A 57,671-nucleotide genomic window follows, 5' to 3' on the forward strand; every position below is an offset into this window, starting at 1 on the left:
AATCATACTAGCTTGTATTTTTCCTAACCATCTTTACTGTTATTGGTTTGTTGGATCTTTGATATCATCTCTGATCCGACGTTCTTGAAATTCTTGTTTGGAATTTCAGGGTTGTCATGTTGTTAATTTTTCAAGGTTCTTATATAGCTCTGATACTAAGTATGTCTAACGGAGAAGGAGGGATTTGAACCCTCGCGCCGCTATTAACGGCCTACTCCCTTTCCAGGGGAGCCCCTTCAACCGCTTGGGTACTTCTCCAGTATCAAGCGCTTGAACTTTCATTATGTATGAAAGCCAGCGGAGAGAGAGGGATTCGAACCCTCGCGCCCTTTCGGACAAACGGTTTTCAAGACCGCCTCGTTATGACCGCTTCGATATCTCTCCAAGTTGTTTTTGTTCGTCGCCATCAACCGGCGACTTGTACATATTATCACTTTACCATCTTTGTGTCAACATCTTTTTTCAAAAAATTCGAAGCAATTTTTAAATCCTCAGGAGTGGTGATTTTCAGGTTCTCATACGCCCCCATTATCACCTTCGTTCTGACGCTGCTATAACGCTCCACTATCATTGTGTCATCCGTTATAACCTGACATTTGTCATGCGCCAGTCCATCATAACAGGTAAGCAGAAGTTCCCTGTTAAAACTCTGTGGAGTCTGAACCTGCCACAGCCTGGATCTATCAGGAGTATCCACTCCCATCTGATCCTCATCTACTATCTTGATGGTATCCTTCACGGGTACACCTACTGTACACGCAGAATATATCTTTACTGCATCTATGGAATCTGTGATGATTTTCTGGGTTATGCATGGTCTCGCACCATCATGGATGAGTACATACTTCGCACCATCCGCCGCAATAAGTCCATTATGTACGGAGTCATAGCGCTCTGCCCCACCGGTCACGATCTTCCTGACTTTGGTGATGTTGTACCTGTCTACTATGTCATTTCTGCAATATTCTACATAATCCTCACCTGTGACAAGGATTATGTCATCAATCGGACTGTCCTGAAAGGCCTTGAGCGAATAATACAGTACGGGATAATCCCCCAGCGTCATAAACTGCTTAGGTATATCGCTGTGCATCCTGCTGCCCTTTCCGGCTGCAAGGACTATTGCCGTGACCTTTACTTCATCCACTGTATCAAAGATTTCTATATTTGATTCCTTGTAATCAGCATTATCCGCATCGCCCATGTTCATCTTCTCCCTAGTAGTAGTCTGACACCATCACACACTTGACCAGGCTGGTTATCTCTCACCCAGCTTGAGGTTTGGTATGGCATTCAGATCCCATCCATGTCTTGTTCCATTTATGTATTCGTAGTATCCCGCCGCACCTATCATGGCCGCATTGTCCGTGCACAGTATCGGCGATGGATGATACAATGTAAGCCCAGCCTTCTCACAGGCCGCCTTCATGCTGGCTCTGAGAGCAGAATTGGACGCAACTCCGCCAGCTATGGCTATCTTATCCATATGGTATTCCTTTGCCGCAGCAACCGCATGCTCTGTGAGCACTTCCGTTACTGCTTTCTGGAACGATGCTGCCACATCGGCCTCATTGATCTGCTCGTCTCTCATATGAGCCTGATTGATATAGTTGAGCACTGCGGACTTCAGGCCACTGAAGCTGAAGTCATAGGCTGATTCTGCCACCTTTGCCCTTGGAAATTCTATAGCGTCAGGATTGCCCTCCTTCGCCTTACGATCTATCTTCGGTCCTCCCGGGTAACCCAGTCCTATAGCCCTTGCTACCTTGTCAAATGCCTCTCCTGCCGCATCATCCCTGGTTATTCCCAGTATCTCAAACTTGCCGTAATCGACTACCTTTACAAGATGTGTGTGACCTCCTGACACAACAAGGCACATGAACGGAGGCTCAAGCTCCTTGTTCTCTATATAATTCGCTGCTATATGACCTTCTATATGATGCACACCAACAAGTGGTATATCTTTTGCAAATGCTATGGCCTTGGCTGCTCCCACACCAACGAGAAGAGCACCAACAAGCCCCGGTCCATATGTGACTGCAACCGCATCTATGTCATCCAGTGTGCACTCTGCCTCTTTGAGCGCCTGTCTTATGACCTGTGTAATCTTCTCTATGTGCTTTCGCGAAGCTATCTCCGGCACAACGCCTCCATAAAGTGTATGGATATCTATCTGTGAATATATTATATTTGACAGTACGTTTCTTCCATTCACAACAACCGCTGCGGATGTCTCATCACATGAGGATTCTATAGCCAGTATCTTTACATCTTTCTCCATAATTCATCTCACCTTTGTCGATCTATTCTACTCCTCCGAAAACTTGAGCGTTGTTGTCGTCCTGTCCTTTGCTGCAATAGTTCTCGGGAATATCTCTCTTATCTCATCCATAAACACCGCCGGTTTTGCCATCGACGGACTGTAATGTGTAAGCCACATCTCCCCCACATCTGCCTTTGCCGCTATGACCGCAGCCTCCTGCATCATCATATGCTTATGCTCTATGGCTTTTATCTCTTTCTCCTTTTCGCCGTACATACCCTCGCATATGAACAAATCTGATCCGGCTGCATACTTCTCTATAAGGGGGGTCGGTCTGGTATCTGTGCAGTATGTGAGCTTCAGGCCCTTGCGGTCAGGACCAAGCACCATATCAGGAGTATATATGTGTCCATCCTCCTCGTATGTGTTGCCCTTCTGCAAGCCATTCCAGTATTTCATTGGAATCTCATTCTCTCTAGCTCTGTCCACGCTGAATTTTCCAGTTCTTGGAAGCGAAAGGGAATATCCATAACATGTCACATTGTGATTCACCCTGAATGCATCCACCCTGAGATCCTCCCACATAAAGCTCTCCTCAGCCTCCGAGAGCTCCTGGAACCTGATCTCAAACGGAAGCTCAGGCGCTATAACCCTTAGGGAATTGACTACCTTCTCAAGTCTCTTTGGGCCAACCATAAGAAGTGGCTCCGTTCTCTCGGCATTGCCTATCGTGAGCAGCAGCCCCGGCAATCCGCTTATATGATCTGCATGAAAATGTGTGAAGCAGATCACATCTATCTGCTTAAAGCCTATCATGCCCTGCTGACGCATTGAGGTCTGGGTTCCCTCTCCGCAGTCTATCAGCATCTCGTGTCCGTTATATCTGACCACGAGAGATGTAAGTGCCCTGTATGGCAGCGGCATCATCCCTCCGGTCCCCAAAAGACATACGTCTATCATCTTCTATCTCCATTTCTAAGGCAGAGTCTATATGCATACTCTATGCATACTCTGTCACATCATCTATCCTTGGAGGTATGACACATTCATTTACAAGTCTGTCGTAACAGTCCTCACACATCCTGAGTGTGTATTTTCTGCCATCCTTGCGCGAGAAATATCCCCACTCCTTCTGAATAAGGACGTAATCCTCCTTGTTATGCATATCTCCAAATACAATTATCCTTCCACACCTATTACATCTGATCTCACTCATATTTATCTCCTGTCCGACTGTATGCAGCCCTGTTATGAGTCTGATTATAAGCTAGATCCTTCACAGAATATACCGACAATGTTTTCCAGCCGTGCAAATGTGGTCTCCACGCACTGTATATTCTGCATATATCTATTACTACAACTGTTTTTGCATAACCAGACCATCCTCCACCGGTGAGTCGTAGTATTTTTTTCTTGTAGAAATTTTTATAAATCCAAACTGCTCATACATAGCTATCGCAGCAGCGTTGGATTCCCTGACTTCCAGAAATATGCTCTGCACATTCCTGTCCTTGCAGTCATCGATCATGGCTTCCATCAGCTTACAGCCGATGCCACGACGTCTTGATCCGGCATTCACTGCTACCCTGAGCAGATCTGCACTGTCACACACCGCCGAATATATGATATAGCCGGCGATTTCTCCTTCAGAAGTCTCAAGGATCTTGACATGATCGTATGTCCCCTGTATAGATGAGGACACCATCTCCTCATTCCACGGATGCGAAAACACCGCCATCTCAAGTGCAGCTATCCCGGCCAGGTCTTTCATATCTGCCAGTCTCGGGCGTACATGAAAAAAGCAACTATTCATGTCCATCATTCTCCAGTTTTGCCTTTTCAGCTCTCTCCCGCTCTGCCTGTGACTGTCTGAGATATTCAGGAGCAAATGTATCCCCCTCCTCATACTGTCCGGCTGCATATCTCACCTGGGCTGCGGCTGCCACCGAGCCAGCTCTCTGCTTATTCATGTGTGCCGGAGCAAACGCATAGTCTGCCGTCATCTTCTCTTTCAAAACATCAGCATACACATCTATTCCATCTCCCACAAATATAACCTTTTCCCCTCTCTCATTGAGCTGGTCTATAAGGTCGGCAATATCCATAGGAGTCTGATCCATTATCGTCTCAAGCCTGTCATCACTGTTAAAACTGTAAAGTCCCGTATACACCTGTTTTCTTCTCGCGTCCATGATAGGGCAGATAAGTCTGTCAGTTCCCCACACATTGTATGCAAGCCCCTCAAGTGTCGGCACCGCAATAACCGGTATATTCCATGCAAGTGCAAGTCCCTTGACCGTCGCTGAGCCTATCCTGAGTCCTGTAAATGATCCCGGTCCTGCAGCAACAGCCAACGCATCAAAGCTCTCTTTGTCCGTCTCTGTCATCTTCACGATCTCTTCCAGCATAGGAAGCAGTGTCTGGGAATGTGTCTTCTTGTAGTTGGTTGTATATTCAGCTATCAAATTATTGTTCTCGACTATGGCAACGCTCGCCACAAGTCCTGAGCTGTCAAATGCTAAGATCTTCATATCTGATCATGCCTCTCTTCTATCGTAATACGCCTATAATCAAGGCCCTTTGAAAGGTCCTTCTCTATATCGATTCTGGTGTATGTGCCAGGTAATATCTCCTCAATGAGGTTAGCCCACTCTATAAGACATACTCCATCTCCATACACCATCTCATTGTAGCCTATCTCATCCATCTCGTCCACATCGCCGATCCTGTACACGTCAAAATGATACAGAGGCAATCTGCCCTCGTCATACTCCTTCACAATAGTGAAAGTAGGGCTGTTCACCACTTCAGTGATTCCAAGTCCAGCTGCCACCCCCTGGGATATTATCGTCTTGCCAACTCCCAGATCTCCATATATACAGTACACCTGGCCAGGAGCTGCATTCTGTCCAAGCTGCACTCCTGCATTGTAGGTTTCTTCCTTGCTATTACTCTCTATGACCATATTCTCTCCTGTCTGTCATACATATGTGTTCTCTCCGGTATTCCGGAACTATTCTGTTAACTCTAAAGATTGAGCGTGATCTTCCTGCCTTTTGCTTCAAATGGTCTGTATGCAACACCAGCCATGTCAAACATTTTCTTGGAGGCTATGGTGCTCTCTGTCATCGCATACTTGTCTGACATATACACTACTTCCTTTATACCGCACTGAATAATAGCTTTGGCACATTCATTGCACGGGAACAGAGTAGAATATATGATCGCATCCTTGAGATTGCCGCCTCTGTAATTAAGAATAGAGTTCAGCTCCGCGTGGCATACATAGAAATATTTGTTGTCAAGCGGGGCTCCAGACTTTCCCCACGGCATTGTGTCATCGTCGCATCCTGCCGGCATACCATTATATCCCATGGACAGAATTCTGTTGTTCTTGTCCACTATACACGCGCCAACCTGCGTTGACGGGTCTTTGCTTCTCTCTGCCGACATCATCGCAATGCCCATAAAATACTGATCCCACGATATGTAATCTGTTCTCTTCATACCCTGACTCCTTTCAACTTCTTTTATATCCCCCTTATCTACGGGTGCAGACGCATGAAAGGCGCTCCGCGCGGCGTCTGCTTCATCATAAGGAATCCCCCGCCTTAACGGCGGTTCCCCCTTATGATAATATAAGCCGGAGTTTCCCCCGGCGTATATTGTAAGGTCCTGCAGAACAGAACTTCATATGATTCTGTTAGAATTAACGATCGCCGAGTGCGAACTTGTCATGGATCGCATTCATTGCACGCTCTGTATACTGCTCGTCGATGAGAACTGTAACTCTGATCTCTGATGTTGAGATCATTCTGATGTTGATATTCTCATCATAGAGAGCCTCGAACATCTTGGCTGCAACACCTGCATTTGACTGCATTCCTGCACCAACGATAGAAACCTTTGCAACATTCTTGTTGACATCTATGCTCTCAAACTTGCCTATGTTGTTCTTGATGATCTCCTCTGCTTTGTCTGCATTCTCATCACTACATGTGAATGTAATATCCTTTGTTCCATGTCTTCCTACTGACTGCAGTATCATATCTATATTGATGTCATTCTTTGCAAGCAGGTTGAAAAGCTTGAATGCAACACCCGGTGTGTCCTCTAATCCTACAACTGCCACTCTCGCTGAATCTGCATCCGCTGCAACTCCACTAACTAACATCTTCTCCATTCCAGTATCCTCCTTAACTATTGTACCCTCTGAAAAATTGAGACTTGAACGAACAACCAGCTGAACGCCGAACTTCTTTGCAAGCTCAACTGAACGGTTGTGCAGAACGCCTGCTCCAAGTGTAGCAAGCTCAAGCATCTCATCGTATGTTATCGTATCCAGCTTACGTGCGGTCTTTACCTTACGTGGATCTGCTGTATATACTCCATCCACATCTGTGTATATCTCACACGCATCAGCGTTAAGTGCCGCTGCAAGTGCAACAGCCGTTGTATCTGAACCACCACGACCAAGAGTTGTGTAATCGTCATACTTGTTAATTCCCTGGAATCCTGTGACAATAACTATCTTTCTCTGCTCCAGCTCATGTCTTATTCTCTCAACATCGATTCTCTTCAGACGCGCATTGCCATACACTGAAGTTGTATGCATTGCCACCTGGAATGCATTCAGAGAGATTGCAGGAACTTTAAGAGAATTCATAGCCATAGCCATAAGCGATACGGACATCTGTTCACCTATTGTAAAAAGCATATCCATCTCTCTCTTAGGTGGATTCTCATTTACCTGCTTAGCCATATCTATCAGCTCATCTGTGTATTTACCCATCGCAGACAGAACTACGACTACGTCGTTCCCCCTCTGCCAGTCCTCAATACATCTTTTGGCCACGTTAAAGATTCTTTCGGTATTTCCAACAGAAGTACCACCAAACTTCTTTACTATTAACATATTGTCCTCCTGATCGCTCATTTGAAAATTTGTATATTTAACTCTTCACCGGAGCGGTCCGGTAAAAAGAAATAAGCCTTTTGTAAAATACCGCAATTCCACTAGGATTGCAAGGTCATTGAATAATATTGTACTAATCCAGCACTCTAAGAGCACTCTTGACACCAATCTTATTGCAACGTGCCTCAAATTCACCCTCTGTGATCACTGCTGTAACAAATGCCTTTTCATCGAGATCAGAATCGACATACTCAACATCACCAAATACCGCCTTGATGGCAGCCTCATCCTTCTCATCTGTTCTGACAAAGAATCTGCTCTCTGAGTCCGCAAATGTACCCATCTCAAGTTCTTCGTCCTCCCATATGATAGGAACATGTCTTCCCGCATTCTTCACTGCATCAATAACGTCTGATACAACCGCAGACGCTGTTGGAAGCTTTCCGGCGCCCTTGCCGTAGAACATTACGTCGTCAAGTGCATTACCATGTACAAGTATGCCATTGTATACATCATCTATCTTTGCCAGCGGATTGTCATGTGGAAGCATGACCGGGGCAACATATGAATATAGCTTGCCGTCTGTTTTTCTGGTTGTTCCGACAAGTTTTACAGAATAGCCCATCTTATCCGCATACTTGAAATCATCTGTTGTTATCCTGGTTATTCCCTCCATATGTATCCTGTTGTAATCCAGGTTCTTGCCATATACGAGAGATGTAAGTATAGCTATCTTTCTACACGCATCGCCACCCTCTACATCAGCCTCAGGATTGCGCTCCGCATATCCGAGCTCCTGTGCCTGCTTCAGCACTGTCGCATAGTCAGCCCCCTCTTTATCCATCTTGGTTAGGATGTAATTCGTTGTACCATTGAGTATTCCTGTGATCTCCGTAACATCATCCGCAGTTATGGATGTGTTAAGTGGTCTTATAACAGGAATTCCACCGCCTGCTGATGCTTCAAAGAAGAAATTGATATCGCCCTCTCTGGCAATCTTTATAAGCTCAGGTCCATGAACGGCCACAAGCTCCTTGTTGGAGGTTGCCACACTCTTGCCGGCAAGCAGACACTTCTTGACAAATGTATATGCAGGCTCAACACCTCCCATAACCTCCACAACGACGCTTATATCATCGTCGTTAAGTATATCTTCAAAATCATGGGTGAGAATGTTCTCGACAGGATCCCCAGGAAACTCCCTGAGATCAAGCACTCTCTTAACGTTTATCTCCTGTCCAGCTCTCTTGTTAACAATATCATGGTTGGTGTTAATCACTTCCACAACTCCTGAACCCACTGTACCATAACCTAATACTGCTATATTCACCATGTTTTTATCTCCTTCTTATCTCCTTTTTCTGCATAATAATGCAAGTTTAGTACGTCATTACTTTATCAGTATAAAGCGTCATTGTCAAAGACTAATTTCTTATCATCAAATGACTCTCATGTGCTGCTACACCTCAACCTTATTCACCCATTTGAGATAGGCTGTCATAAATCCATCAAGATCTCCATCGAGAACCGCCGATACATTTGAATTCTCATAGGATGTACGTTTATCCTTGACCATGGTATACGGTTGGAGCACATACGATCTTATCTGACTTCCAAAACCATTGTCAGTTACCTCTCCGCGGATGTCCGAAATCTTCTCCAGATTCTCCTGTTTCTTCAAAAGATAAAGTTTGGACTTCAGCATCTGCATAGCCTTATTCTTGTTCATGAGCTGTGATCTCTCATTCTGGCACTGAACAACTATACCGGTAGGATAATGTGTGATTCTTATGGCCGATGATGTCTTATTGATATGCTGACCACCTGCACCACTCGATCTGTAGGTATCTATTCTTATATCCTCATCCCTGATATCGACCTCAAGATCCTGCTCTATATCCGGTATGACATCACAGGATGCAAACGAAGTCATTCTCTTGCCCGCTGAATTAAACGGCGATATCCTGACAAGTCTGTGAACTCCCTTCTCTGACTTGAGGTATCCATATGCATGCTGTCCATTTATCTGAATGGTGACAGACTTTATACCAGCCTCATCTCCCTCAAGGAAATCGAGCACCTCAACACTCATGCCGTGCTTTTCTGCCCATCTGGTATACATTCTGTACAGCATACTCGCCCAGTCACAGGACTCTGTTCCGCCCTCTCCCGAATGAAGAGTGAGTACCGCATTACAGTCATCGAACTCGTCAGTGAAGAGAAGATTTATCCTGTACTCTTCAAATTCCTTCGTAAATATATCTATCTGCTCCCCTATCTCAGGCACAAGACTCGGATCATTCTCCTCCTCCGCCATCAGGATCAGTGTATCTATGTCCACATAGTCATTCTCAAGCTTCTTATAGTTGTCAACCAGATCCTGAAGTCCCTTCAGTTCCTTTGATACCTCACGGGATCTGTCGATATCATCCCAGAAATCTGGCTGTTCCATCTCATAATTAAGCTTTGCTATTCTGTCTGTTTTATTCTCAATATCCAGAGATGACTTGACCTCCTCCAAAGGCTCCCTGTAGGAGGCCATCGCCGCCCTGAACTCATCCAACTCTATCACTAAGCTTCTCCTGTATAACTTATTTATGCATTCTTGCCACAGCAGTTCTTATACTTCAGACCGCTTCCGCATGGACAGAGATCATTTCTTCCAATCTTCTTGGCTTTCTTTACAGGTCCCTTTGAAACGGTATCGTCCTTGTTGGTTCCTGTAACCTTGTTCACCTCTTCACGCTCGATCTTCTGCTCAACCTTTATTCTGAGAAGAAGCTTAACGGTATCCTCACGGATTGCTGCTGTCATGTCGTTGAACATATCATATCCTGCAAATTTGTATTCTACAACAGGATCTCTCTGTCCAAGGGATCTGAGTCCGATTCCCTGTCTCAGGTTATCCATGTCGTCGATATGGTCTGTCCACTTTCTATCTATAGTCTTGAGAAGGATAACTCGCTCGATCTCTCTCATCTGATCAGGATCACCGATCTCTTCCTCCTTGGCAGCATAGAGTTCCAGAGCTTCATTGTACAGTCTGTCTTTAAGCTCGCTGATATCTGCCTTTCTGATTTCCTCTTCGGTAAGTGTAACCGGCTCAGCAAATGGAACTATGCCCCTTATCATGTCATCCAGCTCTACCTGATTCCAATCCTCAGGTGCTGTCTCCGATGAGCATACCTGATCTACTGCTGCATTTATATCATCCTTTATCATCTTGAGGATAACCTCGTGCATGTTCTCGCCGTCAAGAACTCGTCTACGCTCCTTGTAGATGATCTCTCTCTGCTCGTTGTTAACACGGTCATACTCAAGAAGATTCTTTCTTATTGCAAAGTTGTTACCCTCGATCTTCTTCTGTGCCTTCTCTACGAAGTTGGAAATAGTCTTATGCTCTATCTCCTCGCCCTCAGGTATCTTAAGGGTATCGTACACTGACATAACTCTCTCTGATCCGAAAAGTCTCATCAAATCATCTTCCAGTGACAGATAGAACTTTGACTCTCCCGGATCTCCCTGTCGTCCTGAACGTCCACGGAGCTGATTATCGATACGTCTGCTCTCGTGTCTCTCTGTACCGATGATCCTGAGTCCTCCGAGCTCTGCAACACCCTCGCCGAGCTTGATATCAGTACCACGTCCTGCCATGTTAGTCGCGATGGTTACCGCATTCTTCTGTCCAGCGTCTGCAACTATCTCAGCCTCAAGCTCGTGGAACTTGGCATTGAGCACCTTGTGAGGTATCTTTCTCTTGGACAGCATATGACTGAGTTCCTCTGATGCGTCGATATTGATCGTACCGACAAGCACCGGCTGGCCCTTTCTGTAACTTATATTAATCTGCTCAACGATCGCATTGAGCTTTTCTTTCTTAGTCTTAAATATAGAATCCGGCTGATCTATTCTCTGTATAGGTCTGTTCGTAGGAATGACAACAACGTCCATTCCATAGATCTCTCTGAACTCCTCTTCCTCTGTCTGGGCTGTACCTGTCATACCTGCCTTCTTGTCAAACATGTTGAAGAAGTTCTGGAATGTGATCGTTGCAAGAGTCTTGCTCTCTCTCTTGACCTTTACATTCTCCTTTGCCTCTATAGCCTGATGCAGACCATCTGAGAATCTACGTCCGGGCATGATACGTCCGGTAAACTCATCAACGATGAGTACCTCATCATCCTTCACCACATAATCTCTGTCTCTGAACATGAGGTTATGTGCACGGAGTGCCAGGATGATATTGTGCTGGATCTCCATGTTCTCAGGGTCTGAGAGGTTGTCAATATGGAAGAACTGCTCTACCATCTTCACACCATTTGCAGTGAGCATGACGTACTTGTCCTTCTCATTTACAAGGAAATCTCCATCCTCCTCTATCTCTGTCTTCATGAGCATATCCATCTTGGATATCTCTCCATCACCCTCACCTCGCTTCATCTGTCTCGCAAGGTAATCACACATCTTGTAGAGCTCTGTGGACTTGCCGCTCTGACCGGATATGATAAGAGGAGTACGTGCCTCATCGATAAGGACTGAATCCACCTCATCGATTACACAGTAGTGAAGATCTCTCAGAACAAGCTTCTCCTTGTAGATTACCATGTTATCTCTCAGGTAATCGAAACCGAGCTCGTTGTTGGTAACATATGTAATATCGCAGTTATACGCCTCACGTCTCTCGTCTGTTGTGGAACTGTTGAGTATGATTCCGACCTTAAGTCCGAGGAATTCATGCACCTGCCCCATCCATTCAGCATCTCGCTTTGCCAGGTAGTCGTTGACAGTTACAACATGGACACCCTTTCCTTCAAGGGCATTCAGATAAGCAGGAAGTGTTGATACAAGTGTCTTTCCTTCTCCCGTTCTCATCTCTGCGATTCTTCCCTGATGGAGAACTATTCCTCCTATGAGCTGTACCCTGTAATGCTTCATTCCAAGTACACGGTATGCAGCCTCTCTCACAACCGCAAATGCTTCTACCAATATATCGTCTAACGTCTCGCCGGCAGCAAGTCTGTCCTTAAACTCTTGTGTCTTGCCCCTCAGCTCTTCATCTGAAAGTGCCTGCATCTTCTCGTCGAGTGCCTCTATCGCATCAACTATAGGATTGATCTTTTTCAATTCCTTCTCGCTGTGCGTTCCAAATATTTTCTCAAACAAACCCATGTTGTTTTTGACCTCCTAGCTATCGTTATTCAGGGTACATTCTAACATCATATGACATTTATATCAAGCAAAAAGGAGACCTTCTATAACCGAAAGTCTCCTTTAAAATACTATATTCAATTATCATCGGCACTTATATTAACTGTGCCTTTGCCAATATCTGATCTTAATATTCAGGCTCGATGATTCCGTATGTGCCGCCCTTTCTCTTGTATACGACATTGACCTCATCTGACTCTGCATTCCTGAATACATAGAAATTATGTCCAAGCAGATCCATCTGGATACATGCATCCTCTGGATACATAGGTTTTACTTCGAACTTCTTAGTTCTCACGATCTTGATATCGTCATCATCCTCAACGTCCTCGTCGACAAATGCATCGTTCAGGTATGCTACATTCTGCTCCTTGTCAATGAGCTTCTTACGATGCTTGGTAACCTGTCTCTCAATAACCTCTACAACGAGATCGATCGAAACATACATGTCATCGCTCACCTGCTCGGCTCTGATGATATGTCCCTTCATAGGAATCGTTACCTCTATCTTCTGTCTATCTTTCTCAACGCTGAATGTGACCTGTGCGCCAGTATCAGCCGCAAAGTACTTCTCAAGCTTTGAGAGCTTGTCCTGTACTGCATTTCTAAGTCCTTCTGTAACTTCAATGTTCTTACCGCTGATTATGTAATTCATGATGCCCAACTCCTTCTTTTTTGGATATGATCCAAATTGATATGACCATTATACCACAACGAGTCTTTTTTTCAATATATTTGACGTATTTTTATGTGCATATTGACAACTTTATTTATTTTCGCTGTCATGTTTTCGCCATTTTACACAAAAAAGCGCACATGTATACCATGTGCGCTTCAATGTATTCATTATACCCTATTATATACAGCTTGTCTACTGTCCTATGATTCTGACTGCACAGAGCGGATCTCTGTAGAATGCAGAGGATATCTTGATACCGGTCTCCTCTGTGCTGGCATGTACTATCATTCCGTCTCCGATATATATAGCGCAGTGCTCTATAGAGCTGTCTCCATAGAAAAGTATGTCTCCAGGCTCAAGACTTGAAGTGTCTACTCTTGTTCCATACTGTGACTGTGCTCCCGCTGAGTGTGGAAGTGAATATCCAAACTGAGCGTATACAGCCATGACAAAGCCTGAACAGTCAGCTCCATCCGTAAGGCTCGATCCGCCATATACATATGGATTACCCACAAACTGTGTTGCAAAGTTCGCAAGGTCTATTCCTGTCTGGCCGCTCGGTGCCACTACATTGTTCTGTGAATCGTCTGAATCGCTGCTGTCAGATGATGTGTCGTCTGATGTATCCGATGACTGATCTGCAGAATCTGTATCCGGCTGATCTGGCGTGTAGGAATCATCCTCTGTGCTCTGGCTGTCATCTGATGCGTCCTCAGCTTCTGCCTCGTCTGCGCTCTCCTGTTCCTGTCTTGCCTGCTCCTCTGCCGCCTTTTCTTCCGCAGCCTTCGCATCAAGCTCTGCCTGGATCTGCTCCATGGACTTGGCAGTTGCAAATGCATATGTATCATCTACAAATTCAGTGCTGACATAACCATTCGTCTCGTCGTCAAGTGCTATCTGCACCCATTTGTCATCCTGTGATATGACATCAAAGCTCTGGCCTGATCCAACCTGTGTTATACAGTCGGAGTTCACATCAGCCTCTGTTCTTACGTTGAGTGTCTCTGTATTGACAGTTACCTGCTTCGGACAGTTCGCCTCGGCATAGGCTCCCGCATCATCTCCAAAAAGAAGCAGGTCATTCCTTATGTATCCTGTACAGTCACCTGATGTGACCTTGGTCCACTCCTTGCCCTTCTTCTCTATGGTTGCTATTCCATTGTTCCCTATGATACCAACTACATCTGAATCAGTTCCGGCTCCCGATCTTATATTCACATAATCCTCGGTGGCAACAAGACACTTATCCTTGAAATCAGGATATTTCACCTTGTTCTCTTCGCTTGTCTTGTCCTTCTTGGTCTCCGCAGCATTCTTTCCTGCGGATGCTGTAGTCTTCTGTGCATCTGTGGACGTTGCCGCCTTTGCAGCATCGCCTGCGTTTTTATCATTGCCCGCAAGGGTGTTAGCATATCTGTCAAATGCAGATGAAATACCTACAGTTGAATCGCTGTATATCTGTCCCGCGCTCACCGTTCCTATGGAAGTGGTGATCATCATTCCTGCCGCTGCAGCAACAACTATAGTCTTCTTAAATGACTTTGCTTTAGACATTATAAAAAACCTCCTGTGCTGATCTTAACGCAACAATTATTACATCTTTGTTACAAATCTATTGTAGTATAGCAATAATGATTACATTTGTCAACACAGGAGGCGTTGTTTTATACGTTTATATTTATTTTTTGTTACATATTTGTTACATGTACTAGTTTGAAATTACAACTCCATCCTCGCCATTTACAGTAACTATAGAGCCCGACTTAAGGATCTTAGTCGCGTTCTGTGCACCCAGGATAACAGGTATGTCACGGCTGAGTCCGACTATGGCAGCATGTGAATTGCCCCCGTTCTTCTCACACACGATCGCAGATGCAGTCTTGAGCTGATCCATGATCCTGTTGCTGGTCTCATTTATGACGATTATGTCTCCATCCTTATAGTTCTTGATGAGCTCATCCTCTGACTCGCATACACAGAGCGGTGCGGTTGCAGATCTCTCATTTATAGAGAAGCCCTTTACAAGGATATGTCCTACAACGTGTACCTTTATCAGGTTTGTCGTGCCGGTCACGCCAAGTGGGACTCCGGCGGTGATTACAGTCACCTCACCGTCCTTAACATAGCCGTGCTTCTTTGCCGCATCAACAGCATGCTCGAAGAGATCGTCAGTGTTGTTCTCCTCACCTATAAGAAGAGGCTGAACTCCCCATGAAAGATTGATCTGTCTGGCAACCTTCTTAACAGGGGTACATCCGATGATCGGACATTTTGGTCTGTACTTTGAGAGCATTCTCGCTGTCTTTCCTGACTTGGTAACAGTGATGATGGCTGCCGCTGCAAGGTCTATGGCCGTTGTACATGTCGCATGTGATATAGCACTCGTTATATCAGGATTCTGCACCGCATCCCTGTTGAAGAATCTCTTGTTGTAATCTATGTCTCGCTCTGCTCTCTCTGCGATGGTCTTCATGGTGTGAAGAGCCTCAACCGGATACTTGCCCGCTGCGGTCTCTCCTGAGAGCATGATTGCACTTGTTCCGTCATATATGGCATTTGCAACATCTGTCGCCTCTGCTCTGGTAGGTCTTGGATGTATCATCATGGAGTCAAGCATCTGTGTAGCTGTTATGACCTGCTTGTCCGCATTGTATACCTTCTTGATGATCATCTTCTGGATGATAGGCACATCCTCAAGAGGTATCTCAACACCCATATCTCCTCTTGCGACCATGATTCCATCGGACACTCTGATTATGTCGTCTATATTGTCAACGCCCTGCATATTCTCAATCTTGGCGATGATATTGATATTGTCACACTCATACTCGTCAAGGATCTTCCTGATCTCAAGTATATCGTCGGCTGATCTTACAAATGATGCAGCGATGAAATCGAAATCATTCTCAATACCAAAGATTATATCCGCCCTGTCTACATCGCTTATGTATGGCATGGTGAGGTTAACTCTTGGAACATTTACACCCTTGTGGTTTGATACAGGTCCGCCATTCTCCACGCGGCACACGATATCTTTATCAGTAACCTTCTCTATCTTCATATTTATAAGTCCGTCATCGATGAGTATGGTATCTCCCGGCTTGACATCGTTCACAAGATTCTTGTATGTAATGGATACCTTTGCCTGGTCGCCCACCACATCCTCTGTCGTCAGTGTAAATGTCTGTCCTTCTACGAGTTCAACCTTGCCCTCCTTGAAGTCCCCAACCCTTATCTCCGGGCCCTTAGTATCAAGCAGTGTTGCAACCGGAAGTCCAAGCTCCTCACGAAGCTTCTCCACTCTGTCCTTGTTCTTCCTGTGCTGGGCATGATCACCATGAGAAAAATTGAATCTGGCAACATCCATACCCTCGATCATGAGCTTTCTGAGCACCTCATCATCGTCCGTCGCCGGTCCCAATGTACAAATTATCTTTGTCTTTCTCAAATTCATATGAATACTCCTCCTACTGTTTTATATATTGTATTTGAATGTGTTCTATAATTATTTACCTTTGCTCATACTGGGCAAATTCCTGCGCCAGATCATTCTGTTCTACCTGTGCCGGACCTTCCTGTGGATCGTCATCTGGGGTATTCTTATGATACTGCGATACAGCGGCAAATATGTATATCACAGATATGAAAAGCGCCAGCATCCCCATCGTTCTCTTCGCCGGCCATATGTATGTTGCAATGACCATCATGAGGAAATACCATAATAACCTTATATATATGGCAGATTTGTAAATAGTGCCAAATGATACCTCTATCTTCTTCATGGATGCCGCTATCAGTCCCGCTACCGTTATGAGCAGTGACCAGAACAACGTGAGCACAAATCCAACAATTATCTGAAATACCCATGCAAGCACAAGCACTGGTGTGTCGAGCTTATTTATGAGATCGATCACATCCTGCTTTGTAACAGCCTTGAATCCATATGTCTCATTCAGGGATTCATATATATCCTTACATCTTATGATCTGTGTTTTTCCTGAGTTATATGTGAGTATCTCATCCGCTGATATGATGAATACGGTACGATACCCGCCGTCTGCAGCAAGGTCTCTTGCAACAGCTTCATCCACTTTCGTCTTCGATGTGTCGATCTTTATGTAGGACATGTTCTCATCATCCGACCAGTCGAATATCCCATCGTAGTAAAAACCATCTCCGGTCAGTGAAAAATTCTCCATATTCCGGTCTATCCTGTCCGCAAACCTTCCGCCGCCAAACAACTGGTTATATGGAATAAAGAATATCACCAGATAAGTCAGTGTGCTCATGATAAATGTTATCAGCATCGCCGATGACATCCGTCCAAATCGTCCATTTCTGTAATAAGCTTCCGGTTTTACGACACCTACGAACATGTTCTTCAGCGCGCCTAAAAATCCAACTCTTTTTTTATCATCCAACAGTTATTGTCCTCCAAATTTCATATGCCTGCTAATTATAACATAGACTTTATGTATTTAATATGAAAAACATCAACCTTTACCGACTTTTTTCTTGTTTTTCATTCAGGCTTTATGTTTTAGCTGGATTTTAATAAGCATTTTGTAATATATTCGTAACAAATCAGTGCAGTTTTATTGACTTTTCATAGCGTACATTATATTATGTAAACTGTGCTAAAAACTTTTTACAAAACGGGAGGAATTCATGATTATCAGAAAATTTACCAGGATAATTCTGGGCGCTGCTCTGGGTATAAGTGTATTCGCATTTGCCGGCAACGTGCCCGAAACAGCCTATGCCGCAGACATGTCCGACATAAGCGTTACATCGACGAGGGAGGATGTACAGCAGGTGGTGGACGATGGAAACTTCCACTACACAGAGCTGGACGGTACAGAGATCGATCACATATACGAGTTGTATAATAATGATCCCGAAACCATCAAACAGCTCCAGCGTCAATCCGATTACAACGCCACCGGCGATATAGCTACGCTGAGTGCCAGATATACCCACTCTTCCATGTTTGATGGCTACAAAGTCATCAAGGGCATAGACGTATCCGAGTGGAACGGCGACAACATCAACTGGAAAAAGGTTAAAGCCGCAGGAATATCCTACGCATTCATACGTGTGGGCGGACGCTACTACGGTTCAGGAAAATATTTCATCGATTCTACATACAAGGATAATATCAAAAATGCACTGAATGCAGGTGTTGACGTGGGTGTGTACTTCTACTCACAGGCCATCAGCACATCGGAGGCCAAGACAGAAGCCAAATACACTACCGACCTGATCTCAGGCTACAACATAACTTATCCCGTTGTCATGGATTATGAATACGCATGGGAAGATGGAGGTCTGAGCGGTCGTCTGTACAACGCCCACCTTTCCAAGAGCGCAGCTACAAATGTCATAAAAGCATTCTGTGCGGCAGTTGAATCAAAGGGCTACGTAGGCATGATCTACGCCAGCAAGACTGTCATCACAGACGACATGAACGCATCTTCGATCGCACAGTCATATCCTATATGGAATGCCCAGTACAACGACACGGACACTCTCACAGTGAAACATTCATACTGGCAGTACAGCGACGTCGGCAAGGTGTCAGGAATCAGCAATGCAACTGATATGAATTTCAGATATGTCAAATCTCCTGCCGCGCCTTCATCTCTGACACAGTCAGCGTGCACAGACTCCACTATCACACTGACATGGACGAAGATCCCTGAGGTCTATGCTTACCAGATCGTGCGTTACGACAGCTCCGAAGATAAATACGTCTCCGTGGGAACTGCCAAGGGTGCCGGAACGACTACATTTACAGATAAGAATCTTCAGGACGGTAAAAAGTATACATACAAGGTACGCGGATATTACAAATTGAGCTCAGGAGCCATCTACGGAACCTACTCAGCAGAGTGTACCGGTATTACAATAGCTGATACCATAGAGAACTTTGCGGCTACAGTTACAGCGCCTACATCTGTAAAACTTTCATGGTCACCTATCCCTGCAGCAACAGGATACAGAGTATACAGAAGCAACGGTTCATCAGGCAGCTACGAGACGATTGCCACGACCAATTCTCCTGACGACTGCGACGTTACCGACAGCCAGCTCAATCCTGGCACAAAATATAACTACAAGGTACGCGCATACACAACAACTGATACCAACACCATCTGGCACGTTCTGTCAGATGCCAAGACCATAACCACCGACCCAGGCGAGGTTACAGGGCTCAAGATCACTTCAGCCTACACAAGCTCACTTACACTGAAGTGGAATAAGCAGGAAAATGTTGACGGATATATCGTATATGTATGGGAGCCATCCAATGCTACTTGGACAAGGCTTGCAAAGATCTCTTCCAAGTCTACTGACACATACACACACAAGGGACTTCCTCATTCAACCGAGTACAGCTACACGGTATGTGCATATTACAAGAAAAATGGAACATACCACTACACAGAGACAGCCAGCGCAGTGAGCGGATTTACCGGACCTGCTGTTCCTTCCCAGATCGCAACCGCATCAAGGACAGCCAAATCCGTGACCATAAGATGGACACAGATTTCTGATGCCACGGGCTACACGGTATACAAATATAATACGTCCAGCAAGTCATTTGAGCAGGTGGCACGTATCAGCGGAAGCAGCAACAGAACATACACATTTACAGGACTTAAAGCCGGAACAGAATACAAATTTGGAGTGAGAGCATACACAGAGCGGAATGGATTCACAGGCTTCAGTGACCGCAAGGATTTCAGCTCCTGCACTCTCCCGGCAACCTTTACATCATCCTTCAAATACACACCACTTGGATCGCAGAGATTCCTCCAGTGGTCAAAGCTGTCATACGCTGACGGCTACATCGTATACAAGTATGATCAGAAGGCAAACAAATACACAAGAGTTAAGAAGATAACATCCAACAAGACAAATTTCTGTTTTGTTCCTAGCCTCAGAAGAGGCTACGGTTACCGTGTTCTTGCTTACATGAAGTACAACGGCAAGATATACTACGGAGCAATGTCAAATGCACCGGTCAAGAATACATCTCTTACCGGAACGATCACTGACAGCAGCGTAAACCTCCGTGCAAAGGCCGGAACAAACAGCAGAGTAGTCAGAACGCTTGCAAGGGGTTCAAAAGTCAAGATCTCCGGCTATGCAAAGTCTGGAAGATATATCTGGTATAAGGTCACATACACCAGAGGCTCCAGAAAATATACCGGCTATATAAGATCTGATTTCATACGTGTCAAGTAATTCTTATACTTATAATTAAAATAGGGAAAAGCATACATACTTTGTATCTCCTGCTTTTCCCTATTTTTTTATATTTTTTCTCAATATTTTTCTCATGCAGGCCCTTTATTAATAATATTTTAATAATCTTTTTGTAATATAATTGTAATATTTGTATTAGGAGGCTTACATGAAGACAAAACGATTACTTAAACAACTTTTCACTATTTCTCTTGGAATGTTTATATTGGCTGCGGCAGATAATATCTTCCACTCTGCCACAGTATATGCGGCCGACACAAGCTCTATATCTACAACCTCCACAAAATCTGAGGTCCAGGAGGTTGTGGATGAAGGTAACTTTGACTACACTCAGTTGAGCAATGCTGAGATCGACCACATCTATAGTCTTTACGGCAACGATCCTGAGACGATAAGGCAGCTGCAAAAGCAGTCAGACAGCGCTAATCCTTATGGTGTTGCCACGCTCTCATCGACAACATATACACACGCATCCCAGTTCAAGAACTCCACTGTCATGAAGGGGATAGATGTATCGGAGTGGAACGGTTCCATCAACTGGAGCAAGGTAAAATCCAGCGGCGTTACATTTGCCTTTATCAGGGCTGGAGGAAGGTACTATGGTTCAGGTGCATATTTCGTCGACTCTAAATTTGCTGAGAATGTCAAGAATGCAACTGCGGCAGGGATTGATGTCGGAGCGTACTTCTACTCTCAGGCCATAAACGCCACCGAGGCCAGGCAGGAGGCGGCATACACCTTGAACATCGTATCCTCTTACAACCTTACACTTCCCATCGTCATGGACTACGAATACGCATGGGAGGGTGGACTGACCGGCAGGCTCTACAATGCGCACCTGTCCAAAAGCGCTGCCACCACGGTCATCAACACTTTTTGCAGTACAGTGGAAGCAAGTGGCTACGTGGGCATGCTGTATGCGAGCAAAAGTGTTATAACCGATGACATGAACATCACCAGTATAAACAACAAATACCCAATATGGAATGCGCAGTACAACGATTCAGACACGCTGACCACCACTCATTCATATTGGCAGTACGATGACAACGGAACCGTCGCCGGAATAAGCTATCCGACGGATCTCGATTTCAAATATGTAAATACACCGGCAGCACCTACAAAACTCACATTTAAGTCATCGACCAGCTCATCCATAACTCTCACCTGGAATAAGGTTCCTGAGGTATATGGTTATCAGATAGTGCGTTACGATGAGGCCGAAGGAAAATATGTGTCGATCGGAACAACAAAGGGGGCCGGCACTCTGACCTACACTGATAACGGTCTCACCAGCGGTAAAAAATATACCTACATGGTGCGCGGATACCATAAATTAAATACCGGCACTGTATTCGGGGCTTACTCGCAAGAATATAGCTGCACCGCCACCTATGCAGAGGCTGTAACTGCATCGACAGATCCTGAACCTCCAATCTTCGATACCGCCCCGGACATGCCTACCCAGGCCGCAATAGCAGACAGGACTTCCAGTTCCATTAATGTCCGCTGGAGCAAGATTTCCGGAGTCACAGGCTATTTCGTGTACAAATACAACACGTCCACTGGTAAATATGACAGAATTGCAAGATGCATAGGCGACGAATCCAGAAGTTATAACTTTACCGGACTTTCTCCCGCCACAACATACAAATTCGGCGTGAGGGCGTATTATGAATACAACGGTGCGATCATGTACAGCAACCGCCTGGAGTTCAGCAAATGTACAAAGCCACGAACCTTTACATCTTCATTTAAGTATACTCCTCTCGGTTCGTATCGCTATCTGCACTGGCAGAAGCTTTCAAATGTATCCGGCTACATCATATACAAATATGATATTGCCCATAACAAATACACAAGAGTAAAGAAAATATCCTCTTACAAAACAACCAGTTGTATACTTCCTGCTTTGAAGAGTGGCTTCGGCTACAGGATTCTTGCATATAAGAATGTCAATGGTTCGATAGTATATGGCGACATTTCAAAAGCTCCCGCAAAAGCCAGCTCATTGAGCGGAACAGTCATTGACAGCCAGGTCCGTCTCAGGGCAGGGGCAGGAACCAACAAACGTATCATCCGGGAACTTGCCAGAGGATCAAAGGTCAAGATCAGCGGCTGCAAATATTCCGGCAAGAATGCGTGGTATAAGATCACTTACACCAAGGGCTCAAAGAAATACACCGGATATGTAAGATCCGATTTCATAAGAATAAACTAGTCTTAATTCAAACAACAAAATAGGCATCATACCTGATCAGGTATGACGCCTATTTTGTATCTATCATAATGATCGCCTGTTAGCGGAAACTATTTCACAACCTTGAATGAAGCCTTTACATAGCCATCTGCATAAAGCACAAGCTCTCTGCCATTGCTGCCCCACATGAGCTCTTCCTCTGCGTATGAAGGCTCTACAAACTTAACGTCAAGTCTCTTCAGGTCCTCGTGTGCACATGCTGCTGTGCGGAGGAGCAACATTCCCTGAACTACAGGATGGTCTGTGAGGTGGATCTTATTCTCGTCTCCTGTCTCCTTGCTGAATGCATAAACCTCTTCCTTTGTAAATGTATGGAAAGGCTTCTCATCCTCGTACTCAGCCTTCTCCACTCTCTTGATATCCTTCTCCTTGTCAGACGCCTTTACAAGTGTGATGGTCATCTTCTCAACAGGAGTCTCCTCTCCATCTACTTTACCAAGTATTGAGAGTATGTACATGAAAGCATTCTCCTTCACATCGCCATACTCATATGTGATACTGTCGGCAGCCTCTGCCTTCTCTCTGTCCACCGTGTAGGATATCTTGCCTATGAATGCGCCCTGATATGTGGATGCATCCATGTCTGTCATCTTTGTTCCAAGTCCCATGATCCTGTCATAAATCTTCATATAATTCTCCTTCTAAAACTTATTCTGCCTGTTATATTCTCTTATTTGCGTGCAGTTAATCCTTCTCATCCAATTGCCTTGCGCACGGAGCACCCACTAATGTCTATGAATGTTTTCTGTCCGTGACAAATCCGTTTCTTCTTATCATGTCAAAGTCAAGGTCAAATGATGTGCCATCGGTGGTCAGGAAGTCACCGCTTATGACCGCATTTGCCCCGGCTGCAAGTGCAGCCTCGCCGTTGTCCTCATATCTTCCTCTTCCGGCCGCAAGCCTTATCATGACTTTTGGCATGACAAATCTGTATACCGCTATCGTTCTGACGTACTCCTCCTCAGTGAGAGGTGTCTTGTCATAGAACGGCGTTCCCTCCCTCGGATTGAGGAGGTTCATCGGAACCGAATCCACGCCAAGCTCTCTGAGTTCAAATGCAAGTGCCACCCTGTCCTCAAGTGTCTCGCCCATGCCGAACAGACTGCCACTGCACACCATGAGTCCCGCATCCTTTGCAGCGCGTATTGTCGCCTTCTTCTGTTCCTGTGTGTGACTGGTACACACCTCCGGGAAATATGCCGGAGAGGTCTCAAGGTTGTTATGTATCATCGATAGTCCCGCACCCTTAAGCTTCGTGAAGTCCTCCTGATCCAGCAGGCCAAATGACGCGCATATGTTGATATCCACATTGTCGTGTATATCCTTGACCGTTTTCTCAGCAAGCTCGACCTCACGCTTTGAAAGTCTCCTGCCCTCAGCCACAAGGCAGTACCTGAAGCTTCCCTTGCCACAGTCAATCGATGCACCCTCAGTAACCGCTTCTTCACCCAGAAGATTTATCTCAGGTACATCCTTCTTCGCTATCCTGGACTGTGCACAGTATCTGCAGTTCTCTGTGCATCTGCCCTCCTTCACGCTTATGACCGAGCACACATCGCACCGGTCTCCGCAGAAATGCTCTCTTATCTCATTTGCTGAAGCCGCCAGTATATCCAGATCCTCATGTGCAAGCTTTAGAGCCTCATCATATGTGATCTCCGCTCCACCATTCAACACGCGGTTCTTAAGCTCCTCTACATACTCTCTGCCCATATGATTCCTACCTCTTTTCTGTAAAGTTCCCAGTTTCATCTGGTCTTCAGCCCTTGTGTATGTAAATCACCGAATCTGCCGGATGTCTGCAGTGTCTACCGCCCATCTGACAGTTCATATGTATATATGGAAAGAGCCTGCCACCGGCAGGCTCCCCCATCTGTATATAACTCTCTATATCTTTCACAGATATTTAGTATCAGCTATTTATCTTGTGTTCTCTGTTATGTCTCCAAATGATCACATTAGGATTACAGCGCAGCCTTGATCTGCTTGTAGATACCCTCTGCATCAAGCTCGTACTTGTGAAGCAGTTCCTTTGCAGGGCCTGACTCACCAAATGTATCTCTCACACCGATCCTTGTCAGCTTTGTAGGACACTTCTCAGCAAGCACCTCTGCAACAGCACTTCCGAGACCACCTATGATGGAGTGCTCCTCAACTGTGAACACTCTTCCTGTCTTCTGAGCTGTCTCAGCGATGATATCCTCATCGATAGGCTTGATAGTGTGGATGTTGATGAGTTCAGCATCTATACCGTCAGCAGCGAGCATATCCACAGCCTTCACAGCCTCAGATACACAAAGTCCTGTAGCTATGATAGATATGTCCTTGCCGTCCTTGAGCTTAACCCCTTTGCCGATCTCAAACTTGTATGTGCTCTCATCATTGAGTACTGGAACTGCCAGTCTTCCAAATCTGAGATATACAGGTCCAACATACTCGTATGCAGCTTTCACTGCTGCTCTTGCCTCTACATCATCACATGGGTTAATGACAACCATGCCCGGGATCTCTCTCATGAGTGCGATATCCTCACAGCACTGATGTGTTGCTCCATCCTCACCTACTGAGATTCCTGCGTGGGTTGCACCGATCTTCACATTCAGATGTGGATATCCGATAGTATTTCTCACCTGCTCAAATGCACGTCCTGCAGCGAACATTGCAAATGAACTCATAAATGGAACATATCCGCATGTTGACATTCCGGCAGCTATTCCTGCCATGTTCGCCTCCGCGATGCCACAGTCAACGTGTCGCTCAGGATAAGCTTTCTTAAAAATAACTGTCTTGGTTGCCTCTGCAAGGTCTGCATCTAAAACAACAAGATCATCGTGCTCCTTTGCGATCTCTACTAAGGCATTGCCATAGCTCTCTCTGGTTGCGATTGCTTTATTCTCTATCATAATGCTGCAGCCTCCTTCTCAAGTTCTTCCATGGCGATCTTGTACTCTTCTTCATTCGGAGCCTTTCCATGCCAGCCGGCCTTGTCCTCCATGAATGATACACCCTTGCCCTTGATCGTGTGGGCGATGATCGCTGTAGGCTCACCCTTGTGGGACTTTGCCTCAGCAAATGCCCTGTCGATCTCGTCAAAGTCATTGCCATTGATATTGATAACATGGAAGTTGAATGCTTTGAACTTCTCATCTATAGGATATGGTGAACATACATCCTCAACCGTTCCGTCAATCTGAAGATTGTTGTTATCTACTATAACGCACAGATTGTCAAGCTTTCTATGTCCTGCGAACATAGCTGCCTCCCATATCTGTCCCTCCTGGATCTCTCCATCACCGCAGAGACAGTATGTTCTGTAATCCTTGCCCTGCATCTTGGCTGCAAGTGCCATACCTACTGCAACTGAAAGTCCCTGTCCCAGTGATCCTGATGACATATCCACTCCTGGAGTGTGCTTCTTGTCAGGATGTCCCTGAAGGTAAGATCCAACATGTCTGAGTGTCTTTAAGTCTTCTATTGGGAAAAAGCCTTTTAACGCAAGTGCTGCGTAGTAGCCCGGAGCTGTGTGGCCCTTTGAGAGCACGAATCTGTCACGATTCTCGTCCTCAGGATTCTTAGGATCCACATTCATCTCCTCGAAATAAAGATAAGTAAACAGGTCTGCTGCTGATAATGAGCCGCCTGGATGTCCGCTCTTTGCATTGTATACACCTATAACAATGCCCTTGCGAACTTCTACAGCTTTTTTCTGAAGTTCTAATTTGTTCATCTCATTCTCCTTTTAACTGGATACTGTATTTGTATCATACAGAGCCATTATAACATAATTTCTTCTATTTAGAAGTACGTTTTTACATGCATTTTTCAAGAAATATTACAAGGTTTTTTCAAGGTTATCTGTGCATTTCGACCAAATATACCTGCATGGGTGTCCGGCGGATCATTGTATTCACTTTGTCCGCCTCGCAACGCACCTGTCCACGTATCAGCCACTGATCCACTCATACAGTATGCCTGCCATCTCCCTGACATAGTATGTCGGAAGCAACCACCATGCAGTGCTTCCGGCTATGGATCCCGTCTCTATGCCCTGTTTGTCCGCTATACGCTTTGCCCTGTACTCGTGGAATTCATTTGTCACTATATTCATCTTGTCCGGCAGTCCGTTCTGTCTGATGATCTCAGCCGAAAACTTTATGTTCTCCCTTGTGGACGTGGACTTGTCTTCCAAATATATTCTCTCCGGAGCAATTCCGTGCTCTGTAAGGTATTCATACATGCACTGTGCCTCCGACATGCTCTCATCTGCGCCCTGCCCACCGGACACAACACATACAGCCTCCGGGTTCTCATCAAGATAATCCTGTGCCGCTATAAGTCTCTCTCTCAGCATAAGGCTTGGACCGCCGCCTCTAACCGCGCATCCGAGCACCACGACTGTGGCATCCTGTTTAGGCTTTACATGAGCCGCATAGACCATGTGATACGTGATGACCACAGCAAGGGCAAGAGCAATGGTTACAAGCGCAAGCACGATACTGAGGCATATCTTTCCTGCTTTTTTATCCCAAAGCTTTCTGACAGATTTGTCTATCTTTGTCCTGAATACTCCATACAATGTGAGAAATGCAAACACGCCTGTTCCCAGCAGGGTTCCTATATTCACATGACAACCTCTGAACACCGGATATATGAACATCAGCATTCCCAGCACGCCTATTATACAGAATATAAATCTCCATATATGATATCCCCGTGTACGCACCGCCACACCATCTTTTTTTATTTCTTTACTCATATCTTCATGGCTCTTCTGAGTCATTTTATCTGTCATCTATTCTATCCTCCCTGTTTTTTCTCTTTTCAGCTTCTTAATACCATTCACACAGAATAACAGTGACATGACTGTTGCTATAGTCCAGCCTATCGGCCAGGCCAGCCATATTCCTGTGGCGGAACCTATAACTCTTGACAGCACTATCGCCAGCACTACTCTGAGTATCAGATCCGTAAACGTCGATGTCATGAATCTGCCCATCATGCCTGTTCCCCTTAGTATTCCATCAGCTACAAGTTTTGCCGATACTACAAAGTAGAACGGCGCCAGTATCCTGAGATACGTGACTCCCGTGTCAAGGGCAAGTCCTGTCCTGTTCTCCATAAATGGATACATTCCATAACGGCCAAAGAAGAAGTACAAAACCGCAAATGGTATGCATAGTCCCCATATGAGTTTTATTCCAGCTTTAAGTCCCTGTCCTATCCTGTCGATCTTACCCGCGCCAAGATTCTGTGCGGTATAGTTGGATATTCCATTTCCAAGTGTTGTAAATGACGTTATGACGAGATTGTTGAGCTTTACAGCCGCCGCATATCCCGCTATGACAGAGGCTCCAAATCCATTGATTACGCTCTGAATAATTATATTTCCGACTGAGATAAAACTCTGCTGAAGTATGCTCGGTATGGCTATGACTGCTATCTTGCCCAGCATGCTTCCCGAAAATACACGGACCTTCCCCTCAGTGCGAACTGCTGCCAGACGTCTGAACACAACTATTATCGCAAGTACAGCGCTCACGCCCTGACAGATGAATGTAGCCCACGCAACTCCATTTACCCCCATCTCAAATATCTTTACAAACAGTATATCAACGGCTATGTTGGACACCGATGAGATGGCTAGGAATATGAATGGTGTTCTCGAATCGCCCAGCGCAGAGAATATTCCTGTCGCTATGTTGTAGAAGAACAAAAATGGCACGCCCAATATGTATATGTTCAGATAAGTAAGCGAATCTCTCATCAGCTCATCCGGGGTATCAATAAGTGCCAGCAGTCTCTCTCCAAGCAGAAATCCAACCAGCATGAGAACCGCCACAAGTACCGCGCTTGCTATGAGAGTAGTCCAGACAGCAGTCTTCATCTCGCTGTATTTCTTTGCCCCGAACAGCTGGGATACTATGACCGAACAGCCTATATTGCATCCAAATGCAAATGCTATGAAAATAAGTGTTATCTCATAGCTGTTGCCGACCGCCGCCAGAGCATTTTCTCCTATGAACTGCCCCGCCACAAAGCTGTCCGCTATGTTGTAAAGCTGCTGAAATATTACACTTCCAAAAAGTGGAAGGCAGAATCTCCAAAGCACGGATTCGGGTCTTCCCACAGTAAGATCTTTGTTCACTTTTTTCCCTTCTTTTCTATAATTTATTCCTGTTTTCGGTTTTATTCTAAACTCGTTCACCCGGCATTACAATAGGCAAAATAGTAAACATCTTCGGCTGAACACCCGTTTTTTTGTACTTATTTCCATATATTTTTATGCATATAAAAACGACAGTACATGCCGAGATGGACATATACTGCCGGATCTTTTTATATTTTAAGTTTCTTGGTAATTACAGTATATCTATGTATTCCCCTGACAGCGCCTTGTTCATCGATCTGACAGCACAGAATTTACCGCACATACTACACGTGTCGCTGTACTCGTCATCAGGCTTTCTGCTGTCCCTGATCTCCTTTGCAGTCTCAGGATCTATGGCACATGCAAACTGTGCATCCCAGTCGAGGACACGTCTCGCATCCGCCATCTTGTCATCTATATCCCTCGCTCCAGGTATCCCCTTTGCTATATCTGCCGCATGGGCTGCTATCTTGGATGCGACGATTCCCTGCTTGACATCGTCTACATTTGGCAGGGCAAGGTGCTCTGCAGGTGTGACGTAACAGAGGAATGCTGCGCCGTTCATGGCTGCGACCGCTCCGCCTATGGCACTTGTGATGTGATCGTATCCCGGTGCTATATCTGTGACAAGAGGTCCAAGTACGTAGAATGGTGCGCCCATACAGAGTGTCTTCTGAACTTCCATGTTGGCTGCAATCTGATTGAGTGGCACATGACCAGGGCCCTCAACCATAACCTGTACATTATGATCCCACGCGCGCTTTGTCAACTCTCCAAGTCTGACAAGCTCCTCTATCTGACATACATCCGTTGCGTCCGCAAGACATCCCGGACGACATGCATCTCCAAGTGATACCGTCACATCGTATTCCTCGCATATATCAAGGATCTGGTCAAAATACTCGTAGAACGGATTCTCATTGCCTGTCATGGTCATCCATGCAAATACAAGACTGCCGCCACGGCTGACTATATTCATCTTTCTCTTGTGTTTCTTGATCTGTTCGATCGTCTTTCTTGTTATTCCGCAGTGGAGAGTCACGAAGTCAACTCCATCCTCCGCGTGAAGACGTACCACATCGATGAAATCCTGTGCAGTAAGAGTTGCGAGATCTCTCTGATAATGAATAACGCTGTCATATACCGGCACAGTTCCTATCATAGCCGGACACTCTGAAGTGAGCTTCTGTCTGAACGGCTGTGTGTTGCCGTGGCTTGACAGATCCATGATCGCCTCTGCTCCCATCTCGACAGCACTCATAACCTTCTGCATCTCGATACCATAATCCTTGCAGTCTCTTGACACACCGAGGTTGACATTGATCTTGGTCCTCAGCATGCTTCCAACTCCCTCTGGGTTTAAACATGTGTGCTTCTTGTTGGCTGGTATCGCTACCTTGCCCTCTCCTACCAGTTTCATCAGCGCCTCAGTGGACATATGCTCTTTCTCGGCAACTTTCTCGATCTCAGGAGTTACTATGCCTTTTCTTGCTGCGTCCATCTGTGTTGTGTAATTCCTCATCTGTTCCTCCAATCTGATCCGGCTTTATAAATCTGTTCCAGATCTAATATTTGTTTCTCTTACACTTTTATAGTGGCGGAAGGTGGTGCCCCCAATCAGCCACTTTAGGGAATATCCCACTTACGTGGGTCCCTCCTTATGAAAAAAGAGACACAGGAATGCGTCTCTTCTTTCTTACATCATTATGTATGTATCAAACGTATCCCTACGGCGGCATTATCCGCATCAGGTTGTGGGTCGAAGCGTTCAGCCTCCTCTCAGCCGGCTAACTCGCCAGCTCCCCATATACTATCCAATTCTCTGACAACAAGTATACCGCTGTCAGATCGTAACATCAACATATTTTTCTGTGATGTTACACCGTATGCTGCAACTCATTACTGATCTGCATCTTTTCTAAGGTCATAATAGTGCGGAATGATATCCTCGTAATGTCCATCCGGCATTCTGAAGCCTCCCGGGATAACGCCCAGCGGAGTAAAACCAATCCTTTTATACAGATGGAGTGCATGTACATTTGATGCTACTACGGCATTGAACTGGAGCACTCCAAAGCCTTTCTTCTTTGCCATGGAGATACAGTCAAGCACAAGCTTTTCTCCTATGTGTTCACCGCGGACGTCGCGTCTCACGGCATAGCTGGCGTTACATATATGTCCGCATCTTCCCACGTTGTTCGGATGAAGTATGTAGAGTCCTACCACCTCACCACTCTCTGCGTTCTCGGCGATACCGGTATATGTCTGCTCTTTGAAAAATGCACCGCCTGATTCCGGTGTCAGGTCTTCCTCCTGTGGAAATGCTACTCCGTCATCAACAACCTGGTTCCAAATTTCTGACGCAGCGACCGCATCTTCTGTCGTGTACTCTCTTATGCTGATATTCATCTGTGCGTCCTCCTATTATGATAATATTTCACTTATATTCTATTTATTCTTTTATCATTCTGTCTGCCTGCTCACTGTGAACATATAAAGCAGTTCAGTGTGATATTGCAATTATCTCCTACAAATCCACAGCCTGCCTCACTTCCCTCTTTTTCCAGCTCACAAAGCCATACATATCATTCGCAAAGAATATGACGAAGTTTACAACTACAGGAATATATGCCGGATTCTCAAGTGACGCGAGAAACCACAAAACTATCAGGATCACATCATTTGCTGCATATCCCACCGCATAATATGACGATCTCAGCATGGTGAGCGCAGCCGCCAGGAAACTTGTGACTATGGATATTGTGCTAAACACTATATTCGGCGTATCAAGCAGCATCAGTATATAGTAGAACAAAACCGTTACAATCACCGTGCTGACAGTGAGCCATATCACATGTCTTCTTGTCAGTTTCTGTATGGCAACCTCACTGCTGTTGCCCTCCGACGGATTCTTGAACCACGTTATGGCGGACCACACCGCCATCGGCATCGTCATCCCGAGGTAGGTTATCATCTCACCCCAGTAGCGGAACCTGAATGATATTATACCGTATAATATGCTGAATACGACCATCAATATCTGCGCCCACACATTTCCTTTTGCAGCAAATATAAGCGATGTCACGCCTATGAGTGCCGCCGCCAGTGTGAGGATGTCCAAATCTGCAGTGAGAAGATTCGATACCAGCACTATAATGAGGGAACACAGCCAGATAAGCCATTCCCGCTTAGTCAGTTCCTTTATTGGATTGTTCATTTCGATCTCTCCTTTTTATCGCCTATCTTTAGCAAACTCTTTTCTAGTTGCCTGAATTTTCAAACAATTCTATTGTTCAAGAAAGTCATTCATCTTCTAATTTCTCTCAGATTTTGACTATATTCTTTCCTGCCCATCTCTAAAGTCTTATTTTCTCCAAATCATCTGGCACATGCAGGTTGCCGCTGTAATACCTTTTGCCCTCTGCCACGTACAATCCTTTTCTATGTGTTATATTTTTATCCTCTGTATGATATAGCAACAGATTCTGAACTTCAATCTTTTCTGCAAGTTCACAGGCATCCTTGACTGTTGAGTGATGTTTCTCGTATGGATCAAATATATCCGCCTCAGAATACAGGCAGAATGCCTCATGGAGCAGCCATTTGCTGCCTCTCGCATACTTCTCCTCACAATCATTGTAAGGCTCGTCTCCGCAGCACGTAATTTTCGCGCCATCACCCATATCCATACAGAATCCAAATTGCTTTGTCTTAGTTGAACCAGTATCAAAAAATGTGACCTTTTTGCCCATTATCTCTTTCGTATCGCCGTCATTCACCTCAACCAGATGAAGTCTGTCACCAATATATACTGTCTCCTTCTTATTAAGAAGTTGCATTGCCATCTCCCTAAGTAAAGCGATGACCTCGTCATGTCCGTATATAACGGCTTCGCCTTCATACGAACCTTTTTTCATATGCTGGCATATCATGCGGATCATCCACACCGCGCCGAGTATATGATCCATATGTTTATGCGTCACAAATATTGTCCTCATGTCCTGCCAGTTAAAACCCGCTTTCTTAAGCTGTGACAGTATGCCGTTACCACCGCCGCCATCCACTAGAAAATGTTCGTCTCCATCTGACAGCACAAAGCATGTATTATAACACTCTGTCACAAGTGCACTTCCTGTTCCAAGCATCGTTATGTCCATACACCCATTCTTCCTTTCCCAAATACTTAATTCGTATAATAAGCACCATCCGCAGACTCATATTAACCTGATTAACAGCTTACTTCTCCGGCTCCTTGCACACATCAACCCAGCCGGCAGCCCCAGATGCATCCTCAAGCTCAGAGATGGTGAGATTCACTGCACTGTGGTCATTGCCCGCCGCAGGAAAAACCCTCTCGTATCTCTTGAGGCTCTCATCAAGGTATACATCTATCCCCAGATTTATTCCAAATGGACACACTCCGCCCGGTGCATGTCCGACAAGCTCCTCCACGCTATCAAATGGCACCATCTTCGCCTTGACGTGGAATCTGTCTCTATATTTCCTATTGTCAACTCTGGCTATGCCCTCGGTGAGTATGAGTACTATCTTGTCATCCTGTATGAACGCCATGGTCTTAGCGATCATGCCCGGCTCAACTCCAAGCGCCTCCGCCGCCATGGCAACAGTTGACGTCGGAGCGTCCATAAGTATGATCCTGTCTCCATATCCTTTATCTTCAAGAAACTTTTCTGCCTTTTCCAGTGACATGGCTGTACGTCCTCCTTGTTGTAATTATCTGTATTCTAGCACTTCATCCATTTTCTTTCCAGGCCGCATCTCCGGATTCTCTGCAACAGGTTCTGGATCGCCGCACCTCGATAAGCTGTCTTATAATCGCCGGCTCCACTGGGGTATCTTTAAACCTTCTAATACTGTGTCTTTTTTCTATGCTATCTCTTACCTCCATAGCTATGTCTGCCTCCGTCTGTCTCCGTAAATATATGTATGTAAACCGTATATTATCCAAAGCATCATAATTGCTGTATATCTATAACCATGCACTCCTCAGATGCCTTAAATCCCATTGATTCGTACAGCGGTCTGCCGCTTTCCGTGGCATCAAGACTTATCTCCGTGGCACCATGTACACGCGCATCCTCTATAAGCATATTCACAAGCTGCCTGGCGATTCCTCTCCTCCGATAGTCCTTTTCTGTATATACATTCATGAGATGTGCTCTCTTTCCAGAAGTATGAGAAAATGTTGGCATAATTTCAATATAAGACATACTGGCACACGCCACACATCTTCCGTCATCGACAGCTACAACAGTTGTCTGATCACCTTCAAGAAAATATCTCCTGCTGTTTGTCACCAATTTATCGTCAAATATATAATCAACTGGAAGATCATTGACTATCCTAAGCATGGACAATCTGACATTCATCAACATATCTATATCGCTCGCGTCCGCCATCCTATATTCCATAATATCCCCCTAATCAGTCCTTGACATTTGCTAACCTCCTGTTATAATAACACAAGTCGGACGGTATGTTGAATATTAATATACCTTGCAAGGTGTTCTGCAGATGCAGGATTCCCGGATGGAACATGAATCGCGATACAATATATCAGAATTTTCATGAGCCAGATAAGATGATTATCTTATCTGGCTCTTTTTTTTGCGGCTGGCAGGTTAATGTGTCCCCGCAATCATGTGCCTTTCCGATTTTCAATTATAAACTTTTTTTATTAAGGAGATTTACAAATGAATCTGTTAAAAGACGATCTGAAAAAGCTTTACTTCAAATTCCTCATTCCTTCCCTTGGAAGTGCCATGGTCATGTCCATATACACCCTGACTGATGCCATCGTCATCGGCAAAGGTGTTGGAGCTGATGCCCTGGCCGCTCTGAGCATCACAACGCCTCTGCTGTGCATACTTATGTCAACCGGAATTCTCTTTGGCGTAGGTGGATCAGTGCAGATGAGCGTGCACAGAGGAAGTGGCAACACAGTCAAATCTAACCGCTACTTCACCGTGTCATTCATGATGATCGCGGCCATCACCGCGCTGCTGTGGATACTGTACATAACATGCATGCCATCACTGCTGAGGCTCATGGGTGCAAATGCCACTCTATACCCATATGCCATGTCATACATGCACTATATAAATATGTTCCTGCCGGTTGCAGTATTTTCCAACTTCATAGCTATATTTGTGAGGGCTGACAATGATCCGAACCGAGCCATGGCAGGCGTCCTGCTGGGCGGAGTGTTCAATATCGTGATGGACATCGTACTGGTATTCCCGCTGAAGCAGGGAATCGGCGGAGCCGCACTTGCCTCTGTTATCGGTATGCTGATCCAGGTACTTGTCGCCTCATCGCATTTCCTCAGCAAGAAGAATGAGCTGCGTTTCATAATGCCACACAGGATCCTGAACAGCATGAAAAATATTGTGACAGCCGGTATCCCGAGCTTTTTCAATGAATTTGCAAATGGATTTATAGTGCTGCTGTTTAACATACAGATATTGAAGTACTGCGGCGAGAATGCCCTGTCCATATACAGCGTCATCTCCAACTGCGTCATCCTGTTCAACTCTCTGTTCACAGGAGTTGGTCAATCCGTGCAGCCTGTGATCTCGACCAACTACGGAGCAGATAACATAAGCAGAATAAAAACCATAAAAAGAATGGCTTACACAACCATCCTGATCATGGGCGTGCTGTTCTCACTTATTGGAATACTTTTTCCACGAACATTGTGCAATGTATTTATAGATATGAATGAAGGCCTTGGTGTCATTGCTGATCTTGGTGTCAGAGCGTACTTCTTTGCATTTGTGCCATTTGGGATCAACCTGATGACCTCCTACTATCTTCAGGCCATACTGAAATCCGGGCAGTCGCTGTGTATATCACTGCTCCGAAACATCATACTCAGCAGCGTGTGTATACTGACGTTCCCAGTTTTGACCGGTGGCAACAGCTTGTGGTTTGCTGCACCTGCGACCGAGGCTGTGACTCTTACTGTCAGTCTGGTATTTCTGGCGCAGGAATCCCAAAGGCAGGGTAGCCATTAAATGTGTATGCAAATTAGGCGATACGAGGTATAATGGATATGTTGACTTTAACAATAGGGATTAGGGGGTATAAGGCGAAAATGCACGAAATGGATTTGATTGAATTCCTTATTAAAGAAGGACACACTGATATTGCAGAAAGTATTAAAGACTACCGAAAAAATACTATTAAAATGTGTGTGAAGGATGTGGAAAATGTAATTGCAAAAGGCACAAGTAAAATCGGCGGCTTTCCCGATCTTCCGCCCGAAATTCCATATCCCACAATGTCGGGCTATTCCTGCAAGCGCGGAGATGACACTGAGCGGTACGAAAAATCAGCAATGCAGCTTGTTGCTCAAATCAATCTTGCGGACATTGCCGACTTGGATATTGAAAACAGGCTTCCGCACACGGGTATTTTATATTTTTTCTGGAGCGGAGAAATCGACTCAATTCACCAGACCAACAAATGGGTTGAAAGCGTTGCTGACGACCCTGAAAATTCGGCTTATCACAAGGTGATCTGGTACAATGGCGACCTGTCAAATTTAAAGAGAACTGAGCCGCCTGTTCCATATTATTCAAAGTATTTTACAGAAACTTTTGAGGAAAAGGCTGTCGAGTTTGGACTCACCACAGATTATCAGCCACTGGGAGATGTGCTTGACTGTGACCTATTTGACCGTCTTGAAGAAGTTGCTCCAGATTATGATATCGAATATCTTTCGTATGACGGAAACAAATTATTCGGTTATCCTACGGGGGGTAATATTCCGGATGTAAACGCAAAAACTCATCTGCTGTTTCAATATGGTTACAACATTGGTTGTCTATGGAATATCTTTTGGATCATTTCAGATGAAGATTTAAAGAACCGCAATTTCGACAAAGCGGTCTTTAGTTTCGATTTGGACTAATAACTATAATTCTAAGTAGGAGCAGAACACTCCTGCTCCTACTTGGTATAAATTCAGTGCTTTATACAGAATTCGCAGCCACCTTTTTGTCCGATGCAGCTCTTGCAATCGGAGCCCACTGCATACACATCTTCACCCGCGATCAGATATGTTCCTACAAGACTCATCTTCGGTGACATGTGTTCTCCGTTCCATGACACGCCTGCCTGCGATGAATCCATAAGCCCCAGCAGCTCAGGTACTGCCTCCATGCCCATTCCATAGTATCCTGGACCGAACGACGGACTGCAATACTTCTTCTCATATACACTGTTCTTTCTCTCAAGATATCCTTGCAGCCACCCTCTTATGACATCCATGCATGCCATCTGAAATGCCTCCATGTAATACTGGTCAAGCACAGAACCAGTGTTTTCCAGATCTACAACCGGTGCATGAAATGCATAAATGTAACCTTTATCAATAAGACTGATGTCAAGCTGTGTCAATATTCCGCACTCTATCTTTTTCCCACAAAAAGTAAAATAGCCGGGGCAAATGCACTCAGGAGCAAATTCCTGTAAAAGAACATCCACCGCACAAGATCCAGACATATCTTTCATAACCTCATCCAATATTCTGTCAATATTGATCTGATGCTCATACTTCATATCTGCATCTATTTCATTTATATGGGTAATCTGTATCAATCGTTCTTTCACCTGAGTCTTGAGCTTTCGAAGATCTATATGCAAAAGCTCATCTTCCCTCTGAAGGCGTCCAATAACCATATCATACATCTCTGGCTGATGTACTAAAAGACAATTACTGCAATCTTTTATCCGCTGCCCTTTCCGGCTGATCACATACTCAGGATTACCTAGGCACCGTTCCTCGCGATAAAGTGGGCAGTAGCAGAACATGCAATTAAAGTTCTCTACTTTCTCCACTTTATGACACGGGAAAAACTCACATTGTGTATTCTGAAAAAATTTATAACTATTTTCCATAATATATTATGCCGTTTTATTTTTCTGTTTTTTCATTTTTTTCTTAACTATCTCTACACCTGCATAAATCAGGAATCCAGCAAGTGACATGATCAGCCCCAGCCTCAAACCTGGCGTATGATAAACCATTTGTACTGTATGCTTACCCTTATCAAGTTTTATTCCCATAAAAGTATCTGCAAGCTCATCAATTTTAACCTCTTTACCATCCACAACAGCAGACCATGCATCTTCATAAGGTATTGAAAGCAGTATTTCTGTATCATCGTCAACATCTACTTCACCAGTAATTCTATTTTTAGAAATTTTTAAATCTGTTTTATATCCAGTGTTAAGAATATTGATCGCTTTTTCAAACACATCTGTATTCAGCTGCGATACATACAATGTATGCTTCTTGTCCCTATTGGTTTTTCTCTTTATAACTAAATCTATTTGATCTCCAGCCTTATATTCACCAATGTACATGCTGTTGATTTCAAACCTGTGACATGCATTCTGAATCAACTCGCCATTTACATATACCTCACAATTGTTATCATATAAGCTACTATGTGTTTTGCTTCCATCAACAAACACGTATACCGGTCCATCTTTTTTTACATCCAATTTCCATTCTTCATTACCATTCTTGTCAGTATGTATATATTCTGAATCAACATTCTCATATACATCTACTTCTTCACCAAGCATAGCGGATAACAGGTTCTGCTGATTTTCAAATGGGTCATTGCCAAATGAAACCTTCTTTATATCGTCATTCACCGGATAGCCGAGGGGCAAAGCGTATTTATTTTTATATACCTGTGCATACTGAGTCTTCAGATCCGTTTTCTCGTATCCTGATGCCGGACTCTTTAATTGGACATATTTTATTGACAGCAAAGAATCTGTCAGCAGCATAGGACTATTCCAATATGTCTCACGTAAAAAAAGCTTCTCCCCAGGGATATCAGAATATCCCATATAAGCTAGAAATCTGTCAACATTAAAATCATAAGCTGAACTATAATGCTCTATGCTATTATAACCATACAGCAGTGACTCCCCCGTCGCTATATCTCTTCCAATAGTCTTTAGATAATTATAATCATTTTCATATCTGAAAAAGCTTCCCTTCTCAGTATCATTAAGACTATCGACTATATTCTCGGCAGCAACTGTGTAATCAGAAAAACTCCTTGCATCATTATTGTATTCAGAAAAAGCAATGTACACATTATAACCGGCTTCTATCGCAGTCAGGCATGCCACTCCAAAGCATACTACCTTGGAAACATTTTTTCTATTGTTACCACATAACAGCACTATTATCCCTATACCAAAAATTGCCATATAAATAATGACTATATTACGCGGTGAATTTATTTTCTTTATATAATATAAAAATGCCAAACCTACTGCAACAACCCCCATTGCAGAAGCTACTTCTTTTTTTGATACCTGGTCTTTTTCCCATAATTGAACCTCTCTTGCAGCGATCATTATCATTACAAAAGAGAGTACAAAACTAAATCTGAAGAAGTATGAAGTGCTTCTAACAAAGGCTGTCCACACAAGTTCTAAATCTCTAAGACAATAACAGCTGCACAACAAAGCAAGCAGACATGCCATACAGATTTTTTCTTTTTTCTTCACAGCAGAATTAAAGAAAAATGCAACAACAGCAATAAGAACGATGGTTCCCGTAAAAATAGGGGGTGCATCCTGCGCATTCACTTTCGCACCAACATCAAATCCACTAAGGAACTGTGTTATATCCATATTAACTATACGGCTCAATCCAACGGTATTATTTGTTGCAATTCCTCCAACAAGCGCCATACACGCAGGAAGAAGTATACACAGACTCGCCAACACTCCACATAACATTGTTACTATATATCTAAATATACTTTTCCATTCTGTTTTCAACGCTTTTTTTATACTAAAGTCATTTGCATTAAGATATTCAACAATAAATAGTATTCCTGACATCAGACATACCATATAGCCAGTGTACCAATTACAGAAAATTGCAACGAATACAGAAGTAAATAGCAGTCCCGTTTTCTTCTTATCAACGCACTTCCATACTCCTAGTGCTATCAATGGCAAAATAATAACTCCATCAAGCCACATAACGTTTCTACAATTATACACATTATATTCCATAAGTGCATATAACGATGATAATACAAGGCCTGGTATCACCGATATTTTGAACCTTTTATCAACATATATGTATCCTGTTATTCCACACAAACCAATTCTGAGCAAAATCATAAATGCCATAAACTGTGGTATCTGCGCCTTTGAAAAAAACACAATAAACAAATTTAATGGACTAGACAAATAATAAGCTACTATCCCTATCATCCTGCCGCCAAGTGCTTTTCCTGTAGAATATTCTATACCTGCATTTCCATGAAACACATCCCATAAATATCCATAATAGTCCTTATACTGTAGCAATGAATCCCAGATCATCGTAGACTTGTTACCAAATGGTACCACTCCGCACACAGCCATAACAATCAACGTTATAATAACCGGTAAGAAAAATGCCAATGCAATGATGATCATTTTTTGTCTTAGAGTTTTTTGCTTACTCATCAATCTCCTCCTGTAATCCACATCTTTATTATCAACTATCTATAGCTTGACAATATCTAAAAAGCAATTAATTATCTGATTGCCCTGTTTTTCGCAGCACCCATAAACATGATAACCGGAACCACTATTCCAACGATCATCATAATCACTGCTATCAGTTTGCTGTCACCGGACACCAGTGTCACTATACCGCTTATTATCGCAAGTATCACCAGAAATGCTGCCCATACAACTATGGCAGACGCCTTTGCAACCTTGTTGCTTCCGGCTATTCCAAATATACCGCCTATGATGGCCGCAAGCGATGCTATTCCGGCCACAACGCCACATACGACAGCCTTTGTCGATGGCTCATCTGCAAGCACAAGCTTTGCAATGTCATAATATCCGGCATTTACAAGCCCCCATATGAGCATGATGAGCGACGATGCCGTCACCATTCCCTTTCCAGGTAATTTTTCCATAGATTATTTCTCCTTTTTCATTCTCATATCACTGTCTGCTCCACACATAACAGAAGGCCTGTGTTCTGGCTGCAAACTTCTCAGTCTTGAGCAGTTCTCTTACCTCTGCCTTTGTGTACCATCCCGGAGTGATCTCCTCCAGAGTTGAAGTACTCGGCTTGAACTCGCCTCTCGCCTTGCCTACAACACACATATTTGTCTCATTTGAAAATCCTACAGCACTGTAGCTTGTCCCTATTGTGTCACTGATCTCGTACAGCTCAAGTCCCGTTTCCTCCATAAGCTCACGTCTGGCACTGACCTCAGGAGTCTCCCCCGGATCTATGAGTCCGGCAGGGAAATTATATACCCATTCACCCGGAGCAAGTCTGAACTCCTTATCTATAAGGATTCTCTCATCTGCCTCGTCTGTGGCGATGATGACCACCGCATCTGCTGCCTTGCCATGAAGTCCCTCGAAATCGGTGATTTCTCCATTCCTGCTTATCATCTCATAGTTCTTAACTATTCCGTCTACAGTCTCGTACTGAACATCGTATCGTGTGATGAACTTTCCCTGTTCTTTCTTTTCAATTCCTACAAATTTCAAAACACTTTCTCCTCTACTTGCAAAGCTCTGCCACAACCTGATTGATGACCTTGCCGTCTGCCTTGCCCTTGAGTTCAGCCATAACAGCCTTCATGATCTGGCCTTTATTCTTTGTTGCTATCACATCTGCAAATTTTGTTGTGAGGATATCTCTCACCTCATCCTCTGACAGAAGTTTTGGCGCATACTCGTTGAACACATCATATCTTGCCTTGTACTGCTCCAGAAGATCTGTTCTGTCTGCAGGGCAGGTATCGATCTGCTCTTTTACAGACTTGATCTCCTTGAGGATAACACTGTCAACTATATCCTCAGGAATGTTGTCTCTGCAGCCGTTATCGATTCCGACCTTCTTAACTGCTGATACGAGGGATGAGATGCTGTCCTTTCTCTCCTTATCCCTTGCCTTCATTGCTGCTATCATATCCTTCTGTAACTTCTCAAGTGTCATTTTTATTTCCTTCTTTCTTTATTTTTATCACTTTTTTATTTTATACCATATTGAACGCTGCTTTTGCAAAACAACATTCTCTGCCTGAAGCTGTTCCAATTTCTTCTGAATATCTGCTTTTTCTGCCTGAAGTTCTCCAAGTTTTGCCTGAAGATCAGATTTCTCCTTCTCAAGTTCTTTTATCCGGATACCCCTGTCAGCCTTTTCCTTATATGTCTGCTGTAGTTTTGCATTTATCTCCGACTTTTCCTTGTATGTTCTTTGAAGCTTGGCATTTATCTCTGACTTTTCCCTGTAGGCACGCTCATTTTCTTCAATACGTTTCTTTAATTGTCTGGAATTTCTACCAATCTCATCCCTCAATTCTCTGCGTTCTTTTTCATGACATTCACATACCCTGATCAGTGCATCCTCTACCGGCTCTCCATCATATTCAAGAATCTTCTTCGCAAGTGCATTATCTCCATATTCAGGTTTAAGCCATTCCTCTATCTTCTGTAACTGAACGTCATTCTGGTCGGCGTCCACATTCTTATGGTAAAGGCCTATTTCCTGTGAGCCCGGTAAGTACCGAAGATCCTCACATGGCATAGCCGCCACAACCGGAACTCCTGACATGATCTCTATTAGCTTAAGCCAGATGTCATCCGCCCACAGGCACATCTCCACCATCTTGTCTTTGTCGAACCACTTATCATCATAAATTCCTGGTGGATATAAAGTTCCTGCGCCCCCGGTTGCAAATAACTGCATCTTTGGTCTGTACAGACAGGCAACCGTCTCCTTCATCCAATACCTGTACGGAATAAGCTGCCCTTTATCCGAAATGACCATCCAGTGTGTCCTCACAGCGGATACCGCCTCTGGATACTGTAAATATGACATATACAGATTCTCAAGCATGTATGGAGGATATTGCAGATCGTCATCTATCGTCACGACCACGTCGTCCGTGAACTCCTGCAGCGCATAGAAATACTTCTTGTGCGGCTTCAGATCATCACACCATCTGACCTCCAGCTTATCCTCAAACTGCAGCTTTCTGAGATCATCCGGGAGATCGTCATCCTTATTCGGGAACTGCTCCTCCGCCAGCCACAGAACAATCTTATCTGCCTTTCTGGTCTGTGAATATATCGACTCAAGCATCTGTGCTATGCCCGCAATTCTGGCGGGATAGGATGTGAGCGACACTATTATCCTTCTCGTCTTGAGCTTTTTCAGCTCCGATGAATCATGTTTCTTTATGATGGAATATTTGCGGAATAACTTGTCATCATTGAGTCCCTTCTCTGTCAATCCGTCAAATATCTCACTGTTAAATACGCTGTGCGCTTTCTCGTAAAACTCTATTCTCTCTGCAGAATCCAGTTCTCTGCAATACTTCTCATAATTGTCCACATACTGACGTATGGCAAAGTACATAACAGCATTCCACAGATCAGTCCTGTCTGCCATGCCCTTCACATGCTCCGTCACACAGTCAACGGTCTTCGGAACATCCGGCAGCTTCTCAGCCTCACTCTCAGGAACAACATTCCTTGAAAATGTCAGATTGCTTATATATGCTATCTTCTCCGCCGCTACAGCTCCAATTGCCGAATATATCGCTTCGCTGTCACAACCGGCAATGCCCAGTCCTGCATCTATTATGAACTGCTTTCTGTAGAGTTTATTGCCAACTAATGGTCGTACCACATTCATGATCCTGCCACGGCAGTCCTTCCAGTTAAACACCTGCTTTCCGCCGTGAACCCACTCAAAATGTACACCTCTTCCGAAGGTCTTCCCACCGTCACTGTCTATAAGCTCGCAGTTCGAAATCACCATGTCCGCCCCGCTCTGCTCTGCGGCGTCATGCAGCTTCTCCAGCATGTTCTCCGGATAAACCTCCGAGCCATCCACGAACAGTATATATTCTCCATGCGCGCGCTCAATCCCCGCGAATCTGTCCGCTTCTATTATCTCGTACTCCTTAAATGTCTGGCCAGCCAGCTTTGTCCGGCATGTCTCCACACCGCTTCCGGCTGTAAAAATCACTGATATAACCGGTTTCATAACCCGATACTCCTTTCATTGAACACCATCCTATTGCTGTCCCTCATGATGTCCCGACTCTAGGTCTGTCAATAAATTTTATATCTTAAGTATTTCCGATAGATTCTTCTGTATTCCTGCCGCAACCTCAGGCTTATTCATGGAATACACATGTATATGCTTCACTCCATTTGCCATGAGATCTATGATCTGGTCTGTGGCATATGCAATTCCCGCCTGCCTCATCGCAGCCTCAGTATCGCCAAATGCATCGACTATGCTCTTGAATCTCTCCGGCACGTTACAACCTGAGAGCTTGACAGCATTCTTGACCTGTACTCTTCTTGTTATAGGCATAATGCCCGGTATGATCGGCACTGATATTCCCGCCTCTCTGATTCTGTACATGAAATTAAAGAATATGTTGTTGTCGAAGAACATCTGGGTCGTGAGATAATCACATCCAGCATCGACCTTTTTCTTAAGCCCAATTATGTCTTCGTGCTTATTTGCCGAGTCTGGGTGTACCTCAGGGTAACATGCTCCGCCCACGCAGAAATCTCCTGTCTCCTTGATGAGCTCCACCAGCTCTGATGCATGTGAGAACTCTGCAAATACCTGTCCATCATAGTTCTTCGGTATATCGCCGCGGAGAGCAAGTATATTCTCTATACCGGCATTCTTCATGTCAGCAAGCGCAGTCTTGATGCCCTCTTTGCTGGCACACACGCATGTCAGATGTGCTATGGTCGGCACGTCGTACTTCTCCTGGATCTCCTGGGCAAGCTGGATCGTATGCCCCTTGGTGCTTCCCCCGGCACCATATGTAACGCTCATGTAATCCGGCTTAAATGCCGCTATACCAAGCGCCGCTGCCTCAACATCCGCAAAGTCTGTATCCTTCTTTGGCGGGAACACCTCAAATGAGAGTGTCGCCTTGTCCTGTGTTATCAAATCTCTTATCTTCATGTACTACCTCTGTATATTTGACTATTACTGTTTATTTCAATCTGGACTCATTTATATCCGGACTCATTTGTATCCGGTCCCGATAAATAATTTTGTTTTTTTGCTTACAACTCTTCAAGCAGCGCCGGAATATCCATAAGTTTTTTCACCTCATAGTCCGGATGTATATCCGCCGCCTGCTGACCATCAGGGTTGAACCATATCGTCCTTATCCCAGCATTTATTCCGCCCTGAATATCTGATGTCAGACTGTCTCCTATGATCACAGTCTCATCTGCCTTTATCTCTGGTCTCCTACCAAAGCAATAGTCAAAGAATTCTCTGGACGGTTTCTCCGCTCCGGCATCCTCAGATATGAATATATCCTCAAAATATTTTACTATACCGCAGTCTGCCATTCTTCCAGTCTGTACGTATGCTCCGCTATTTGACACAATGTACAGCTTGTATCGTCCATACAAAGTATCAAGCAGCTTTATCGTATCAGGGAATACAAATCCCTTCTGGCTGAGCTGATCCTCATAGTAGGCTGTCGCCTCTGCAGCAGAGTAGTCAACTCCCAGCTCTGCAAAAAGTATCTCGTATCTGCTCTCCTTAACCTGCTGCCTTGTGAGCAGCCCCTGTTCAAGCAGCTTCCATCTTGATTTGTTGATCTCGCTGTATCTGGATATGACCTTTTCTGTAGGCTCCACCCCTATATGCCTGAGCATATTTGAGAGCGCTCTGCTCTCGCTGCGCTTGAAGTCCAGCAGTGTCTCATCCAGATCAAACAATATGTTCTGTACCATATAAATTCCTTATATCTTTCTTTTCAAATTCATATGCTGACTTATCAGTGTCTGTCGTTATGATTCTGCATTTTATACATTACTCTTATGCGCAGCTGCCGGATTTTTACAGTGCGCACATTCTTAAATATTATATTCCACTCACCAGATAATAGCAATAGAGCCGGTTACAAATCTTCTGCTGTGACCGCCCTCTCTTCGGCAATCCCGCACGATCCGCAACCGGCTCTGTTCCGTCTATTTTATTAAGTTTATTTGTATTTCAATTTACTTCATGCTCTTGCTGAGTCCGCTCATTGCGATCTCTGACAACTGTTTTCTGTAGAGAAGTGAACTGATTAAATACTCTATAACACCACCCAAAAGGATGGCCGCATATCCAAGAACAGCAAACTTTACAAGCCCAAGACTTATAACATCTGATATATGACTGATTGTTGACATGCAGGTCATTATCACCAGCATAAACACAATAAAGCTTGCCACAAAATATTTGTAACATACACCGCAGAATATCATAGCTCCGAACAATATAAATATGATCATAAACAATGTATCCAGATAGTTTTCTGTATTCTCCGGATACATTCTGATAAGTATATATTTCTCCACAACAAGTATTGTGAAAAGTACAAGATACACAACTGTGCTGACGATCACTGGCATTCCCACCTCCAGTTTTCTCTTCATCACGCTTGACTGCACATAGTCCGATGCATTCATGTATATTATCATCTGATAGGCAAACATTCCAGTCAGCATAAAATAGAAACCGCCCAGAATATTCGTTCCGTGTGATGATATTTCAATCAATAAACCTATTGCAGTGAATAACCCCAACATCATCACATTTGTCTTTAACTTATATCCATATCTAAGAAGTTTAAAACCAAGTATCAAATCTTTCATCCCTTAATCCTCCTTGTCTAATATATATCATTTCTCCCGCCGGCAGGCGGGGCGGATAGTCTAAGCCGTTTCCGGCCTTGAACAACAATCTGTTAATCCATATCCAGATAAGACGCCTCAACCTTGCAGTACATATGTCTGCGCGTCACATATATTCCAACCGGCAGCAATACCGCCAGTGCTGTAACTATGAGCCATGTAAACTTCTGCAATTCCGAAGATATCGTTATATATATAACCGCAGCTCCCGATGCTCCTGATGACAGCATGGACAGCAGACTCATGACCTGAACATTCTGGACATATCTAGTAATGTTCAGCGCCCACACGGAAATATCTGCTGTGAGCAGTATCGACAGGCAAAGCAGTCTTACCGGGTTACCCACCATAATTTCATATGGTACGGCCACTATCACCATGCATATCGCGATCCTCGCCGGTCGGGCAAGCAGATCCGCCGTAAGCGCATTCCGTAACATGGCTTTCCCCTTTGTTGACGTCTTCAGATAATCCATTCCAAGGCAGCCCTTCACACATATTGCACCGAATCCCCAATAATCAGCCATAACCTCGATCGCAGTCATGAGCGCCGCTCCCACACCGAGCATGACCGCTGTTACATAATATTTTCTCACTCCTATATCGATCAATGCCAGTATCACCCCCAGTATGATCGGTATCAACACATTACACACTAGCCGGTATTTTCCATTCGTGATGGCTCTGTAATCCTTTATCATCATCATAATTACGCTCCTATAAATACGTGAAACACTCTAAGCTGTTTTTACTTTAATACCATTTTTGTATTATTCTTCATGACCGCAACACTTATCTGAAACAGCGATGGTATCTCCTTGCTCACATTCATTCCGGCAAGCTTGTCCAGATTCTCTGCAAGACAGATTCCCTCAAAACCATATGGATTCTTAGTCATGGTATAAAGGATGTTTGATGCCACCTCCGCATCCTGGGCATCTCCCTTTATCAGTATGTATTTCTCCTTCAGATCCTCCACAAATCCGCACTCGACCACATTTCCATGTTCCATGATGATCGCATAATCAGTGATGCTCTCCATATCGGATATATTGTGTGTTGAGAACAATACACTCTTCTCCCCCGCTCCGTCGCTTATATAATCGCCGATCATCTGACACAGCTTATCTCGCATAAGAGGATCAAGAGGCGATGCCGGCTCATCGAGCAGCAGCAGGTCAGTATCCCTCGCCATAACCCCGGCAAGCATCAGCTTAGTTCTGGTTCCATCAGAGAGTGCTGAACACTTTTTCTTCAGCGCAACACCGTTCGGAGAATCAGGAAATATCGCAAGTTCACGGCAATATCTTTCAAACTCGTCCCTGTCAAAATTGTCAAAGAGCAGACTGCTTATCTCCTCCACATCAGATACAGTCCACTGTGGAAGGTAATATCTGCCTGTTCCCGTATAGCCTATCCTGTTCTTTACATCCGCCCTTCTCTCCTTCTCCTCCGATGAATACTTGTCAAAGAAAGTCAGCTCACCTTTGTAATCAAGCCTTATTCCTGAAAGCATATTGAGAAGTGTCGTCTTTCCCGCTCCATTTTCTCCGATGAGTGCTGTCGCAAATCCCTTTGGCACCCTCAAATCAGGTATATCCAGTGTAAATGTCTTAAACTTTTTGGAAATATTCTCCCCTTTTACAGCGCAGTCATAATTCATCATCCAATCCTCCATTAAACCTTAAACTCTCTTCACGTCTTTCTTTTTCCCTATTCTCTGTCCACTTTGTTCTCTGCCTGTCAAATCGTCAGTCCTCCACCATCAGCAGAGCATCAAGCATGTTCTTGAGCTCATCGTCCGACAACCCCGCAATACGTGCCGCAGCTATGGCCTCCGTCAAAGATGCCTCTACCTTTCGAAGATGCTGCTCTATCAGCATCTCACTGTCCTGTGCATTCACATAAAAGCCCTTGCCCTGTTCAGCGGTGACCAGCCCCTCCTGCTCCAGCAGCTCATAAGCTTTCATGGTGGTGATAACACTTATCTTCAGATCCCGTGCCAGCCCCCTGATAGACGGCAGATATTCGCCCTGGGCATATTTGCCCGCCAGAATGTCCGACTTGAAGCTGTCTGCTATCTGCTGATATATAGGCACTCCTGAGTTCTGAGAAAGCCTCATATACATACCTCCCTCAACTGTTTATATGTTATATATACACTATGTACAGGTGCATGTCAACTGTTATTTTGTTTTGCGACATAGAACTATAAATTTTCTTATTATCCCCACAAAAAAATCCCCCGCCACGATACTGAGCCTGTCAGCGTGACGAGGGGAATTCCTCATTAATACTATTCTATTATTCAAGCGGACATGTTATCTGAAACATCTCCTCACATACCTTGTGGACAAGTCTGGCGGTCTCCGTGTCTGCCAGCTTATAATACACCTCCTTGCCCTCTCTGCGGCTCACGATAAGACCGCTGCTCTTAAGCTGTTTCAGGTGATGTGACACAGCCGGATCACTCATCTCCATGGCGGCGGCTATGTTGCTCACACATTCCTCCAGATGGCATAGCATCCAAAGTATCCTGAGTCTGCTGCCGTCGCTGAGCTGCTTGAATATATCTGCCATACCACTGCAGTCATCAGCAGACGGCATGCAATTTATGACCTTGTTCTCATTGTCGCAGTGACAATGCGGCAAATGTATCTCTCCCATGCGGTCTCCTCCTATTCTTTGAAGCTCAGTGCTCTTGTCGCATTTAATACCGCAAGGATCATAACTCCAACATCAGCAAATATCGCCCACCACATGTTGACAAAACCAACAGCTCCAAGTGCAAGACACGCAAACTTGATCACAAGTGCAAACACGATATTCTGATGAACTATCCTGAGTGTCTTCTTGGATATCTTCATGGCTGTGGCTATCTTTGCCGGGTCATCGTCCATGAGGACTATATCAGCAGCCTCTATAGCTGCATCCGAGCCGAGTGCTCCCATGGCGATTCCTATATCTGCTCTCGAAAGTACAGGGGCGTCATTGATTCCATCTCCGACAAATGCAAGCTTCTCCTTCTCTCCCTTGGCTGCGATGAGCTTCTCGACCTCATCCACCTTGTCTCCAGGGAGAAGTTCACTTCTCACCTCATCCACGCCAAGCTCGCTTCCGACTGCATCTGCAACCTTCTTCGCATCACCTGTGAGCATGACTACCTTCTCCACGCCTGCTGCCTTGAGACCACTTATAGCCTCCTTTGCATTTGGCTTGACAACATCTGATATGAGAATATATCCTGCATACTTTCCATCCACGGCAACATGTATCTCTGTTCCAACCGATGTAGGAACCGCTGCCTGTATGTTCATCTGCTTCATGAGCTTGACATTTCCTGCGGCAACCTCATGACCATCAACAACCGCTGACACACCGTGTCCGCTGATCTCCTTTGCGTCTGTGACCCTGTTGTTGTCGATTTCCTTGCCATATGCCTCCTTCAGGCTCTTGCTGATAGGATGGTTGGAATAGTTCTCGACCAGCGCTGCCTTTTCAAGAAGATCAGCTTCGCTCATTCCTCCCTCAGGATGTATCTCTGTAACCTGGAACACACCCTTTGTGAGTGTTCCTGTCTTATCGCACACGACATACTTTGTGTATGAGAGAGCCTCAAGATAGTTGGAACCCTTGACCAGAATACCCTTTGCCGAAGCTCCGCCGATTCCTCCAAAGAAGCTCAGTGGAATGGATATTACCAGTGCACATGGACAGCTTATAACAAGTGTTGTCAGTGCTCTGATGATCCACTTGGACCATGCTGCAGGATTACCCATGATAATGTTTACCAATGGCGGAAGCACTGCAAGTGCAAGTGCTGCTATACATACAGCCGGTGTATAATACTTTGCAAATCTTGTGATGAAGTTCTCTGATCTGGACTTCTTCATGCTTGAGTTCTCAACGAGATCAAGGATCTTAGATACGGTCGACTCTCCAAACTCCTTGGTTGTCTCGATCTTTATAAGTCCGTTGAGGTTGACGCATCCACTGATGATCTCATCACCCACATGAACCTCTCTAGGTACGCTCTCACCTGTGAGGGCACTGGTGTTGAGTGATGAAACTCCCTCAACAACCTTTCCATCGATAGGTACTTTCTCTCCAGGCTGTACAACTATGACTGTTCCGATCTGAACGTCATCAGGATCTACCTGCTCAAGCTTGCCATCCTTCTCTATGTTCGCATAATCAGGACGGATATCCATGAGTGCTGTGATATTCTTCCTGCTCTTGCCTACGGCGTAGCTCTGGAACAGCTCGCCTATCTGGTAGAACAGCATAACCGCTGATGCCTCCTTGTACTCACCGAGCACCATGGCACCTACAGTGGCAATCGCCATGAGGAAATTCTCGTCAAATACCTCTCCGTGTATGATTCCGAGAAATGCCTTCTTAAGTATATCGTAACCGATGATGAGATATGGGATCAGGTACGCCACGATCTCTATACATCTCCACATGATCGACGGATTTTCAAGATCTACAGTTCCGCTCTTTTCAAGAACTGTGAACATAACAGCCATGGCAACCAGAAGAACCGCCGATATTATAATTCTTCTAAGCACTTTTTTCTGTTTCTTTGTCATAACATCCTCCTATCTGATAGAGTACAGATCTTTGTCAGTTAGCCGTGACTAAACAACCTGCTATACCATAATCCGGTAATCAGCATGCACATGCATAACCGCCTTTGGTTACATAAAGATCTCGCAGTCAGGCTCAACCTTCTTACAAGCCTTAAGTACGTTCTTCATAACCTCAGCCTCGTCAGCTCCGTCGTCGAACTCAACGCTCATCTTCTGTGCCATGAATGCTACAGTTGCATCCTTAACACCTGCTACCTTCTTTGTAGCCTCCTCCATCTTTGCTGCACAGTTTGCACAATCAACTTCAATCTTATACTTCTTCATAATAGTTATCTCCTTTTCATTGTTCTCATTGAATCTATGAACATTTAAACATGTATTTAATTATATGTCAACACCAAATTGCAATTCTTTTTTAAATTTGTTTATATGAACATCTGTGCATTTAAAAAAACCTGTGTATATAACATATACACAGGTTTTTGTTCCAGATATATCTGATTCCACTTTCAGATCATGTTTCAGATCTTACTTCAGATCCTCCACAAGCTCATAGAGAGCGATCGCTGAGTTGAAGTTATCAGGTATGATCTCATCACTTGGGATGACAACTCCGTACTTATCTGCTATCTCTGAAATGATAGAGATGATATCGAGTGACTCCAGGATTCCGTCGTCAACGAGTGCCTCCTCATTTTCAAAATCAACATTTGGCTTGATCTTCTTGAGCATCTCAATAAATTCTTTCATTGTTCAATTCTCCTTTGTATGATCTTCTCTGCAAACCATCTATACGTTCTGCTCTGCAAGCTTTCTTACTTCCTTTCGCAGAACTGAACCCTTGAACGTCTTTGGTATACTTTCAACATAGATATACTTTCTTGGAAGCTTGTAGCTCTCAAGTCTGTCAGCAAGAAAGCTTTCAAAATCAGCTTCCTCATAGCCATCCTTCTGCACGACCAGTATGACCGGAAGCTCTCCGGTGATCGGGTCTTTGATTGAAGTGTAAGCCACATCATCTATATGCTCATATCCAAGTGCAAGGTCTTCTATCTCTGCAGGAGATATCTTGCTTCCACCATAGTTTATCACATCATCGGCCCTGCCTACAAGTATGCAGTCGCCATCCTCATCCAGATATGCCAGATCCTTTGTCCTAACATATCCATCCACAATGGTCTCAGCAGTGAGTTCGGGGTCATTGTAATAGCCTTCCATGACTATAGAACCGCCCCAGGACAGAAGTGCCGGTGACTCCGGGCTGCCATTTGTAACCACGTTACCCTCGTCGTCAGAGAATCTTACGACCGAGTTCACGGTAGGTCTTCCTATACATCCTGTCTTGTTGCCATTGCCACTGAACTCCAGTATGCATGCGCATCCGGCTTCAGATGAACCATAGAAATTATACAGTCTTGTATGCGGAAGCAATCTGAGCAGCTTCTCCTTGTCTGACTCGGCAAGAGGTGCTGAGCCTATCTGTATATAATCAAGCTGATCTGCATAATCCGCGATCCTGTCATCCGACAAATGGAATATCATTCCGAGTGATGCCGGTGATATCGCCATGGATGTCACTCCGTATTTCTCTATGAGCTTCCACAGCGTTCCGATAAATACCATTCCGTCCATCAGACATACTGTGCCGCCATTTACCATGTCTGACTGGTATCTTCTTATTCCAAATGAATGGTTGAGAGGCATTGGTATTATCTCCACATTGCCCTTCTTCATGGCTGTTCCCTCGATGACATTGCCGGCTATTCCCACATCACCTCTGTGGTGCATGACAACGCCCTTTGAAGATCCAGTAGTTCCCGTTGTGAAGAGCAGCATCGATCTGTCCTCCTCACCCGGAAGCTCAAGCTCTGCCTCGCTCTCATCCTTCATCCTGGTTATTATTTTCTTCTGGCTTATACACTTTATTCCATCCACAGGCTTGTCTGATATGAGACATGCTGCGTCAACTCTCTGGCCTATCTCAACTGCCCTCTCTGCGGATGTGGATTTCTCTATCGGCACGACAAGCACATGCATGTACTGCAGTGCAGTGAACACTGTCAGATAATCTATGTTCTGTGTGCATCTGATCATTACATGATCGCCCTTGCATATGCCCATATCCTGCAAAGCGTGTGCAGTCTTTCTTATATTGCTCCAATACTCTGCGTATGTGACTGTCTTTCTTAGCTCACACACCGCCAGAGTGTCCGGCTGCGTCTGGGCATACTCCTGAATATAATGTAATACCGTCTGCTTATACATTATTCGTTCTCCTTCTTGTACTTCTCCCATTCTGCCATGAGACTGCTTTCCTCATCTGCCCAGGCATCACAGGCATCAGTCCAGCTCTGCTTCTGCTCATCTGTAAGCTTACTCTGCAGGCCGTAATTGTCCTCTATATATTGTGCAAGATATGTGGTAACCTTCTTGGCACCCGCAATATTTACATGCTTGCTGTTGTAGAAATCTGTTGAATAATCCAGATTCAGTTCATCAAGAACATTGTTCATGTTCAGATAATCATATCCCTTTGAGGCTATGTACTCGTCAAGCTGAAGCTGCTTGGATGCCTGACCCTTTGATGGGTAGTAAGGTGTCGCAACCAGCAGAACCTTAACTCCGAGCTCCTCTGCCTTTGTCTCTATGTCATCGATATATCCGAGTGTCTCATCCGACAGATGAAGCTGTCCGTCAGACTCGAACACAGGCTCCTTGATCTTCGTGATCTTCGACCTCTGCCTACCTGTCTTGAACTCGTCCGTTCCCTGATTGAGTCTGTCTATAAGCACCTGTCTGTCAAATGTCAGCAGATTATCGTGATACTTCAGAATAGGGAACATGAGCTCGAACTTGGACTTCTCGTCCGCTCTGTAATACTTCTGTATCATCTCAAACTTCGTCGATGATGGTCTCATGCCCGATGTCATGACTTCCATACGATAATTGTAATGCTCATCCTTTATCTTTGTGACATCGCCTCGTATGATAATACTTCTGACCTCAACCACAAACAGATCCAGATCCTGGGTCTTGGCAGCCTCCTCCATGAGATACGGCGCAAGTCTTATATCCTGAGCCGCAGTACCTATGAGCATTGATGTGTACCCCTGCTCCTCATACGCCTGGGTCGGTATCCAGTATCTGTACATCGAGCTGGAGCCGATGAGCACCGTACTGATGGTGTTATCCTCCTCCGCATAGTAGTTTGTCCACACATCTGAGTCAAAATCCTGTGGTCTCGCCAGTTCTCCCGCCTTGTTCAAGCCAAGGAAAAGCACTGTACATATCGAAAATACTGATATTGTATATTTTATCCACGCTGGCATATCTTTCTCCCTTCTCATCAGAACTGTTCATATATAAATGATGCGCCCGCACCGGAGCCGTATACTCCGCAAATGGCAATGAATGCCAGACCTGCTGCCATGACCAGCCATTTGAATACTATGTTCTGCTTTGCAAGCCATTCTCTGACATCGCCTGTGCTGCCTCTTCTCTCCATGATCTCCTGCGCGATGGACACAGCAAGAAGGAGAAGGCATCCAAATATCAAAACTCTCCACTCTCTTCCTGAAAGTGAAAATTCATCCACAATATTATACACCCTTGAGTGATCAAAAACCATGGAACGGATCATCCAGATCGAGCTTCGGATTCCCTGTCCCATAAATATAAGACGTCCGATGACACAGAGGATGAATGTCCTGAGCATTCTGAATATCTCCCAGCTTATGCAGTCAGTCTTTATCCTGAGCGCCTTTGTAAGCTTTGCCAGCGGTTCCTCAAAAAGTGTCGACATGCATATCAGCACTCCGTGATACAAGCCCCATGCTATATAATTCCACTTTGCGCCGTGCCAGAGACCGGTCAGCACCCACACACACAGGATAGGTATGCTCGCTGCAAATACCTTTCCTATCACATTTCCTAGGTGATCTCTTATCTTGACATTGAGCTTGAGGAACAGCTTTGATGTTGACACCGGGTAGAATACATATTCTCTGAAGAATGCACCCAGTGACAAATGCCATCTTCTCCAGAACTCAGGAAGTGTCTGTGAAAAGTATGGTCTTCTGAAGTTCTCTCCCAGAACGATGCCGAAGCACTCTGAAGTGCCCCTTACTATGTCCATACATCCTGAGAAATCGCAGTATATCTGGATGGAATATGCGATTCCCACTGCCAGGAATATTCCGCCATGATAATCAAATGTATGCCCAAATATCTCTGTTGTAAAAGCTCCTATCCTGTCAGCTATAACGATCTTCTTCACAAATCCCCAAAGCATGAGCCAGACACCTCTCATGATAGTGTCCATATTGAAGCTGTGCTCCTCCCAGAGCTGATGTCCTACTTCCTCATATCTGGCTATAGGTCCCTGGGTAACATGTGGGAAATAAAGCACATATGACAGGTATCTGAAGAAATTCTTCTGCGCTGATATTCGTCCGTTATACAGATCCACGAGATATGAGATCATCATGAATGAGTAAAATGATATTCCCAAAGGTGCTATGAGATTCCAGTCAGGAATGCTCTGCAATCCGTCGTATGGTATGAATCTCTTTATATTGTCGAGCACAAAGCCAAATGCCTTGAACACCGCCAGAACACCGATAACTATGACAAGTGCCCACACAAGGAACTTCTTTCTCTTCGCCTTCTCAGCAGCCTTGATCTTTCGTGCGGTTCTTCTGTCCGCATCCTTTGCCAGCTCCTCCTGCTCGTCCAGACTCTTCTGCAGCCTCAGTGAGAACAGATAAACGACAACAGCCGTGACAATGACCAGAAACAAGTACTCTATCCCGGCATATCCGTAGAACACAAGACTCACAAGGAGCAGTATCACCCACTGTATCTTCTTTGGAACTATGTAGTATAGCACTATTGTACACAATAAAAAAACTATAAATGTATAAGTTACTACTGACATGTCCTCTCCCTCTTCTACAAGTAAAAATTATTTATACACTGCTAAACGCCGGCCAGTATTTTAACAGCAGCGCACATACTACTGACATGACCGCCAGAACCAGCAGAGTTATCTTCCAGCCCTCTTTGAACATATACTTTGGCGACAGGCCGTATCCAACCGGTATCGCCCTGATGGATGTCGGAAGCATGTATGACAGGTTGACTCCCACAGATGCCACATATATGTACGGTATCGGATTGAGTCCGCAGCCCTGTGTGATGGATATTACCAGCGGCATGGCTACCGCAGCCGTGGCTGTGTTAGATGTCACATCCGACATGAGAAGTGTAACGGCAAGTATCACGAACACTGTGATAAATCCGCCCTTCATATCAAGCTTTGATATACACTCACCAAGTGCCTCTGCAGCACCGGATTTGTTGATGAGTGTTCCGGCGGCAAGTCCACCGGCAAATATATACATAAGTCCCCAGATGATCTTACCCTGAACATTCTTCCACACCATAATACGCTCTCCGTTCTTATTGGTGAGAAGGAATGATACTATGGCGCATATGATAAATACATACGCCGGCTTGAGTCCCGGAAGTATGCTCTGGTAGAGCTGTCTGGTAAATGCAAGCACCGTGGCAAGAACAAATAACACAAGTGCTATCTTCTCCTCGTAACTCATAGGAGGAAGCTCCTTGTATTTTGCCACAAAGTATTCCCTTGAACCGCCAAGCATCTCTGTCTTCTTCACATCACGGATCATGAACAGGATATTTACAAGCACAAGTATGAGCATGATAGGCAGGAATCTTACGACCCATGAAGAATACATGTACTCCTCGCCTGTTATCTGCTGTATATATTCGACCGTCACAAGATTCATCGCACCTCCGAGCGGCGATGCCAGACCACCGAGTCCGGTTGCATATGCTATCGTGAGAAGTATCTTTGATGCAGTCTTGTTTGTCTTGATGTCGTCCATTCCTATGTACTTGAGCATGGCGATTGCTATAGGTGTGATCGTCGCACATACCACTGCATTTGGAAGCACCGCTGACAAAACTGCTGACAACACAAACCAGAACACAAGCTGTATCCTCAAACTGCTGCCGATAAGTCTCAGGAATGTAATGGCTATCCTCTTGTCAAGCCCGGTATTCTCCCACATCACGCTTATGATGGAAGCTCCCAGAAGAAGCAGTATCGTCTCGTCTGCATAGTTGGAAATGACCGCCGACATGTCAGTCATCTGAAATATCGCATTTAAGGCTATCGGGAGGAATGCGGTTACCGCATAGTCCACAGGGCCTGTTACCCACCAGTACGCCATCCACATGATGGTTCCTATCGCTGCTCTTGACTCAAATGTCGTGAATACTCCGTGTGGCAAAAGTGCCGTAAACAGCCCGAATAACAATGGGCCGATCAGTAAATGTACTATTCTCTTTCGGTCTTTCATAAATATATCTCCTATTTTCAATAAAACACTAATTTTAAATTATAAATATTTAAGATTAATCTTTCATTAAAAAAATTAATATATATTAAAATTCACAGACATTATTCTGCATTTACCGGGATTTTAAATGTAAACAGGCTTCCTTTTCCGGGCCCACTGTCAACATCCACGGTTCCTCC

The 57,671-nt window shown here is 44.7% G+C and carries 54 protein-coding genes, 2 tRNA genes and 1 riboswitch (1 of these 57 running past the window's edge); of the genes, 4 read left to right on the forward strand and 52 right to left on the reverse strand.

Annotated features, from left to right (window positions below; all coding sequences use genetic code 11):
- Positions 1-169: 169 nt before the first annotated feature.
- The 18 genes from DWX57_RS12665 to DWX57_RS12750 form a co-directional block, all read right to left on the reverse strand.
- Positions 170-258, reverse strand: a tRNA-Ser gene (locus DWX57_RS12665).
- Positions 259-298: 40 nt separating this feature from the next.
- Positions 299-384: transfer RNA gene (locus DWX57_RS12670), tRNA-Ser, on the reverse strand.
- Between the two features lie 46 nt (positions 385-430).
- The gene (ispD, locus tag DWX57_RS12675; protein ID WP_119998573.1) at positions 431-1,204 is read right to left on the reverse strand and encodes a 2-C-methyl-D-erythritol 4-phosphate cytidylyltransferase; all 774 of its coding nucleotides are present in this window, start codon (positions 1,202-1,204) and stop codon (positions 431-433) included.
- A 54-nt stretch (positions 1,205-1,258) separates the two neighbouring features.
- On the reverse strand, positions 1,259-2,281 hold the full coding sequence (gene tsaD, locus DWX57_RS12680; protein WP_022215803.1) for a tRNA (adenosine(37)-N6)-threonylcarbamoyltransferase complex transferase subunit TsaD: 1,023 nt from the start codon (positions 2,279-2,281) through the stop codon (positions 1,259-1,261).
- A gap of 27 nt (positions 2,282-2,308) precedes the next feature.
- Positions 2,309-3,223, reverse strand: coding sequence for a ribonuclease Z (locus tag DWX57_RS12685; RefSeq protein ID WP_120124568.1), 915 nt, complete (start codon positions 3,221-3,223; stop codon positions 2,309-2,311).
- Between the two features lie 40 nt (positions 3,224-3,263).
- Positions 3,264-3,479 (reverse strand): hypothetical protein, encoded by a 216-nt coding sequence (locus DWX57_RS12690; protein ID WP_015533862.1) that lies wholly within the window; start codon positions 3,477-3,479, stop codon positions 3,264-3,266.
- Between the two features lie 138 nt (positions 3,480-3,617).
- Positions 3,618-4,076 (reverse strand): ribosomal protein S18-alanine N-acetyltransferase, encoded by a 459-nt coding sequence (gene rimI, locus DWX57_RS12695; protein ID WP_118758114.1) that lies wholly within the window; start codon positions 4,074-4,076, stop codon positions 3,618-3,620.
- Complete coding sequence (gene tsaB, locus DWX57_RS12700) at positions 4,069-4,794, reverse strand: tRNA (adenosine(37)-N6)-threonylcarbamoyltransferase complex dimerization subunit type 1 TsaB (protein WP_022215805.1); 726 nt, start codon at positions 4,792-4,794, stop codon at positions 4,069-4,071. Before tsaB ends, rimI begins: the two co-directional genes overlap by 8 nt.
- Positions 4,791-5,228, reverse strand: a complete 438-nt coding sequence (gene tsaE, locus DWX57_RS12705; RefSeq protein ID WP_055223209.1) for a tRNA (adenosine(37)-N6)-threonylcarbamoyltransferase complex ATPase subunit type 1 TsaE — start codon at positions 5,226-5,228, stop codon at positions 4,791-4,793. Before tsaE ends, tsaB begins: the two co-directional genes overlap by 4 nt.
- Positions 5,229-5,290: 62 nt before the next feature.
- Positions 5,291-5,770, reverse strand: a complete 480-nt coding sequence (locus DWX57_RS12710; protein WP_015533858.1) for a deoxycytidylate deaminase — start codon at positions 5,768-5,770, stop codon at positions 5,291-5,293.
- A gap of 202 nt (positions 5,771-5,972) precedes the next feature.
- The gene (locus DWX57_RS12715) at positions 5,973-7,178 is read right to left on the reverse strand and encodes an aspartate kinase (protein WP_022215807.1); all 1,206 of its coding nucleotides are present in this window, start codon (positions 7,176-7,178) and stop codon (positions 5,973-5,975) included.
- Between the two features lie 133 nt (positions 7,179-7,311).
- Entirely contained in the window at positions 7,312-8,511 is a 1,200-nt protein-coding gene (locus tag DWX57_RS12720; RefSeq protein WP_117550604.1) for a homoserine dehydrogenase, read from the reverse strand.
- A gap of 126 nt (positions 8,512-8,637) precedes the next feature.
- Entirely contained in the window at positions 8,638-9,750 is a 1,113-nt protein-coding gene (gene prfB, locus DWX57_RS12725; protein WP_118758112.1) for a peptide chain release factor 2, read from the reverse strand.
- A gap of 23 nt (positions 9,751-9,773) precedes the next feature.
- Entirely contained in the window at positions 9,774-12,347 is a 2,574-nt protein-coding gene (gene secA / locus DWX57_RS12730; RefSeq protein ID WP_120124571.1) for a preprotein translocase subunit SecA, read from the reverse strand.
- A gap of 166 nt (positions 12,348-12,513) precedes the next feature.
- A complete protein-coding gene (gene hpf / locus DWX57_RS12735; protein ID WP_022215810.1) occupies positions 12,514-13,041 on the reverse strand; it encodes a ribosome hibernation-promoting factor, HPF/YfiA family in 528 nt (175 codons plus the stop codon).
- A gap of 216 nt (positions 13,042-13,257) precedes the next feature.
- The gene (locus tag DWX57_RS12740; protein WP_117874608.1) at positions 13,258-14,619 is read right to left on the reverse strand and encodes a C40 family peptidase; all 1,362 of its coding nucleotides are present in this window, start codon (positions 14,617-14,619) and stop codon (positions 13,258-13,260) included.
- A gap of 154 nt (positions 14,620-14,773) precedes the next feature.
- The gene (gene pyk / locus DWX57_RS12745; RefSeq protein WP_015533853.1) at positions 14,774-16,519 is read right to left on the reverse strand and encodes a pyruvate kinase; all 1,746 of its coding nucleotides are present in this window, start codon (positions 16,517-16,519) and stop codon (positions 14,774-14,776) included.
- A 55-nt stretch (positions 16,520-16,574) separates the two neighbouring features.
- Positions 16,575-17,486, reverse strand: coding sequence for a DUF1189 family protein (locus tag DWX57_RS12750; RefSeq protein ID WP_120124573.1), 912 nt, complete (start codon positions 17,484-17,486; stop codon positions 16,575-16,577).
- A 247-nt stretch (positions 17,487-17,733) separates the two neighbouring features.
- Here DWX57_RS12750 and DWX57_RS12755 point away from each other — a divergent pair, with 247 nt between their 5' ends.
- Together DWX57_RS12755 and DWX57_RS12760 are read left to right on the forward strand one after the other, a co-directional pair.
- Positions 17,734-20,316 (forward strand): fibronectin type III domain-containing protein, encoded by a 2,583-nt coding sequence (locus DWX57_RS12755; RefSeq protein ID WP_120124575.1) that lies wholly within the window; start codon positions 17,734-17,736, stop codon positions 20,314-20,316.
- 169 nt (positions 20,317-20,485) lie between these two features.
- Positions 20,486-22,558, forward strand: a complete 2,073-nt coding sequence (locus DWX57_RS12760) for a GH25 family lysozyme (RefSeq protein ID WP_120124578.1) — start codon at positions 20,486-20,488, stop codon at positions 22,556-22,558.
- An 89-nt stretch (positions 22,559-22,647) separates the two neighbouring features.
- Here DWX57_RS12760 and DWX57_RS12765 read toward each other — a convergent pair whose 3' ends face one another.
- The 13 genes from DWX57_RS12765 to DWX57_RS12820 form a co-directional block, all read right to left on the reverse strand.
- Positions 22,648-23,226 carry a hypothetical protein gene (locus DWX57_RS12765; protein WP_118758106.1) on the reverse strand — a complete coding sequence of 193 codons (579 nt, stop codon included), beginning with the start codon at positions 23,224-23,226 and terminating at the stop codon, positions 22,648-22,650.
- A 103-nt stretch (positions 23,227-23,329) separates the two neighbouring features.
- Positions 23,330-24,310 (reverse strand): biotin synthase BioB, encoded by a 981-nt coding sequence (bioB, locus tag DWX57_RS12770; protein WP_118758105.1) that lies wholly within the window; start codon positions 24,308-24,310, stop codon positions 23,330-23,332.
- 251 nt (positions 24,311-24,561) lie between these two features.
- Entirely contained in the window at positions 24,562-25,500 is a 939-nt protein-coding gene (locus tag DWX57_RS12775) for a transketolase family protein (protein ID WP_015533848.1), read from the reverse strand.
- A complete protein-coding gene (locus DWX57_RS12780) occupies positions 25,497-26,324 on the reverse strand; it encodes a transketolase (RefSeq protein ID WP_120124581.1) in 828 nt (275 codons plus the stop codon). The genes DWX57_RS12775 and DWX57_RS12780 overlap by 4 nt, the downstream gene beginning before the upstream one ends.
- A gap of 216 nt (positions 26,325-26,540) precedes the next feature.
- Entirely contained in the window at positions 26,541-27,389 is an 849-nt protein-coding gene (locus DWX57_RS12785; protein ID WP_120124583.1) for a YdcF family protein, read from the reverse strand.
- Positions 27,390-28,742 (reverse strand): MATE family efflux transporter, encoded by a 1,353-nt coding sequence (locus DWX57_RS12790; protein ID WP_120124586.1) that lies wholly within the window; start codon positions 28,740-28,742, stop codon positions 27,390-27,392.
- Between the two features lie 214 nt (positions 28,743-28,956).
- Positions 28,957-30,267, reverse strand: coding sequence for a phosphomethylpyrimidine synthase ThiC (gene thiC, locus DWX57_RS12795; protein WP_004850265.1), 1,311 nt, complete (start codon positions 30,265-30,267; stop codon positions 28,957-28,959).
- Positions 30,268-30,452: 185 nt separating this feature from the next.
- Positions 30,453-30,561, reverse strand: a riboswitch (TPP riboswitch).
- An 83-nt stretch (positions 30,562-30,644) separates the two neighbouring features.
- On the reverse strand, positions 30,645-31,154 hold the full coding sequence (locus DWX57_RS12800) for a GNAT family N-acetyltransferase (protein ID WP_120124589.1): 510 nt from the start codon (positions 31,152-31,154) through the stop codon (positions 30,645-30,647).
- Between the two features lie 118 nt (positions 31,155-31,272).
- Entirely contained in the window at positions 31,273-31,962 is a 690-nt protein-coding gene (gene pnuC / locus DWX57_RS12805; RefSeq protein ID WP_120124591.1) for a nicotinamide riboside transporter PnuC, read from the reverse strand.
- Positions 31,963-32,101: 139 nt separating this feature from the next.
- A complete protein-coding gene (locus DWX57_RS12810; protein WP_055223193.1) occupies positions 32,102-32,902 on the reverse strand; it encodes an MBL fold metallo-hydrolase in 801 nt (266 codons plus the stop codon).
- Between the two features lie 79 nt (positions 32,903-32,981).
- Entirely contained in the window at positions 32,982-33,455 is a 474-nt protein-coding gene (locus DWX57_RS12815) for a YbaK/EbsC family protein (RefSeq protein ID WP_055223190.1), read from the reverse strand.
- 43 nt (positions 33,456-33,498) lie between these two features.
- Complete coding sequence (locus tag DWX57_RS14185) at positions 33,499-33,654, reverse strand: hypothetical protein (RefSeq protein WP_158564628.1); 156 nt, start codon at positions 33,652-33,654, stop codon at positions 33,499-33,501.
- A gap of 64 nt (positions 33,655-33,718) precedes the next feature.
- Positions 33,719-34,177, reverse strand: coding sequence for a GNAT family N-acetyltransferase (locus DWX57_RS12820; RefSeq protein WP_117874595.1), 459 nt, complete (start codon positions 34,175-34,177; stop codon positions 33,719-33,721).
- A 282-nt stretch (positions 34,178-34,459) separates the two neighbouring features.
- On the opposite strand from DWX57_RS12820, the gene DWX57_RS12825 reads away from it, so the two are divergent.
- Both DWX57_RS12825 and DWX57_RS12830 read left to right on the forward strand, forming a co-directional pair.
- On the forward strand, positions 34,460-35,782 hold the full coding sequence (locus tag DWX57_RS12825; protein ID WP_117874594.1) for an MATE family efflux transporter: 1,323 nt from the start codon (positions 34,460-34,462) through the stop codon (positions 35,780-35,782).
- Positions 35,783-35,862: 80 nt separating this feature from the next.
- Positions 35,863-36,681 carry a DUF1963 domain-containing protein gene (locus tag DWX57_RS12830; RefSeq protein WP_243106237.1) on the forward strand — a complete coding sequence of 273 codons (819 nt, stop codon included), beginning with the start codon at positions 35,863-35,865 and terminating at the stop codon, positions 36,679-36,681.
- A 53-nt stretch (positions 36,682-36,734) separates the two neighbouring features.
- On the opposite strand, the gene DWX57_RS12835 is transcribed toward DWX57_RS12830, so the two are convergent.
- The 21 genes from DWX57_RS12835 to DWX57_RS12935 all read right to left on the reverse strand — a co-directional run.
- Positions 36,735-37,670 (reverse strand): cysteine-rich small domain-containing protein, encoded by a 936-nt coding sequence (locus DWX57_RS12835; protein ID WP_117874593.1) that lies wholly within the window; start codon positions 37,668-37,670, stop codon positions 36,735-36,737.
- 6 nt (positions 37,671-37,676) lie between these two features.
- Entirely contained in the window at positions 37,677-40,265 is a 2,589-nt protein-coding gene (locus DWX57_RS12840; protein WP_117874592.1) for a YfhO family protein, read from the reverse strand.
- A 71-nt stretch (positions 40,266-40,336) separates the two neighbouring features.
- Complete coding sequence (locus DWX57_RS12845; RefSeq protein ID WP_117874591.1) at positions 40,337-40,729, reverse strand: hypothetical protein; 393 nt, start codon at positions 40,727-40,729, stop codon at positions 40,337-40,339.
- A 28-nt stretch (positions 40,730-40,757) separates the two neighbouring features.
- On the reverse strand, positions 40,758-41,318 hold the full coding sequence (locus DWX57_RS12850; RefSeq protein WP_055146459.1) for an NUDIX hydrolase: 561 nt from the start codon (positions 41,316-41,318) through the stop codon (positions 40,758-40,760).
- 13 nt (positions 41,319-41,331) lie between these two features.
- A complete protein-coding gene (locus DWX57_RS12855; protein WP_015533834.1) occupies positions 41,332-41,769 on the reverse strand; it encodes a GatB/YqeY domain-containing protein in 438 nt (145 codons plus the stop codon).
- Between the two features lie 27 nt (positions 41,770-41,796).
- Entirely contained in the window at positions 41,797-43,827 is a 2,031-nt protein-coding gene (locus tag DWX57_RS12860; RefSeq protein WP_120124594.1) for a glycosyltransferase, read from the reverse strand.
- A 78-nt stretch (positions 43,828-43,905) separates the two neighbouring features.
- Positions 43,906-44,775, reverse strand: a complete 870-nt coding sequence (metF, locus tag DWX57_RS12865) for a methylenetetrahydrofolate reductase [NAD(P)H] (protein ID WP_015533832.1) — start codon at positions 44,773-44,775, stop codon at positions 43,906-43,908.
- 104 nt (positions 44,776-44,879) lie between these two features.
- A complete protein-coding gene (locus DWX57_RS12870; protein ID WP_117874589.1) occupies positions 44,880-45,563 on the reverse strand; it encodes a YjjG family noncanonical pyrimidine nucleotidase in 684 nt (227 codons plus the stop codon).
- 267 nt (positions 45,564-45,830) lie between these two features.
- Positions 45,831-46,472 carry a hypothetical protein gene (locus DWX57_RS12875; protein WP_117550651.1) on the reverse strand — a complete coding sequence of 214 codons (642 nt, stop codon included), beginning with the start codon at positions 46,470-46,472 and terminating at the stop codon, positions 45,831-45,833.
- 92 nt (positions 46,473-46,564) lie between these two features.
- Positions 46,565-47,218 carry a hypothetical protein gene (locus DWX57_RS12880; RefSeq protein WP_117550653.1) on the reverse strand — a complete coding sequence of 218 codons (654 nt, stop codon included), beginning with the start codon at positions 47,216-47,218 and terminating at the stop codon, positions 46,565-46,567.
- Positions 47,219-47,259: 41 nt separating this feature from the next.
- A complete protein-coding gene (locus tag DWX57_RS12885; protein ID WP_242992681.1) occupies positions 47,260-48,177 on the reverse strand; it encodes an ATP-binding cassette domain-containing protein in 918 nt (305 codons plus the stop codon).
- Positions 48,178-48,262: 85 nt separating this feature from the next.
- The gene (locus DWX57_RS12890) at positions 48,263-48,634 is read right to left on the reverse strand and encodes a GntR family transcriptional regulator (protein WP_117550657.1); all 372 of its coding nucleotides are present in this window, start codon (positions 48,632-48,634) and stop codon (positions 48,263-48,265) included.
- A gap of 181 nt (positions 48,635-48,815) precedes the next feature.
- Positions 48,816-49,178, reverse strand: a complete 363-nt coding sequence (locus DWX57_RS12895; protein ID WP_120124597.1) for an ArsR/SmtB family transcription factor — start codon at positions 49,176-49,178, stop codon at positions 48,816-48,818.
- Between the two features lie 11 nt (positions 49,179-49,189).
- Complete coding sequence (locus DWX57_RS12900; RefSeq protein WP_120124599.1) at positions 49,190-51,103, reverse strand: heavy metal translocating P-type ATPase; 1,914 nt, start codon at positions 51,101-51,103, stop codon at positions 49,190-49,192.
- 108 nt (positions 51,104-51,211) lie between these two features.
- Positions 51,212-51,430, reverse strand: a complete 219-nt coding sequence (locus DWX57_RS12905) for a cation transporter (RefSeq protein ID WP_055146474.1) — start codon at positions 51,428-51,430, stop codon at positions 51,212-51,214.
- 201 nt (positions 51,431-51,631) lie between these two features.
- The gene (locus DWX57_RS12910; protein WP_015533823.1) at positions 51,632-51,853 is read right to left on the reverse strand and encodes a phosphopantetheine attachment site; all 222 of its coding nucleotides are present in this window, start codon (positions 51,851-51,853) and stop codon (positions 51,632-51,634) included.
- 39 nt (positions 51,854-51,892) lie between these two features.
- Positions 51,893-53,368 carry a class I adenylate-forming enzyme family protein gene (locus DWX57_RS12915; RefSeq protein ID WP_120124602.1) on the reverse strand — a complete coding sequence of 492 codons (1,476 nt, stop codon included), beginning with the start codon at positions 53,366-53,368 and terminating at the stop codon, positions 51,893-51,895.
- Positions 53,368-54,432 carry a hypothetical protein gene (locus tag DWX57_RS12920; RefSeq protein ID WP_120124605.1) on the reverse strand — a complete coding sequence of 355 codons (1,065 nt, stop codon included), beginning with the start codon at positions 54,430-54,432 and terminating at the stop codon, positions 53,368-53,370. The genes DWX57_RS12915 and DWX57_RS12920 overlap by 1 nt, the downstream gene beginning before the upstream one ends.
- A 17-nt stretch (positions 54,433-54,449) precedes the next feature.
- Positions 54,450-56,039, reverse strand: coding sequence for an MBOAT family O-acyltransferase (locus tag DWX57_RS12925; RefSeq protein ID WP_120124608.1), 1,590 nt, complete (start codon positions 56,037-56,039; stop codon positions 54,450-54,452).
- 31 nt (positions 56,040-56,070) lie between these two features.
- The gene (locus DWX57_RS12930) at positions 56,071-57,492 is read right to left on the reverse strand and encodes an SLC13 family permease (protein ID WP_120124611.1); all 1,422 of its coding nucleotides are present in this window, start codon (positions 57,490-57,492) and stop codon (positions 56,071-56,073) included.
- Positions 57,493-57,593: 101 nt separating this feature from the next.
- Positions 57,594-57,671, reverse strand: partial view of a sensor histidine kinase gene (locus DWX57_RS12935; protein ID WP_120124613.1) — the final stretch only. Its footprint extends 1,317 nt past the window's final position; the window shows 78 of its 1,395 coding nt (coding positions 1,318-1,395); its start codon lies beyond the right edge, outside the window; it ends in the stop codon at positions 57,594-57,596.

It is taken from the genome of Coprococcus sp. AF19-8AC, from assembly GCF_003603115.1.
Classification (GTDB): Bacteria; Bacillota; Clostridia; order Lachnospirales; family Lachnospiraceae; genus Coprococcus; species Coprococcus aceti.

Excerpts from the sequence above, each read along its gene's own strand:
- thiC (WP_004850265.1), bottom strand. The coding sequence starts at position 30,267 with ATGAGGAATTACACAACACAGATGGACGCAGCAAGAAAAGGCATAGTA.
- DWX57_RS12780 (WP_120124581.1), bottom strand. The coding sequence starts at position 26,324 with ATGAACAAATTAGAACTTCAGAAAAAAGCTGTAGAAGTTCGCAAGGGC.
- metF (WP_015533832.1), bottom strand. The coding sequence starts at position 44,775 with ATGAAGATAAGAGATTTGATAACACAGGACAAGGCGACACTCTCATTT.
- tsaB (WP_022215805.1), bottom strand. The coding sequence starts at position 4,794 with ATGAAGATCTTAGCATTTGACAGCTCAGGACTTGTGGCGAGCGTTGCC.
- DWX57_RS12825 (WP_117874594.1), top strand. The coding sequence starts at position 34,460 with ATGAATCTGTTAAAAGACGATCTGAAAAAGCTTTACTTCAAATTCCTC.
- DWX57_RS12800 (WP_120124589.1), bottom strand. The coding sequence starts at position 31,154 with ATGAATATCAGCATAAGAGAGTACACGACAGAAGATGCGGTCGCTGCG.
- DWX57_RS12690 (WP_015533862.1), bottom strand. The coding sequence starts at position 3,479 with ATGAGTGAGATCAGATGTAATAGGTGTGGAAGGATAATTGTATTTGGA.
- DWX57_RS12860 (WP_120124594.1), bottom strand. The coding sequence starts at position 43,827 with ATGAAACCGGTTATATCAGTGATTTTTACAGCCGGAAGCGGTGTGGAG.
- DWX57_RS12785 (WP_120124583.1), bottom strand. The coding sequence starts at position 27,389 with ATGACAGATAAAATGACTCAGAAGAGCCATGAAGATATGAGTAAAGAA.
- DWX57_RS12930 (WP_120124611.1), bottom strand. The coding sequence starts at position 57,492 with ATGAAAGACCGAAAGAGAATAGTACATTTACTGATCGGCCCATTGTTA.
- pyk (WP_015533853.1), bottom strand. The coding sequence starts at position 16,519 with ATGAATTTGAGAAAGACAAAGATAATTTGTACATTGGGACCGGCGACG.
- DWX57_RS12890 (WP_117550657.1), bottom strand. The coding sequence starts at position 48,634 with ATGAGGCTTTCTCAGAACTCAGGAGTGCCTATATATCAGCAGATAGCA.
- DWX57_RS12715 (WP_022215807.1), bottom strand. The coding sequence starts at position 7,178 with ATGTTAATAGTAAAGAAGTTTGGTGGTACTTCTGTTGGAAATACCGAA.
- DWX57_RS12810 (WP_055223193.1), bottom strand. The coding sequence starts at position 32,902 with ATGGACATAACGATGCTTGGAACAGGAAGTGCACTTGTGACAGAGTGT.
- DWX57_RS12830 (WP_243106237.1), top strand. The coding sequence starts at position 35,863 with ATGCACGAAATGGATTTGATTGAATTCCTTATTAAAGAAGGACACACT.
- ispD (WP_119998573.1), bottom strand. The coding sequence starts at position 1,204 with ATGGGCGATGCGGATAATGCTGATTACAAGGAATCAAATATAGAAATC.
- tsaD (WP_022215803.1), bottom strand. The coding sequence starts at position 2,281 with ATGGAGAAAGATGTAAAGATACTGGCTATAGAATCCTCATGTGATGAG.
- rimI (WP_118758114.1), bottom strand. The coding sequence starts at position 4,076 with ATGAATAGTTGCTTTTTTCATGTACGCCCGAGACTGGCAGATATGAAA.
- DWX57_RS12855 (WP_015533834.1), bottom strand. The coding sequence starts at position 41,769 with ATGACACTTGAGAAGTTACAGAAGGATATGATAGCAGCAATGAAGGCA.
- secA (WP_120124571.1), bottom strand. The coding sequence starts at position 12,347 with ATGGGTTTGTTTGAGAAAATATTTGGAACGCACAGCGAGAAGGAATTG.
- DWX57_RS12835 (WP_117874593.1), bottom strand. The coding sequence starts at position 37,670 with ATGGAAAATAGTTATAAATTTTTTCAGAATACACAATGTGAGTTTTTC.
- DWX57_RS14185 (WP_158564628.1), bottom strand. The coding sequence starts at position 33,654 with ATGGAGGTAAGAGATAGCATAGAAAAAAGACACAGTATTAGAAGGTTT.
- DWX57_RS12840 (WP_117874592.1), bottom strand. The coding sequence starts at position 40,265 with ATGAGTAAGCAAAAAACTCTAAGACAAAAAATGATCATCATTGCATTG.
- DWX57_RS12775 (WP_015533848.1), bottom strand. The coding sequence starts at position 25,500 with ATGATAGAGAATAAAGCAATCGCAACCAGAGAGAGCTATGGCAATGCC.
- DWX57_RS12710 (WP_015533858.1), bottom strand. The coding sequence starts at position 5,770 with ATGAAGAGAACAGATTACATATCGTGGGATCAGTATTTTATGGGCATT.
- tsaE (WP_055223209.1), bottom strand. The coding sequence starts at position 5,228 with ATGGTCATAGAGAGTAATAGCAAGGAAGAAACCTACAATGCAGGAGTG.
- DWX57_RS12915 (WP_120124602.1), bottom strand. The coding sequence starts at position 53,368 with ATGTATAAGCAGACGGTATTACATTATATTCAGGAGTATGCCCAGACG.
- DWX57_RS12925 (WP_120124608.1), bottom strand. The coding sequence starts at position 56,039 with ATGTCAGTAGTAACTTATACATTTATAGTTTTTTTATTGTGTACAATA.
- DWX57_RS12870 (WP_117874589.1), bottom strand. The coding sequence starts at position 45,563 with ATGGTACAGAACATATTGTTTGATCTGGATGAGACACTGCTGGACTTC.
- DWX57_RS12820 (WP_117874595.1), bottom strand. The coding sequence starts at position 34,177 with ATGGAATATAGGATGGCGGACGCGAGCGATATAGATATGTTGATGAAT.
- DWX57_RS12885 (WP_242992681.1), bottom strand. The coding sequence starts at position 48,177 with ATGATGAATTATGACTGCGCTGTAAAAGGGGAGAATATTTCCAAAAAG.
- DWX57_RS12720 (WP_117550604.1), bottom strand. The coding sequence starts at position 8,511 with ATGGTGAATATAGCAGTATTAGGTTATGGTACAGTGGGTTCAGGAGTT.
- DWX57_RS12845 (WP_117874591.1), bottom strand. The coding sequence starts at position 40,729 with ATGGAAAAATTACCTGGAAAGGGAATGGTGACGGCATCGTCGCTCATC.
- hpf (WP_022215810.1), bottom strand. The coding sequence starts at position 13,041 with ATGAATTACATAATCAGCGGTAAGAACATTGAAGTTACAGAAGGACTT.
- DWX57_RS12765 (WP_118758106.1), bottom strand. The coding sequence starts at position 23,226 with ATGAAGATTTATGACAGGATCATGGGACTTGGAACAAAGATGACAGAC.
- DWX57_RS12755 (WP_120124575.1), top strand. The coding sequence starts at position 17,734 with ATGATTATCAGAAAATTTACCAGGATAATTCTGGGCGCTGCTCTGGGT.
- DWX57_RS12910 (WP_015533823.1), bottom strand. The coding sequence starts at position 51,853 with ATGAAAGAATTTATTGAGATGCTCAAGAAGATCAAGCCAAATGTTGAT.
- DWX57_RS12900 (WP_120124599.1), bottom strand. The coding sequence starts at position 51,103 with ATGACAAAGAAACAGAAAAAAGTGCTTAGAAGAATTATAATATCGGCG.
- DWX57_RS12760 (WP_120124578.1), top strand. The coding sequence starts at position 20,486 with ATGAAGACAAAACGATTACTTAAACAACTTTTCACTATTTCTCTTGGA.
- DWX57_RS12740 (WP_117874608.1), bottom strand. The coding sequence starts at position 14,619 with ATGTCTAAAGCAAAGTCATTTAAGAAGACTATAGTTGTTGCTGCAGCG.
- DWX57_RS12685 (WP_120124568.1), bottom strand. The coding sequence starts at position 3,223 with ATGATAGACGTATGTCTTTTGGGGACCGGAGGGATGATGCCGCTGCCA.
- DWX57_RS12895 (WP_120124597.1), bottom strand. The coding sequence starts at position 49,178 with ATGGGAGAGATACATTTGCCGCATTGTCACTGCGACAATGAGAACAAG.
- DWX57_RS12920 (WP_120124605.1), bottom strand. The coding sequence starts at position 54,432 with ATGCCAGCGTGGATAAAATATACAATATCAGTATTTTCGATATGTACA.
- bioB (WP_118758105.1), bottom strand. The coding sequence starts at position 24,310 with ATGGGCAGAGAGTATGTAGAGGAGCTTAAGAACCGCGTGTTGAATGGT.
- DWX57_RS12875 (WP_117550651.1), bottom strand. The coding sequence starts at position 46,472 with ATGAAAGATTTGATACTTGGTTTTAAACTTCTTAGATATGGATATAAG.
- DWX57_RS12880 (WP_117550653.1), bottom strand. The coding sequence starts at position 47,218 with ATGATGATGATAAAGGATTACAGAGCCATCACGAATGGAAAATACCGG.
- DWX57_RS12815 (WP_055223190.1), bottom strand. The coding sequence starts at position 33,455 with ATGTCACTGGAAAAGGCAGAAAAGTTTCTTGAAGATAAAGGATATGGA.
- pnuC (WP_120124591.1), bottom strand. The coding sequence starts at position 31,962 with ATGAACAATCCAATAAAGGAACTGACTAAGCGGGAATGGCTTATCTGG.